Consider the following 41,603-nt stretch of genomic DNA (forward strand, 5'->3'; position numbering starts at 1 on the left):
TGGTTGAAGGGTTTTGCCGAGGTGCAGGAGGTGTTGGAAGGGATGCTTCGGGAAAGGTATGCCCCCCGTACACAGACGCTTACACATAAATCTTGACACGACCCCACCTGGTGGTGCTCTACCTCGTCTACGGGGACCTCTTGCTCACGCAAATGTGTTTCCCCTCCGGGGAAAGTAGGCGCATCCCCTGGGCCTACCGCCTGTGGCGGGGCAAGGGGGAGAAAAGCCTCTCCCTCCTGGCCCTCCGCCTCCTGGCCACCCTGCCCCCATGGCTCGCCAAGGCCTTCCGCCTCCGGGTGGTGGCCGACGCTGCCTTCGGCACCCTCCCCTTCCTCTTTGGGGTCAGGGGGATGGGCCTGGAGGCCATGGTGGGGGTGCGCCGGGACCGGAGGACCAGGGCGGGGGTAAGGCTAGAGGACATGGGGGTGCGGGGTGGGCGGCCCGTCTTTTGCTGCTCGAGCGGGTGGTCTGGGGCTTTTGCGGGAGCTCCATGCCCTAGGGCCATGGCCCCCGGGGGGAGGAGGGGGGGATGGGTGTTTATGCAGGCTATGCGGGAGGTGCAAGTTTTGAGGTGGAGAACACCGGTCCTCCTAGGGCCATGGAGAAGAGGATATTGGCGTCCAGAAAAACCTTCACTCCAAGTCCCAGGCCCGTCGGAACTCCGCAAGCTCCTCTGGGCTAACCTCTGCGGTCTTCTGGAAATCCTCTAGGTGCTCCTCGGTGTACATCTCGTAGCTGAGGAGAAGGGCAGGTTCCAAGACGATCTTACCCCCTTCCACCCGTAGGAGGACATCCCCAGCCTCGAGGCCAGGCCTTTCCCGCACCTCCTTGGGGAGGGTGAGCTGGCTCCTTCGGGAGAGGATGAGGGGGTGGGCATACCTTCAGGAACAGCGGAAAATCCGTGGGACCGCTGCACCCTTGGGGCCCTCAGGACCTTTAGAATGGAAGGCGGATGCTCCGCCGCCTCGAGGTGCAAAACCTCGCCGTCCTCCGCGAGGCCGCCTTGGACCTAGCCCCCGGCCTCAACGTCCTCACCGGGGAGACGGGGGCGGGGAAGAGCCTCTTCGTGGACGCCTTAGCCCTTCTCCTTGGGGGAAAGCCCGAGGGGCTTATAGGGCCTTTCGGGGATAGCCTCCTGGTCACCGCTTTCTTCCAGGGGGAAGGGGAGGAGCGGGTCTTGTCCCGCCGGGTGGGGGCCCGCTCCACCCCCCGGATAGACGGGGAGGTGGTGAGTCTAAGGGAGCTTGCCGAGGAGGCCGAGCGCTGGGTTTCCCTCCACGCCCAGCACACCGCCTTAGCCCTCCTCCGTCCCAAGCGGCAGGAGGAGGCTCTAGACGCCCTCCTGGACCCGGCCCTCAAGGAGGGCTACCGGGCGGCCTACGCCCGCCACCGGGCCCTCCTTTCGGAGAAGGAGGCCCTGGAAAGGGCCCTGCGGCAAAGGGCGGAGCGGGAGGACCTCCTCCGCTTCCAGCTTAAGGAGATCCGGGAGGCTAGGCCCACCCCCGGGGAGGACGAGGCCCTGGAGGGGGAGGCCCGCCGCCTGCGCCATCTGGAGACCCTAAGGGCCAAGGCGGGGCGGGCCTACGCCCTCTTGGCGGAGGAGGGTGGGGCGGACCTCGTAGCCCAGGCGGTGCGGGAGCTTCAGGCCGCGGCCCGGGTGGACGCCGGCCTAAACCCCCTTCTCCAGGACCTGGAAGGGGCCTTGGGGGCGGTGCGGGCGGTGGCCCGGGAACTGGAGGCCTACCTGGAGGGCCTGGAGGCCGACCCGGCCCGCCTCGAGGCCCTGGAGGCCAGGCTTGCCCTCCTGGAACGCCTAAAGCGCAAGTACGGCCCCACCCTGGAGGAGGTCCTGGCCCACGCCAAGCGGCTGGAAGAGGAGCTTAAGGGCCTGGAGGGGGGAGAGGAGAGGCTTTGGGCGCTGGAAGAGGCCCTAGGGGCGGCCTGGGCCGAGGTGGAGGAAAGGGGGGCGGCCCTGGGCCGGGCCCGGGAGGAGGCAGCCAGGCGGCTGGAAGGGGCCATGGAGGAGGAGCTCGCCGTCCTCGGCCTGCCCCAGGCCCGCTTCCGGGTGGACCTCATCCCCCTCCCCGCCCCGGGGCCTTCGGGGCTGGAGGAGGTGGCCTCCCGTTTCTCCGCCAACCCCCACCTGCCCCCGGGGCCCCTTTCGGGGGCGAGCGGGGGGGAACTGGCCCGCCTGGCCCTGGCCCTGGCCCTTCTCACGGGGGCCGAGGCCCCCACGGTGGTCCTGGACGAGGTGGACGCGGGGCTTGGGGGGGAGGCCGCCTGGCGGGTGGCCGAGCGCCTGGCCCGCCTGGCCCAAAGCCGCCAGGTGCTGGTGGTGACCCACCTTCCCCAGATCGCCGCCAAAGCGGACCGCCACTTCCGGGTGGTGAAGGAGGGGGAGGGGGTGCGGGTGGAGCGGATGGAAGGGGAGGCCAGGGTGCGGGAGCTCGCCCGCCTCCTTTCCGGCCAGTACACCGAGGCCGCCTTGGCCCACGCCCGTGGCCTTTTGGAGGGACGATGATCCGCTTTGTGGAGTGCCCCCGGGATGCCTGGCAGGGCTTTCGCCGCCCTATCCCCACGGAGGAGAAGGTGGCCTTCCTGAAGGCCCTTTTGGAGGCGGGCTTCCGCCACCTGGACCTTACGAGCTTCGTTTCCCCCAAGTGGGTGCCCCAGATGGCGGACGCGGAGGCGGTCTTAAGGGCCCTTCCCCCTCCCGAGGGCCGGACCTACTTGGCCATCGTGGCCAACGAGAAGGGCCTAGAGCGGGCGCTTAAGGCCCCCAACCTCACCCACGTGGGCTACCCCCTTTCCCTCTCGGAGACCTTCCAAAGACGGAACACCAACCGCGGCCTGGAGGAGTCCTGGCCTCTGGTGGAGGCCATGGTAAAGGCGGTGGAGGGCCGGCTCGGCCTCGTGGTCTACCTCTCCATGGCCTTCGGCAACCCCTATGGGGATCCTTGGGATGTGGCCTTGGTCCTGGAGGCGGTGGCCCGCCTTAGGGCCCTCGGGGTGCGGGAGATCGCCCTAGCGGACACCTACGGGGTGGCGGATGCGGGGCGGATAGGGGAGGTTTTGAGGGCGGTGGTGGGGCGCTTTGGCCCCCAGGGGATCGGGGCCCACCTCCACGCCAGGAGGGAGGAGGCCCTCGGGAAGGCGGAGGCCGCCCTCGAGGCTGGCATCTTTTGGCTGGAGGGAGCCCTGGCGGGGGTGGGGGGGTGTCCTTTTGCGGGGGATGAGCTGGTGGGCAACCTCCCCACCGAGCTCCTCCTGCCCTACCTGGAGGAGAAGGGCTTCGCCACGGGGGTGGACCTAGGCCGCCTTCCCTCTCTAGTGGAGGCGGCGGCCCAGCTTAGGGCCCTCTACGCTTAGGCCGCCCGGCGGTAGAGGGCGGGGTCCGCAGGGTTGGCCACCGTCTGGACCCGCTTGAGGAGCTCTTCCGAGGGCAGGCTGAGGAGGGCGGTGAGCTCCCCCGGGGCTACCACCGCCTCGTAGAACTTGCGCGCACCCCCTGCCTCCAAAAGCCGGATGGCCTCCGCCAGGGCCTCCTCTCCTCCGGGGAAGGCGGGGCCAAAGGCGTCGGGCACCAGGAGGTCCTTCTTGCCGTGGAGGAGGAGGGCGTAGCGGGCCTTTTCCCTCCGGTCCTGCCAGTCGGTGATGAGGTAGACCTTAGTCTCAGGAAGCCTCAGGCCCCGGAGGGCTTCCTTTAGGGCCTCGAGGGAAAGCCTGGGCGCTGCGCGCAGGCCGATGCGTTCCATGCTTCTATCCTAACCCCAAAGCTTGCGGGCGTAGATCACCTGGCCCGCGTGGTGCTGGGCGTGCTCCACCAGGTGGTGGAGGACGTGGACCCTGGGGGTTTCCACCCCCTGGCTTCCCACCCGCACGGGGACGGGAAGGTCTTCCTCCTTCACCCCCTTTAGGGCCCCCAGGATGGCTTCCCAGGCCTCCCAGAAGCGGGCCACCACCTCCTCCTTGGGCTCGGGCTCGCCCAAAAGCTCCCACTCCCGGCCCCGTCTTGCCCAGTCGGGTAGGGCGAGGGGAAGGGCGTAGGAGGCTAGGCGCAGGGAGCTTCCCGCGATGTGGCGCGCCAGGCCCCCGATGGGGTTAAGGCCCTCCTTGGGCCGCCACCAAAAGGCCTCCTCGGGAAGGCCAAAGGCCCACCCTTCCAGGTGGGCCTCCACTTCCTTAAGCCCCTTGATCCAGGCGGACACCGCCGGGGGCACCCCCGGCTCCAGGGGTTCTAGAAAGGGCGCGGGCATACCCTTACTCTACTCCTCGTGGAGGCCTTTGAGCGGGAGGCGGGAGCTTTGGACGAGGCCATCCGGGATTTCCTGGCCTGGAAGGGGCTTGGGGTCTCCTGCCGGCCGGGCTGCTTCGCCTGCTGCCACGGCTGGGTGACCCTTTCCCGCCTCGAGGCCCAAGCCCTCCTCCCCCACCTCACGGAGGCCCAGCGGGCGAGGGTGCGGGCGGAAGGGGCCTGGCGCCTCGCCTTCCTTAAGGAAGCCAAGGACAACCCCCGCTTCCCGGAGCGCTTCTTCCTCCAAAGGCGGCCCTGCCCCCTTTTGGAAGGGGGGCTTTGCGGGGTCTATGCCCACCGCCCCCTGGCCTGTCGCGGCCTCCTCACCGACGAGGACCCCCGCTACTGCGAGCCGGGAAACCCCCACCCCGCGCCCAAGCCCCATCACGGCCCCGGCCACCACCTAAGGGTGCCCCACCGCATGGCCCGCATGGCCATGGAACGGCTTTGGGAGGAGGAGAGGAGGCGGTACGGCTTCCTCCTCCTAGGCGAGCTTGCGAGCCTCCTCTACCTCCTGGAGGAGGGCCTTCCCACCTCCCGGGAAGAAGCGGAAGACCGCCTAGAGGCCCTAGGGGTTCTAGGCGGGCGCTTCGGCTACCAGGTGGTTTAGGCGCTGGGGCCCCCACCTAAGGGAGCGTTCGGTGGGGGTACTTAGGCCTGCCCTTCCGCGATGGGCTCGGGGATGGGGCCGAAGGCCTCCTCGTAGCGGGCGATGTTCTCCGCCAGGCTCCGGAGGAGGGCCTTGGCGTGCTGTGGGCTGGTGATGATCCGGCTCACCACGATGGCCCCCCCTTGGGGCTGGAGAAGGGCAAAGTCCAGGATGAACTCGTTCTTGGTGTGGGCGATGAGGGCCAGGTTGGTGTAGCGGCCCAGGGCCGTGTCCTTGTCTATGTTGATGTCCAGCTTCATCTCCGTCATAGGGCCTCCTCAATCTTGGGTAGGGCCTTTTTCAGGCCCAGCCGCGCCCGGCCCAGGCTCCGCATCCCGTCCAGGAAGAGGAGCAGGTGGTGGCCGGCAAGGGGCACGAGAAGCAAGGTGCCCTCGGGGTACTCTACCATGAGCTCCTCCACCCCCTCCTGGCCCAGGGCCTGGCCCAGGGCCTTGGCGGTGCCGAGCACGGTGGCCGCCCGGGCGGAGAGGAGGTCCGCCTCCGGGGCCCCCTCTTCCTTAAGCTCCTCCACCACGAACCCGTCCTCCGAGAGGAGGGCCACCGCCTGCACCCCCCGGATGGCCTTGAGCTCCCTTAGGGCTTCCTCCACCCCTTACCTCCTATAGCTCCGAAAGGCGCAGGGCGATGCGGGAGAGCTCGTTGCCGATGGCCTTTCGGTCCATACCCCGCTCAATCACCGCCCCTAGCACGTACCCCCCTACCCTTACCGCCAGGACCTCCTGGTCCTCCGTGGCCAGGGTGAAGCGGCGCACCTCCCCTCCCAGGGCCTCTGCCAAGGGGGCCATGTGGCGCACAAGGGAGGCCAGTTCCGCGGCCAGCACCTCCGCGCTGGGGGCGCCCCGGCCCAGGGCCTCTATGACCAACCCGTCCAGCCCGGTGAGCACCGCCCGCTTCACCCCAAAAGGGGCTAGGCCTTCCAGGTACGCCATGCCGCCTCCAAGATGCGCTCCGCCGCCCGCTCCGAGAGGAGCCGGGCCTGGCCCAGGTTGGCCTCGGGGGGGAGGAGGAGGAGCAGGAAGAGATCCCCCATGTTCGGGTTCGGTCCACCCCTGACCATCCTGGCATAGCCTACCACATGCCCCCCGTGGACCAGGAGCTCCTCCACCCAGGGGCTACCCAGGCTTTGGGCGTAGGCCCGCCCTGCCTGGCGCAAGAGGGCCGCGTGCTCAGCGATGGCGGCTTCCAGATCCACCCGCCTCCTCCGCACCCCTTCCACCAGAAGGCCGTCCAGGGTGCCCAAGGCCGCTGCCCAGGCCCCTTCCACCCGGTCCAGCAGGGTTTGGAGAACCTCTTCCATGGTTTTTCTGGGGCCCCCACCGAGGCGCAAGCCTCGGTGGGGTGCTTAGAGGGGCCTCCGCCCCTCCAGGGCCTTTCCCAGGGTGACCTCGTCCGCGTACTCCAGGCTGCCCCCCACGGGGAGGCCATAGGCGGGGCGGCTCACCTTGACCCCCCGTTTCTTGAGCTCCTCCGCCAGGTAAAGCGCGGTGGCCTCCCCCTCCACGGTCATGGAGGTGGCCAAGACCACCTCCTCCACCCCCTCAAGCCGCTGGAAGAGCCCTTCCAGGTTTAGGGCCTGGGGGCCTACCCCCTCCAGCGGGTTCAAGGCCCCTCCTAGGACGTGGTAAAGCCCCCGGAACTCCCCGCTCCGCTCCAGGGCGTAGAGGTCGGCCACGGTCTCCACCACGGCGATGACCTTGCGGTCGCGGCCCTCATCCTGGCAGATGGGGCAGAGCTCCCCCTCCGCCAGGTTGCCGCACACCCGGCAGACCCCCAGGGCCCTAAGCCCTTCCAGGGCCTCCCGCAGGGCCTCGGCTTCTTCCTTGTGGTAGGCCAGGAAGAGGGAGAGCTTCTGGGCAGTCTTGGGGCCGACGCCGGGCAGGCGGGCCAGGGCACGGGCGAGCTTGAGGAGGCTTTCCGGGTAGCGCATCTGGGTGCCCTCTCGGTGAAGAATCCCTATGAGGCCTTAAGGAAAGGGGGCGTTTGGAACCAAGGCCTGAGCGGCGCGCTTAGAAGAGCTTCCCCAAGGCCTGGCCTACCCCCCCAAGCTCCCGGGCCATTTCCTTTTCCGAAAGCTCGTGGGCCTTCTTCTGGGCATCCTGGATGGCCACCAGGAGGAGGTCTTCCAGGCCCTCCGGATCCTCTCCAAAGGCCTTTAGGGCCTCGGGCTTGACCCGCACCCGGAGAATGCGCCCGTGCCCGTTGGCGTCCACCTCTATAAGCCCCTGGGCCGAGCCCGTGACCACCATCCCCTCCAGCTTTTCCTGGATCTCGGCGGCCTTCTTCTGGGCCTTTTGCGCTTCCTTAAGGAGTTTCTGCAGGTTCATGCCTCGCCTCCTCCCGACAGTATAGTGGAGGCATGGAACGGCCGCGCCGCTTGCGCTCCCCCCTCCTTCGGCCCCTGGTGGCCGAGGTGGAGCTTACTCCCCGTCACCTTATCCTCCCCCTCTTCGTCAAAGAGGAGGGGGAGAAGGAGCCCATCCCCTCCATGCCTGGGGTCTTCCGCTACCCCCTTAAGGACCTCCCCCAGGTGGCGGAGGAAGCCCTAAAGGCGGGGCTTGGGGGGGTGATCCTCTTTGGGGTCCTATCCGAAAGCGCCAAGGACCCCCTGGGGCATGGGGCCTACGCGGAGGACGGGGTGGTGCAGAAGGCCCTACGCCTCCTCAAGGGGGTCTTCCCCGAGCTCCTCCTCATCGCCGACACCTGCCTTTGCGAGTACACGGACCACGGGCACTGCGGGGTGGTGGGCCAAGGTCCCTTGGGGTTTTACGTGGACAACGACGCCACCTTGGAGCTTTTGGCCCAGACCGCCCTTTCCCAGGCCCAGGCCGGGGCGGACGTGGTGGCCCCTAGCGCCATGATGGATGGCCAGGTGCGGGCCATCCGGGAGGCCCTGGACCGGGGTGGGTACGCCCACGTGCCCATCCTTTCCTACGCGGTGAAGTACGCCTCCGCCTTCTATGGTCCCTTCCGGGAGGCCGCGGCCAGCGCCCCTCAGTTTGGGGACCGCTCGGGGTACCAGATGGACCCCAGGGCGGGCCTTTGGGACGCCCTAAGGGAGGCCCACCTGGACGACCAGGAGGGGGCGGACCTCCTCATGGTCAAGCCCGCCCTGCCCTACCTGGACGTGCTCTTTGCCCTTAGGGACCGGGTGGCCAAGCCCCTTTTCGCCTACCAGGTTTCCGGGGAGTACGCCATGCTGAAGACCGCGGCCCTGGCGGGGTACCTGGAGGAAAGGCGGGCGGTTTTGGAAGCCCTCTACGCCCTCCGCCGCGCGGGGGCGCAAGGCATCCTCACCTACTACGCCCTCGAGGCTGCCCGCTGGCTAAAGGAGGGCTAGGCTTCCGCCTTCTTGGGCGCGGGGATGCCCCCGGTGAGGAGGGCGTAAAGGGCAGCCAGGCTCACCATGGCCCCGGCCAGGAGGAAGACCCTGGGGGCGCCCATGGGGCCTTCCAAGGCCCCGCCCAGCATGGTGCCGATGAGGACCGCCCCGTTCATCACCGCGCTGAAGGCGGCGAAGATCCGCCCCCGCATCTCCTGCGGGGTGTTGAGCTGGAGGATGGAGCGGGCGGGGACGATGAAGGCGATGTTGGTCAGCCCCCCAGGAAGAAGGCCACCAGAACCCAGGAGAAGACAGGGAAGGCACCCACCGAGGCCTCCAGGATTCCAAAGGCCAGGAGGCCATAGAGAAAGAGCCTTTCCCGGGGCATCCTCTGGGTGAGCCAGGGGACCACCAGGGTGCCCAGAATGGCCCCCAGGGCCATGGCCGCCTCCATGACCCCAAACCCCGCCGCCCCCACCCCCAGCCACTTGAGGGCCAGGACCACCCCCAAGGCGGTTTCCACCGAGCCGAAGGCCGCGGCCATGAAGAGGGTGCCCACGGCGCGGCGGATGGCGGGGTGGCGGGCCAGGTGGCCTAGGCCCTCCTTCACCCGGGCGAAAAAGGGGAGGGCGGGTTTGGCCTTGGGCTTCAAAGGGGGCAGGCCCCGGAGGATGAGCCCGGAGAGGAGGTAGGTGAGGGCGTCCAGGTAAAAGGCAAAGGCCGGCCCCACCAGGGCCACCAGCGCCCCCGCGGCCCCCACGAAGAGCACCTCCGAGAGCCTTTCCACGAGGAGGACCAGCCCGTTGGCCTCGTCCACCGACTCCTCCGGCACCAGGTCGGGGATGGCGGCGTTCTGGATGGGGTCGTGGAGGTCCCTTAGGAGCTCCATGAGGAAAACCAGGAGGAGGAGAAAAGGGAGGCTTTTGGCCCCGAGAAGGGGGATGAGGGCCACCAGGGGGGCCCTTAGGAGGTCGGACCAGACCAGGAGGGTCTTTCGGTCCTGGGTGTCGGCCCAGGCGGAGAGGAGGGGGGAGAAGACCACGGTTCCAAGGAGCTGCACCCCCAGGGTGAGGGAGACCCAAAGGGCGTTTTCCGTGAGGAGGTAGACCAGGACCAAAAGGGCTACCCGGTGGACCTTGCTTCCCGCCTGGGAGACCAGATAGGCTAGAGCCAGGTGGAAAAAGGCGGGATGCCGTAAAACTTTCATATTCCTACCCAGTATAGCAAACCTTAGGCCAAGACCAGGTAGGCCACCCGTCCCCCCTCCCGGGCCAACACCAGGGTCCCCTCCTCCGTGGGGTAGACCAGGAGGTCAGCCACCTTCCTGGGCACCTCCCCCGCCTGGCCCACGTAGACGGCGTCCTCCTTGAGCCTCAGGGAAAGGACGGTCTGGCCCAACCGGAGGGCCTGGGGTTCGGGGGTGAGGGCCAGGAGGTGGACCTCCCCGCCTAGGGTTTCCCGGGTGGGGGGGCGGCGGCCCAGGTAGTCCTTGAGGGCGACCGCCAGGGCCTCGGCCTCCCCTTTAAGCCCCAAGGCCTCCCCCACCTCCAGGAGAAAGGGCGTGGGGTCTTGGGGTCCAAGCCGCTTTAGGGTCAGTTCCAGCCCTTTGCGGGTAAAGTCCTGGAGGGCCTCAGGGGGGGCCTGCCGGTACTTCTCGGCCAGCTCCCGCCCGAAGGCCTCTGGGCGGAACTCCCCTTTAAGCCGGGCGGAAAGGGCCCGGAGAAGGCGAAGGTGCGCGTAGTCCTTTCCTGGGTTCAGGAGGAGGGCCAAGACGCGCCCCTCGGAGAGGAGCTCGTAGAGCCTGAGGCCGCTTCGGGCCTCCAGCCTCAGGTGGACCACCTCCCCTTGCCGCACCGCCCAAACCTCCAGGTCCTCAAAGGGGAGGACCAGGGTGTCCTCCAGGGGCCGGTCCTCCCCCCCAAGCCCCAGGTGCCAGGCCCCTTCCGCCTGGGCCAGGGTGAGGACCAAAGGCCCTAGCTGGATCCGCCCGGGGCGGAGGGGAAGGGTGGCCAGGTTTTCCTCCACCACGCCCACCTCCGGCACCCGGGGCCAGGGGTTTTCCCCTTGGGGGGTGGGGAGGAGGTTAAGGAGGGTCAGAACCTTCTCCATGGCCACCCGGAAGCGGCCCCGCTCCTCCTCTAAGAGGAGTTCTCGACGCCTCTCCTCCTGGGCCTCCCGCTTAAGCCGCTCCTCCAAGCGGGCCACCTCGGCCTTCGTGGCCCCGAGGCGCCGGGCCTCCTCCAGGGCCCGGCGGAGGGCCAAAAGGTCGCGTTTGGGGGGAAGGCCGTAGGCCCCGTCCCACTCCAGGATCCGCATGAGGAAGCGGCGCACGTAGGCCCTGGTCTCCTCCGGGGGGAGGAGGAGGTGCTCGGGGAGGTGGAGGGCGGTTTCCAGGAACTCCAGGAGGAGAGCCTCGGCCACCTTGGGGTCGTCCAGGTCCACCAAGGTGTCGGAAAGGGAGGGGATGGGGTGGGTGGGGGTGAAGCGGGAGAGGTTGAAGTCCCGCTTGAACCCAGGGTTTTCCCTGTATTCCAGAAAGTTCTGCAAGAAGGCGTGGATGAGGCGCAACTCCTCCCGCCTGCCCCCAAGGAGTTCCTTGGCCCGCACCCGCACCTCGCGCTCCGCAAGGAGCCGCCAGACCTTAAGGGCCAGGGCTTTCAGGGGGCTTTCCTCTTTGGGGGCCTCCACCGGCATGGCCTCCAGGGTGGGGAGCTCGGGGGGGGGTGGGGGTGGGGCTGCCTCCTTCTTGCGCAGGGCCCGGTAACGGGCATCCGCTTGGCGGAAGCGCTTGGCCAAGGGGCCGGGGAGGCGGGCTTGGGCCAGAAGAGTGCGGAGCTTCAAGAAGGCCCCCTTCCCCCCTTTGGGGGTGCGGCCCGCCAGGAGGTCCTCCACCCGGTACTCGTAGAGGTCCACCAGGTCCGCGAGGTGCTCCACCCTTTCATCCTATAATGGGCCTGATGCGCCTTGCGCCCCGCATGGTCCTGGCCGCGGTGTCCCACGTGGGCCGTCGGCAGAACAACGAGGACTTCCACCGCATCCTGCGCTACGAGGTGCCCCCGGGGAACCTCCTCCTCCTGGCGGTGGCGGATGGGATGGGGGGCCTCGAGGCGGGCGAATGGGCCAGCAAGGTGGCCATAGAGGCCTTAAGCGAGGCGGTCAGGGCCTACGCGGAGCACCTGAAGGGGGGCCGGCCCGCGGTGGGCCTGGACCGGGTGGTGGAAAAGGCCTTCCTCTTGGCCCAGCGACGGGTGGAGAAGGAGGCGGAGGCTAGGGGGCGGGGGGGGATGGGCACCACCCTCACCGCCTTCCTCTACGCGGACTGGCTCAAGGAGGGGGTGGTGGGCCACATCGGGGACTCCCGGGCCTACCTCTTCACCCCTAAGGGGTTAAAGCGCCTCACGGAGGACCATTCCTGGGTGGCAGAAAGGCTTAAGGAAGGGGTCCTCACGCGCACCGAGGCGGAGCGCCACCCCTACCGCCATGTCCTCACCCGCGCCCTGGGGCTTCCCGAGGCCCGGTTTGACTTCATCCCCGTGCGCCTCACGCCAGGGGAGGGGGTGGTGCTGGCCACGGACGGCCTTTACGGCCTGGTGCCCGAGGTGGAGTGGCGGCTTGGCCGGGACCTCCAGGCTAGCCTCGAGGCCCTTTTGGCGGAAGCGCTGCGCCGCGGCGGAGACGACAACATCACCGCCGTGGCCCTGAGGGTGGAGTGATGCATTTTCTTCTGACCCTTCTTTTGGTCCTCCTGACCGCCGCCTTGGCGGTGCGCCTTTCCCCCTTCCCCCTCTTCGTCCTCCTGGCCCTCCTTTCCGGGGGGGCTTGGGCCCTAGGGGCGAGGGCTGAGGTCCTCCTTCCCGCCTTAGCCCTTCCCTTGGGCTTCCTCCTGGCTCCAAGGCTGGCCCTGCCTCGGAGGAGAGGGGCCAAGGGAAGGGCCAAGCCGCCCCGGCGGGAGAAGCGGCCCACAGGCGCTTCCGAAGAAACCCAGATCCTTTCCGAGCGCTACGAGATCCTGGAGAAGGTGGGCATAGGGGGGATGGCCACGGTCTACAAGGCCAAGGACAAGAAGACGGGCCGCCTGGTGGCCCTGAAGGTGCCTCAGGAGCGCTTTGTGGGGGACCCCCGCTTTGTGCGCCGCTTCCACCGGGAGGCGGAGGTCCTGGCCCGTATGGACCACCCCAACATCGTCAAGGTCTACGACTATGGGCAGATGGAGGGGGTCCACTACATCGCCATGGAGTTCCTGGAGGGGGAAGGGCTGGACAAGCTCATTGAGGAGAGGCGCCTCACCCTCCGCCAGGCCACGGCCATCCTGGCCCGGGTGGCGGATGCCCTGAAGCACATCCACGCCCAGGGCATCGTCCACCGGGACATCAAGCCCGGGAACATCATGGTCCTGAAGGGGGCCCTCAAGGAGGACGGGGTGGACCCCAGGGGGGTTCGGCTCATGGACTTCGGCATCGCCGCGGGGAAGGTCTTAACCCGCCTCACCATCACCGGGGCCCGCATCGGCACCCCCGTCTACATGAGTCCGGAGCAGGCCAAGGGGCAGAAGCTGGACCACCGCTCGGACATCTATTCCCTAGGCATCGTCCTCTACGAGGCCCTCACCGGCCAGCCTCCCTTCACCGGGGGGTACGAAACGGTGATCCACCAGCAGATCTTCCAGATGCCCACCCCCCCCAAGCAGCTCCGCCCGGAGATCCCCCAGGGCCTTTCCGACCTGGTCCTGAGGATGCTGGAGAAAGACCCGGCCAAAAGGCCTCCGCTGGATGAGGTCATCGCCTCCCTGGAGGGCCCCTGGGAGGAGGAAAGGGGCCTGCCCCATCCCCACTACCTCCTGGTGGCGGTGGAGGCCAAGAAGGGCACGGTGCGCCTCCTGAGCCTCGAGGGCACCCCGGTCCGGATGCTCTCGGGCATCGGCTCCGCCCCCGGCCATTTCTCCGCCCCGCCCCTGGCCGTGGCCGCGGACGGGGAGGGGGGGATCTGGGTGGCGGTCTTTGAGCACGGGGCCAAGCTCCTCCACCGCTTTTCCCCGGAAAGGCGGCTCCTCCTTTCCGCCGGGCCTTATGGGATGAAGCCGGGGGAGCTCCTCTTCCCCGTGGCCTTGGCCTTCGCCGACGGGAGCCTTTTCGTCCTGGACGGGGAGACCGCCACCATCACCCGCTTTGCCCCGGACGGCACCTACCTGGCCCGCTTCGGGGGCCAGGGCCTGGGGCGGGGCACCTTCCAAGACCCCAAGGCCCTGGTGGCCACCCGGGAACACCTCTTCGTTCTGGACTACGGCAACCGCCAGGTGCAGCGCCTTACCCTAGGGGGCCAGTACCTCTCCCGCTACGCCTTCCGCAAGGGCCGGGAAAGCCAGGAGCTGAGGCTCCTTGGGGGGGTGGGGGTGGAAGGGGAACGGCTTTACCTGGCCGACCTCGAGGCCCAGAAGATCCGCGTTCTGGACTTCTCGGGCACCCTCCTCTTCTCCTATGAACTGCCGCGGGAGGAGGGGGAGGACCCCCTGGCCTTGGTGGACCTCCTCCCCTGGCAGGGGGTGCTCTACGTGGCCCGGCGGGGGGGGCAGAAGATCCACCGCCTGGCCCTGCCCAAGGGCGAGCCTCTCCCCTCCCTGCCCGTCTACGCCCCTCTCAGGGGCCTGGCCCTATGGCAGGTGGGGGTGTTGGCCAAGGCATGAGGGTTTTGGTGGTGGAGGACGACCCCGGGGTGCGGGAGGCCCTCCTCCTGGGCCTCTCCCTGGAAGGCCATGAGGTGCGGGCCGCAAAGCGCCCCAAGGAGGCCCTGGACCTCCTCTCCTGGGCGGAGGTGGTGGTCCTGGACATCCTCCTTCCGGAAGGGGATGGGTTTGGCCTTTTAAGGGAGATCCGGGCCCGCTCCCAGGTGCCCGTCCTCATGCTCACCGCCCTGGACGCGGTGGAGTGGCGGGTGAAGGGCCTAAAGGAGGGGGCAGACGACTACCTGGTGAAGCCCTATAGCCTCGCAGAGCTCCTCGCCCGCCTCGAGGCCCTCCACCGCCGCGCGGGGCGGAGGGAGGAGGTCTTGGCCTGGGGCGACCTCCGCCTCTACCCCAAGCCGATGGAGGCCTACCGGGGGGAGCGGCGCTTATCCCTTTCCCCCAAGGCCTTCCTCCTCCTGAAGGCCTTCCTGGAGGCCCCGGGGGAGGTTCTCTCCAAGGAGGCCTTGATGCTAAAGGTCTGGGGGGAGGAGGTGGAGCCCGCCACCCTCGAGGTCCACCTCTCCCAGCTTCGGAAGGCCCTGGGGGAACCGAACCCCATCCAGACGGTGCGCGGCTATGGCTACCGGCTTCAGGACCCTTCGGGCTAGGCTCCTCTCCCTCCTCCTCTTCTCCCTCCTCCTCTTCTCCCTCCTCCTCTTCTCCCTCCTCCTCCTGCCCCTAGCCCTCCTCACCGCCAAGGAGGCGGAACGGGCGGCCAGCGAGGACCTGAGGCGGGCCCTTCTCGCCCGCCTTTTCCTCCTCAAGGAGGAGGGGCTGGAGGGAGAGGAGGCCCTCCTTTTGGAGCTCTTGCGCCTGGCCCAGACCTTTGGGGGCGGGGTGGGGTTCGTGGTGGGGGAGGGGGTGCGCTTCACCGACCTGAGCCCCCCTCCGCTCCCGGAGGCCGTCTTCCAGGCCCTAAGGGAGGGGCGGCCCTACCAGGGGGTGCACGCGGGGGGCGTGGTGGTGGCCCTGCCCTGGGGGGAAGGGGGCTTTGGCCTCTGGGTGCCCCTGGAGGGGGTGGCGGGGCTTAGGGGGAGGCTCCTCCTCCTTTGGGCCACCTGGGGGAGTGGGGTCCTCCTCCTGGTCTTCCTCCTTGGGGTTTGGGGCCTGCGCCTGGCCTTAAGGCCCCTGGACGCCTTGGCCGGGGAGCTTTCCGCCCGCTCCCCGGAAGACCTCAAGCCCCTTCCACCTCCAAAGGTGGCGGAGCTTCGCCCCGTGGTGAAGGCCCTAAACCGCCTTTTCCGGGAGGTGGACCGGCTCCTTAAGGAGCTTGCCGAAAAGGAGGCCTTGGCCCGGCGCTTCGCCCAGCACGCCTCCCACGAGCTCCGCACCCCCCTCACCGCCCTGAAGGGACACCTGGAGATCCTAAGGCGCCACCCTGAGCCCAGGGCCTTGGAGGGGGCCTTGCGGGCCCTGGAACGCATGGAGCGGGTCATGGGGGGGCTTTTGCGCCTGGCGCGCCTCGAGGCCGATCCCCCTAGGCGGATGCCCCTGGACCTCAAGGCCTTCCTGGAGGGCTTCGGCCTGGAGGTGGAGGGGGAGGGGCGGGCCCTTGCCGACCCCGACCTCCTCGCCCTGGCGGTGGAGAACATTTTGGAAAACTCCCGCCGCCACGGGGCCCTGCCGGTGCGGGCCTTTTTGGAGGAGGCGGAAGGGGGGGTTTGGGTCCGCCTCCTGGACTCGGGCCTGGGGTTTCCCGAAAGCCTCCTCCCCCAAGCCCTCCAGCCCTTTGCCCATGGGGGGCGGGGGACGGGGCTGGGCCTGGCCCTGGTGGCCGCGGTGGCCCGGGCCCACGGCGGGCGGGCGGTGGTGGAGAACCGGGGCGGGGCCCTGGTGGGCCTTTACCTGCCTTTAGGTTCGCTTAAGGAAGCGCCCGGTGCGCCCTTTGGGGGGGAGGGCTAGGCTTGGGGCTGGAGGTGATGGGCATGCGGAAACTTTTGGCGGCGGCTCTCCTGTTGGCGGGCCTTGGTGTGGCCCAAGGGACCAGCCCGGACTACCGGCAGGCGGCCCTTTCGGCGGCCCTCCTTGCCCGGCTCCAGACCGTGGCCCAGGGCGCCCAAGGGGAGGAGAAGCTCCTTACCTGGGCCAAGACCTTGAAGGACCGGGCGGAGAGGGACTACGCCCAGGGGGCCCACTTCAAGGCGGCCCGGGAGGCCCAGGCGGCCCTCCACCTCTTCCGGGCGGCCTCCGCCCCCACCCAGCCTCCCAAGGTGGGGATGGGCCGGGGCCGGCTGGGGATGGGGCGCTGGGACCACCGGGGCATGGGCTTTAAGGGGGGGCAGTTTAGGATGGGCCTGCCTCCCCAGGCCCCTGTGCCCGGGGTGAGGGGCGGCTATGGGGCTCCGGCGCAGGCCCTGGTGGACCGGGCGGAGAAGGAGCTAGGCTACTACCGGGGCCAAGACCCCCTGGTAAAGGACCTCATCGCCGAGGCCAAGGCCCGGCAGGAGAAGGAGCCCCCGAAGGCCGCCCTCCTGGCCCGGGCTGCCTTAGCCCTCATCTCCGCCGAGCGGGGCTTCTAAGGGGGTAGGGGAGGGGGAGGGCCGTGCGTCTGTGGGCGTTCCTCCTCCCCCTTTTGGGCCTTTGGGCCCTTAGCCAAAGCGGTCCCTTCCCCGAGGCTCGGCCCGAGGCCGTTCTGGCCCGGTGCCTCGGGGTTTTGCGGACCCTCGAGGTCCAGGCCCTTTACCGGGAGGACGGGGCCCTTTTGGCCCTCCTGGGCCGGGAGCGGCCCTACCTCCTTCTCGCCCTCGAGGGCAACCGCCCCCTGCCCTACGCGGGGCCCTTGCGGGGAAGGCGGGTGACCAAGCGCCCGCTTCCCTTCCTCTCCGAGCTCACCCTGGCCCGGCGGGTCCTCCACCAGGAAGGGGAGTACCGCTGCTTGGTCCTCCACCGGGGCCGGGTGGTGGGGGTGTTGCGCCTGGACTTCAGGATGGACCCCGTGCCCCTTCTGGACGAACCCCCTCCCTAGCGGGGTTTCCGCTAGGATGGGGCCTATATGGAGCCTGGGCTCTATGCGGTGGAGGGCCCCCCCGCCTCGGGCAAAACGGAGCTGGCCCTGGCCCGGGCCCAGGAGGTCCTCAAGGTCCGGGGCCGGGTCTGGTGGGTGGGCTTGCCCCACCAGCGGGCCTACGTGTTCCGGAGGCTGGGGACGGAGGCCCTCCTTGGCCTGGAGTTCCTCTCCTTCCAGGCCCTCTACTACCGCCTCCACGCCGAGGCGGGCGGCCTGAGGCCCCTCCTGCCGGGGGCGGGCCGGGTGGCCCTGGTGGGGGAGGCCCTGAAGGAGGCCTATGGGGCCATCCCTGCCCCTGGGGAGGCCCGGCTCTTCGCCCGGGCCATCGCCGAGCTCAAGCGCTTCGGCCTTGGGCCCTGGGGCCTGCCCAAGGAGGGGGAGGCGGGGCGGCTTCGGCGGGTTTTCCTCCTCTACGAGAAGCTCAAGCGGGGCCTTTGGGACTACGACGATTTCCGCCACCGGGCCCTAAAGGCCCCTTTGCACCTCTTCCCTGAGCCCGCCTTGGTGGTGGTGGACGGCTTCCGGGAGGTGGGGCCCTTGGACCTCCTCTTCCTAAAGCGCCTAAGCCAGAAGGTGCCCGTCCTCCTCACCGCGGTGCGCCTCCCGGAGGGCCTGCCCCGCTTCAAGACCCTTTCCCCAAGGCCCCTTAGGCCCACGGTCTGGGCCCTGCCCAACCCCGTGGCGGAGACCCGCCACCTCCTTAGGGCCCTCAAGCGGGCCCTGGCCCCCCGGGCGCTTGGGGGGGAGGGGCTTGACCCCTTTGAGGTCATGGTGGTGGCCCCCGAGGAGCGCATCCCCGGGCTTCTCCTCCTCAAGGAGGAGTACGGCCTTCCCCTCTTCGAGGGGCGGGAGGGGGCCCTTTCCGCCCTGGAAGGGGGCGAGCGGCTTCTTGCCCTCCTGAACCCCCACCCCACGGGGGCCGACCTCCTCCTCCTGGGGTTTGAGGCCCTGGGCAGGAGGGCCCTTCGCCTCGGCCTGGTGGGCCTTCCTGCCCTGGAGAAGCTGGCGCGGGAGGAGGGGCTTGAGGAGGAGTTCCGGGCCTTCCTGGGCCTGAGGCCCCAAGAGGGGCTCGGCCGGGCCGGGTACCTGGAGTGGGCAGAAGGGGTGTTGGACCGGCTGGGGGTGGCCCACAAGCCCCTCTTCCTGGAGAGGCTGCGCATGGCCTTGCGGGTAAGCCCGGGGGACCCCCTCCCCTGGTGGCGGAGCCTCCTCCTGGAGGAAACCCTGCCCCCACCCCCTATCCGGGGGGTGGCGGTCCTCCCCCCCTTGAGGGCCCTGGGGGTGCGGGCCCGGCGGGTCTATGTGCTGGAGTGGGTGGAGGGGCGGTACACCCTGGGGGAGCGGGAGGACTATTTCTTCCTGGAGGAGCTCCGGGCGGAGGGGTTTGACCCCTACCGCCTCCCCAAGCGCCTTAGGGGCCTGGACCCCCTTTTCCGGGAGGAGGTGGCGAGTCGGGGGGAGGAGGTCTACCTCCTCTATCCGGAAGCGGGGCTCGGGGGCGGCTACCTGCCCCTTGCCCAGGGGGAAAGGCCCGAGCCCCTCCCCCCCGCAAGCCGCCTCGAGGCCCTCCCGGAAGAGCCCTTCGCCCCCCCTCCCCCCAAGGCCAAGGGGCCCCCTCGGCACCTGGAGCTCCTTCGGGTGTTCAAGGACTGCCCCTTCAAGGCCTACCTCCACCACCTGGGCCTGGGGCGGGCGGACGGCCTCGGCTGGCACCTCCTGCCCCACCGCCTGGAGGCCCTCCTCGCCCACCCCGAGGTGGGCCCCTGGCTAAAGCGGCATCAAAGGTTTTGGGAGGCCTTGCGCTTCTGGGTGCCCTGGACGGTGAAGGATGTGCCCACCCTGCGCCTGGATGCCGTGGGGCGGGAGGGAGGGCGGGTCCGTCTCTTTCGGCTCCTGCCCCAGGGGAAGGGGGCTTTGGACCGCTGGACGGAGTGGTACGCGGTGGGGGCCTTCCTGGCCTCGGGGGCGGAGGAGGTGGAGGTCTGGCTCTGGCCCTGGCTGGGGGAGCCTCAGCTCTACGCCAAACCCTTTCGCAAGGGGCAGGACGGGACGCTTCCCGACCAGGCCCTGGAGGTGCGCCGGGAGGCCCTGGAGACCTTTCGGGCCTGGTCCGCCCAGTCCCTCCATCCCCGGCCAGGCTCGGCCTGCTTTGGCTGCGCTTTCCGCGACATCTGCCGAAAGGAGGCGGGATGAGGCTCTATGTGGCCTCCGCGGGCACAGGCAAGACAGAAACCCTCATGAAGGAGCTCGAGGCCCTCCTGAAAGAGGGGGTGCCGCTTCGGCGGGTGGCTGCGGTCTCCTTCACCCGCAAAGGCGCGGAGGAGCTTAGGGCCAGGGCGCGGCGGCTTTTGGAGGACCGCCGTGAGGCCCCCTGGGCCCAGGAGGCCCTAAGGGAGGTGCACGGAGCCCTCTTCACCACCCTCCACGGCCTTATGGCCGAGGCCTTGCGCCATACCGCCCCCTTCCTGGGTCTGGACCCGGACTTCCGGGTGATGGACGGCTTCCTGGCCCGGGCCCTTTTCCTGGAGGAGGCCCGGACCCTCCTTTTCCTGGGGGGCCATTCGGAGGCCGAGGAGCTGGCCGGGCTTCTGGCAGAGCTTTACGAGCGGCGCTCCCTGGCGGAGGCCTTTACCCCCCTTGGGGGGGCGGAAGGGCTTTTGGGCCTTTACGGCAAGGCCCTTGCCCGCTACAGCGCCCGCACCCAGGAGGCCTTGGGCCCGCAGGACCTCGAGGCCAAGGCCCTCTGCCTCCTCCGCCACCCGGAGGCCCTAAGGCGGGTGGCGGAGCGCTTCTCCCACCTCCTGGTGGACGAGTTCCAGGACGTAAATCCCCTCCAAGGCAGCTTCCTCCGCGCCCTGGAGGAGGCGGGGGTGCGGGTGGTGGCCGTGGGGGACCCCAAGCAGTCCATCTACCTCTTCCGCAACGCCCGGCTGGAGGTCTTCCTGGAGGCCCAAAGGGGCGCGGGGGAGGTGCGCACCCTAAACCGCACCCACCGCCACGCCAGGCAGGTGGTGGCCCTCCTCAACCGCTTCACCGGGCGCTTTTTCCAGGAGGGGGAAGGGAACCATGTGGAGGGGGTGCGGACGGAGGAGGGCCGGGTGGAGGTCCACTGGGTCAAGGGGGGAAGCCTGGAGAAGGCCCGCCAGGCGGAGGCCCGCCTTTTGGCCCAAAGGCTTCTGGCCCTCAAGGAGGAGGGGGTTCCCTTCGGAGAGATGGCTGTCCTGGTGCGGGCCCGCACCAGCCTGCCTACCCTGGAGGGGGCCTTGAGGGAGGCGGGGGTCCCCTTCGTGCGCGGGCGGGGGCAGAGCTTCTTCGCCCGTCCTGAGGTACGGGACCTCTACCACGCCCTGAGGCTCGCCCTGGCGGAAAGGCCCTATGGCCAAGAGGAACGCCTTTCCCTCCTGGCTTTCCTTAGAAGCCCCTTTTTGGGTCTGGACCTCGGGGCCTTGGAGGAGGCCCTCCGGGCGGAAGACCCCTGGCCCCACCTGCCCAAGGAGGTGCAGGAGGCCCTGGAAAGGCTCCGGGCCCTGGCCCTCCTTCCCCCCCTGGAGGCCCTGAAGCGCTTGGCCCGGGACGAGGGCTTCTTGCGGCGGATCTCCCAAAGGGCCCGGGCCAACCTGGACGCCCTCCTCCTCCTGGCCGCGGGGGAGCGGTTCCCCACCCTGGAAGACCTGCTCCTTTGGCTGGAGCTTAGGGCCAAGGACCCCGAGTCCGCCGAGCTTCCCCAAGGGGGCCAGGGGGTGGCCCTCCTCACCGTCCACGGGGCCAAGGGCCTGGAGTGGCGGGTGGTGGCCCTTTACGACGTGAGCCGGGGGCCCTCCGGGGATGCCCCGCCCCTTCTGGTGGACGGGGAGGGGCGGGTGGCCCTCCGGGGGACCGAGCCCTACCTGCGCCTCCTGAAGGAGGCCAGGGAAGCGGAGAGGGAGGAGGCCCTTAGGCTCCTCTATGTGGCCCTTTCCCGGGCCCGGGACGTGCTCATCCTCACGGGGAGCACCAGCAGGCGGCCCGGCCCCTGGGCGGAGGCCCTGCTCCAGCTGGGCTTGGGTCCGGATTCCAAGGACCCCTGGGTCCAGACCCACCCCCTGGAGGCCATCCCCCCCACGCCCCGGATCTCCCAGCCCCCCCAGGCCCCCCGCCCCGCCCCCTACGCCCTCTGGCAAGGGGAGGCCAAGCCCCGCCCCCCCGTCTTCTCCCCTTCCGCCCACCTCAAGGCGGAGGCCGAGCCCGTGGAGGGTTTGGGCGAAGGGGAGGCCCTGCCCGAGTGGGCCCGGGCGGTGGGGACCCTGGTCCACTACGCCATCGCCCGCCACCTGGACCCCGAGGACGAGAAGGCCATGGCGGGGCTTCTCGGCCAGGAGGTGGCCCTGCCCTTTGGGGAAGGGGAGCGGGTTGCCCTCCTGGAGGAGGTGAGGGCCCTCCTTGGGGCTTACCGGGGCCTCCTTGGACGGGCCCTTCCTCCCCTCGAGGCCCGCTCGGAGGACCACGCGGAGCTTCCCCTCCTCCTCCCCCTTGGGGGCACGGTCTGGTACGGGGTCCTGGACCGGCTCTACCAGGTGGGGGACCGCTGGTACCTGGACGACTACAAGACGGACAGGGAGGTCCGCCCCGAGGCCTACCGCTTCCAGCTCGCCTTGTACCGGAAAGCGGTCCTCGAGGCCTGGGGGGTGGAGGCGGAGGCCCGGCTGGTCTACCTCCGCGCCTCCCATGTGGTCCCCTTCAGCCCAGAGGAGCTGGAGGCCGCCTTGGAGGGGCTTTATGGATAAGGCCGCCCTGCGCAAGAAGGCCAAGGCCCTGTGGCGGACCCTGGACCGGAAGGCCCTTTCAGAGGCGGTGCTGGAGGTCCTCCTCCCCTGGATTAGGGCGGGGGGCTTTGGGGACATCCTCCTCTACCACCCCCTTCCCCACGAGCTGGACCTTCTTCCCCTTTTGGAGCGCTACCCCGCCCGCTACTACCTGCCCAAGGTGGCGGGGGAGGGACTCACCGTCCACCCCTTTGGCCCCCTCCTTCCGGGGCCCTTTGGCCCCCTGGAGCCCACCACCCCCCCGGTGGACCCCCGGGTTTTGGACCTGGTGGTGGTGCCGGGCCTGGCCTTTGACCGCCAGGGGTACCGGTTGGGCCACGGCCAGGGCTACTACGACCGCTTCCTGAAGGGGGTTAGGGCCACCACCCTTGGGGTGGTCCCCGAGGCCCTCCTCTTCCCCAGGTTGCCCCGGGACCCCTGGGACCGGAGGGTGGACTTCTTGGCCACGGAAAAAGGGGTCTTCCCCGCCCTGGGGTCAGATGACGGGGAAGGGGAGGATGGGGGCTGCTAGACTTGGGCCATGCGGGGTGTCCTCCTGGACCGGGACGGGGTCCTCCTCCTCATGGACGAGGAGGCCCTTTACCGGAAGGCCTTGGATCTTGGGGCCTACGGGATGGGCAAGGAGCGGGCTCTGGCCTTCCTTGCCCGGGCGGTGCGGTGGATCAACGAGGAGGTGCGGGCCCTTTCCGTCCGTACCGTGGTGGAGGAGGAGGCCCTGTTCCGGGCCCTGGCTGAGGAGGCGGTCCGGGAGCTGCGCGCGCCCTTGGCCAAGGTGCAGGGCTTGCGCTACTACCACTTCATGCGTCCCGCGCCTGGGGCCTTGGACCTCTTGAAGGCCCTAAAGGCCCAGGGCCTCAAGGTGGGCGTGCTCTCCAACACCCTGCCGAGCCTCCGGGAGAGCCTGGCCCACCACGGCCTAGCGGAGTACGTGGACGGCTTCTACGCTTCCTGCACCTTAGGGGTGGCCAAGCCCGACCCCCGGGCCTTTCTCCTGGCCCTCCAGGACCTAGGCATTCCCCCGAGGGAGGTCTTTTACCTGGATGACGACCCGGAAAACGTCCGGGTGGCCCGGGCCTTGGGTCTCAGGGCCGAGATCCACGTGCCCGGCCAGCCCCTGCTGGATGCCGGCCAGTAAGGTGCCCGTACCAAAGCCCCTAGAGCACAGGGAGATCGGCCACCGCGGCCACCTCGAGGCCCGGCGTCCCCTGCCGGAAGGCGGCAAGCCGCCCCACCACCTTGCCTCCTGCCCTCAGGACCATCTTCTCCATGGCCCGCATGGTCTCCCCGCTGGCCACCACGTCGGAGACCAGGGTCACCTTCTGGTTGAGGAGCTTCTCCGCAAAGCGGCGGTCCAGCCAGAGCACCTCCCCCACGCCCAGGGTGAGGGTTTCCACTTCCTGGATGATGGGGTCCTCCATGTAGGGTCGCCGCCGCCTCCGGGCCACCACGTAGGGGAGGCCCAGGGTTTCCGCCAGTACGTGGGTAAGGGGGATGGGGCTGGTTTCCGTGGTGAAGAGGACCTCCGTCTCCTGGGGCACCAGGGGCTTCAGGGCCTCCGCGGCCGCCCGCACGAGCTCCGGGTCCCCCAAAAACTCCACCAGGGGGATCCGCCGTCCCGGCAGGGGCTCAATGAGGGGCACGTGCCGGGTCACGCCGCCGATGCTGATGGGGTAGGTTTCCATAAAAGACCTCCTATTCCGGCTTGAATAGGGGCAGGTGGCCTAAGGCGATCACGTCCTGGCGGGGCGTCCCCTCGGTGAACACCGCCAGCACCGCCACCACCTCCCCCCCCACGCTCTCAATCAGTTCCCTTAGGCCTGCCAGGGTGGAACCGGTGGAGACCACATCGTCCACGATGGCCACCTTCTTCCCCCGGATGAGGGGCACGTCGGCCCCGTCCAGGACCAGAAGCTGGGGTTTGCCCGTGGTGATGGAAAGGACCTGGCGGCTTACGGGGTTGATCATGTAGGGCTTTTCCGTCTTCCGGGCCACCACGTAGGGCTTGCCCGTGATGCGGGAAAGGGCATGGGCCAGGGGAACGGCCTTGACCTCAGGGGTGACCAGGACCTCCACTTCCTGGGGTAGGCGCTGGGCCAAGGCCTCGGCCGCGGCTTCGGTGAGCTCGGTGTCGCCGAGGAGGTTAAGGAGGGCCACGGCCACGTCCGGCCCCACCTGGACGATGGGGAGTTCGCGCTTCACCCCAGCGATCTCCACAGGGTAAGTCCTCACGCCGCCAGTCTATACTGAGGGTATGCTGAACGCCAAGATTGAAACCCTGGGCGTGGACCCCCAAAACGGCAGCGTGGTGGTCCTGCTCAGGACGGAGACCGACAAGCTCCTTCCCATCGTGATCGGTCCTTTGGAGGCCCATCACATCGTGGTGGCCCTCCAGGGTGAAAAGCCCCCCCGCCCCCTAACCCCAGACCTCCTCCTCTCGGTGATGGAGATGCTCCAGGCCCGGTTGAAGCGGGTGGAGATCGTGGACCTAAAGGAGGGTACCTTCTACGCCCGGCTTATCTTGGAGCACCGGGGGATTGAGCTGGAGGTGGACGCCCGCCCCTCGGACGCCATGGCCCTGGCCTTGAGGGCCGGCGCCCCCATCCTGGTGGCGGAGGAGGTGGTGGAGAAGGCGGGGGTGGAGGAGGCCAGCCTCAAGCCCCACGGGGCGGCGGAAGCCTAAGTGCGGGTTTTCCTTTTCGTCCTTCTCCTCCTACCCCAGGCCTTGGCCCTGCGCCTGGCCTTCCTGGGGGATTTCGGCGCGCCCACCCCCGGAAGGGGCCAGGTGGCGGCGGCCCTTAGGGCCTACCACGCCGCCCATCCCCTGGATGCTCTCTTCACCCTGGGGGACAACTTTTACCCCCGGGGTGAGGTGGTGGAGGCTTACCTGAAGGACCTTCCCCCGGTGCCCCTTTACCCCGCCTTCGGCAACCACGACGCGCCCCACCTACGGGACCAGCTCCGCCGCTTTCAACGGGAACGGCCCTACTACCGGGTGGGCTTCCCCGGTCTGGCCGTCTACGTCCTCTACACCGAGGGGGACCTGGCGGGGCAGCGGGCTTGGCTCGAGGCCGAGCTTTCCCGGGAGAAGGCCTCCTTGCGCCTCTTCCTCCTCCACCGGCCCCTCTACTCCTCCGGCCTCCACGGGGGAAGCCCCATCCTGCGGGCCCTCTTTGAGCCCCTGATCCTTGCCCACCGGGTGCCCCTGGTTCTGGCCGGCCACGACCACCACTACGAGCGCCTCGAGGCCAAGGGGGTGGTCCACGTGGTCTCGGGCGGGGGCGGGGCCTGGCTTAGGGCGCCCCTGCGCCCTCTGGCTTATAGCCGGGCTCGGGCCGCGGCCCACCACTTCCTCGTCCTGGAGGTGGGGGAGGGGACCTTTCGCCTCGAGGCCTTGGGGATGGACCTAAGGCCCTTGGATGCCTTCAGCGGGGCCAGCCCATGATGTGCACGTGCACGTGGAACACCTCCTGGCCCCCCTCCTCCCCCACGTTGACCGTAAGCCGGTAGCCCCTAAGGCCTAGGGTTCGGGCCACCCGGTTGGCGGTGCGAAAAAGCGCCCCCAACGCCCTTTCCCCCTCCTCCGTGTCCGGGTAGTCCGAGAGCGTTGCCACATGGACCTTGGGCACCACCAGCACGTGGACCGGGGCCTTGGGGCGGATGTCGTGGAAGGCTACAAAGGCCTCGTCCTCGTAGACCATCCGCGCGGGGGCCTCTTTGCTCACGATGCGGCAGAAGACGCAGCCCATGGCCCCATTCTAGAGGACGGGGAGGGCCAGGGGAGCCTCCTCCTTCACCCCCACCACCATCCCCAAAAGGGTGTACCCCTCCACCCCCTCCACCCGGGCCAGGACCGTGGCCCCGGGCCGGGCGGGGCCCCATAAACGGGCCTCGTAGTAGTCCGGGGTGTGGCCCAGGGCCACCCCCCCTTGCACCCGCTCCACCAGGACCTCCACCTCGCGCCCCAGCTTGGGCTGGATCCTTTCCTCCGCCAGGCGCTGGGCCAGGGCGATGAGCTCCTTGGTGCGGCGCTTCCTCACCTCCACGGGCACCTGGGGCATGGAGGCGGCCCGGGTCTTGGGACGGGGGGTGTAGGTGAAGGCGTGGACCCGGCTCGGCCGTAGTTCTTCCAGGAAGGCCAGGGTTTCCCGGTGCTCCTCCTCGGTCTCCGTGGGAAGCCCTGCGATGACGTCCGTGGTGAGGGCGAAGCCCGGGATGAGGGCGTAGGCCCGCTCCACCAGGGCCCGGTAGTAGGCCTTGTCGTAGCGGCGGCCCATGAGCCTAAGGAGCCGGTCCGAGCCCGTCTGCAGGGAGAGGTGGAGGTGGGGGCGGACCTCGGGGGCGTACCGGGCGATGACCTTTAGGAGGTCCTCCCCCGTGTCCTCGGGCTCAATGGAGGAGAGCCGGACCTTGGCCCCCAGGTGGTATAGGTCCTCCACCAGGCCCGCAAGGCCCCTGGGGTGGCCTTGGTAGCTCCCAAGCCGCACCCCCGTGAGGACGATCTCCCGGATGCCCATCCGGAGGAGGGCTTCCGCCTCGGCCAGGGCCTCCTTGTGGTTCCGGTGGCGCTCCTTGCCCCTTAGCCTTGGGATGATGCAGTAGGCGCAGCCCGCCTGGCAGCCGTCTTGCACCTTCAAGAAGGCCCGGACTCGGCTATTCAAAAGCCCCCTTTCCCCCGCGCCCCAGAACTCGTTGGGGGGGGTGGTGATGGGGTCCGAGGGGAGGCCGAAGTGCTCCAGGATCACCTTGGCAAGCTCGCCCTTGCGGGCGTTGGGCACCACCGCGTCCGCCCCGAGTTCCTTTAGGGCCTCCCCGGAAAGCTCCGCGTAGCAGCCCGTGACCACGATGAAGGCCCCTGGGTTCAGGCGCCGGGCCCTGCGGATCTCCTTGCGGGCGTCGGCCTCCGCGGTGGTGGTCACCGCGCAGGTGTTGATCACCACAAGCTCGGCCCCGCCGGCCTCGAGGGGCACCACCTCGGGCTCTAGGGCCTTTAGGAACCCCAGGAGGGCCTCCGTCTCCACCTGGTTGACCTTGCACCCTAGGGTGCGGAAGGCGGCGCGCATCCTTCCCATTCTTGGGGGAAAAGAGGGCTTCGTCAACGGCAGGGGGCGTATTGTAAACCCGCCTCCTTGCCAACCCCCACCAAGAAGTTGTAGTATCCACTGCGTCAGCCCCAAGATGTGGGGTGAAGCCCCGAGGGGCAGGGTGCCTTCTGGAGGATTTATGGAAAGGTATTTCTTTGACGAGCACGCCCAGGCTATCGCCAAGCGCCAGTACCTGCAAGAGGGGGACGGGGACATCCTCGGCATGTTCCGCCGGGTGGCCCGGGAGATCGCCCAGGTGGAAGCCCCTGAGGCTAGGGCCCACTGGGAGGAGAAGTTCTATCAGCTCATGGCCTCTAAGCGCTTCTCCCCTGGGGGGAGGATCCTGGCGGGAGCGGGCACGGCCCACGGGAATCTCTTGAACTGCTTCGTCCAAGGGGCCACGGACCACCTCCCCGAGAGCTTCGAGGGGGTTATGGAGGTGGCGAGGAAGCTCGCCCTGGTCACCAAGGTGGGCGGGGGGAACGGGGTCAACCTGGACCCCTACCCCCCCAGGGAGAGAGAGGGGCGCCGGTTTGTCCAGGGGGTGGCCTACCTCCGGGCGGACCACAAGGATGCCCGGGACTTCGTCTTAGGCCTCATGCGCCCCCCCACCAACCCCGAGGGGGAGAAGGAGAAGGTGGCCCTAAAGAACTTCCTGCGCGTCCTCTACGGCAAGCCGGACCCCGAGCTTATGGCCCTTGCCCGGGAGAACGGGGTGAAGGTGGTGGACGCACCCCCTGAAGGGGCCATCCTCGTCCCCGACGATATGGGGGGCATCGTGGACGCCGCGGCTGAGGCGGCCTGCCAGGCCCGTTCGGGAAGGGTCCCCCACGTGGACTTCTCCCTCCTCCGCCCTGAGGGCTCGCCTATCCGGGGCTCTGGGGGCACGAGCTCTGGTCCCGTAAGCTTCCTCGTCGAGCTTTTCGACAACTTCCTGGAGTGGGCCTCCTTGGGTGCCGAGCATGCAGGTCCTGTAGCCACCCTGCGCTACGTCTACGCGCCCGTGCTCCGGGTGGTGAGGCAGGGGGGCACCCGCAGGGGCGCGGGCATGGCCACCCTCTCCGTGGACCACGGAGATGTCCTGGACTTCCTCACCGCCAAGGACCTGGACCGGGAAAGGGCGGAAGGGGACATCTCCACCTTCAACATCTCCATCCTGGCCACGGAGGACTTCATGGAGGCCGTGGAGCGGGACGGGCTTTGGCCCGTTCACCCCAAGGAGATCCCCGGGAAGTACTACCCCTATCCCCTGGAAGGCGAGTACAAGGGGATGCTTCCCCCTCTCCCCGAAAGGGAGGACGGGGCCAAGGCGGTGCCCATTTACGAGGGCGGGGTTCCTGCGCGTTGGCTTTTCCGGGAGATCGCCTGGCACGCCTGGGCTACGGGGGAGCCGGGGCTCATCTTCATTGACCGGGTGAACGCCTTTTCCGCCGTCAATGGACTTGATCCTGAGTTCGTAATCCGTTCAACTAACCCGTGTTTCGCAGGTTCCGTGCGGATTTCCACCGAGTACGGTCTCGTTCCTATTGCCGAGCTACAGGGCAAGGGGAACTTCTATGTGGTCACAGATAACCGCGCGCCCCTTGGAGGGGTGGGTCTGCCCCTTCGCCGTGAAGGTACCACGGCTCGTAAGGCGGCCATGGCTTTCTTCACTGGGGTCAAGACCGTGGTTCGCCTGGCCACACGGGAGGGGTTGGAACTTGTGCTGACGCCGGATCACCTCCTTATTACCCCTAAGGGGTATAAGGAGGCGGGGAGTCTTCGCCCAGGGGATCGCCTTCTTGTTCAAAGTGGTGAAGGGCTCTTCTCTAAGGAAGATGCGCTTCCTCAAGCCGCCGTCCTTCGGCTCCAAGAGCGTGTGGCCACTGCGGGAGGTCGGGGTGGGCGAGGCCGGGTCGATGTGAAGGCTAAGTACGCCAACTTGCCTACCCGCTGGAGCCGGGAGTTGGGCGTGGCCCTGGGTTGGCTTTTGGGAGATGGGTACCTGCGGGAGGATGGGGTCGGCTTCTATTTCTCCAAGGAGGATTTCCGGGCTATCTCTTGGCTCCCTGATCTTTTGCAGGATTGGTTCGGTGGAGGCTCGCTTCAAGAGACCCCTTCCAACACCTACCATCTTCACTTCAGGCGGATACCGGCGGAGTTCTTCCAGGCCCTTGGGTTCAAGGTGGCCAAGGCCACGGAAAAACGCGTTCCGGAAAGCATTTTCCGGGCGCCACGGGAAGCGGTGGTGGGATTCCTCCAAGGCCTTTTCAGTGCGGACGGCTCGGTCCAAATCAATGAGAAAAAGCAGGATGCCACGGTGCGCCTCGCTTCCTCTAGCCTGGGCCTCCTTCAAGACGTTCAACTCCTCCTCCTGAACCTTGGCATTTGGGGGAAGATCCATAAGCGCCGCACCTCCGGGGTTAAGGCGCTTCCCGATGGGCGGGGCGGGTTAAAGACCTATCCAGTGGCCGAGCACTACGAGTTGATCTTAGGAGCCCAGAACAGAGACCTTTTTGCTGAGGTGGTGGGTTTTCTGCAGCCTGAGAAACAGGCCCGGCTTCTGGCTTACTTGGATAAGCGCCGGAAGGGAACCTATCAAAAGCCCTTTTGGGCTACGGTGGCGAGGGTAGAGCCTGCGGGCGAGGTGCCGGTTTATGACTTGACCGAGCCAGTAACCCACAGCTTGGTAGCCAATGGTATCGTTGCCCACAACTGCGGGGAGATCCCCCTCACCGTGGGCGAACCTTGCGATCTTGGGGCCTTGAACCTTGCGGCCTACGTGGAGGGAGGGGCCTTCAACCTCGAGGCCTTCCGGGAGGATGTCCACACCGCCATCCGCTTCCTGGATAACGTCCTGGACGTGAACCGCTTTGCCCTGCCCGACAACGAGGCCAAGGCCAAGGCCTTAAGGCGCTTGGGCCTTGGGGTGATGGGCCTGGCGGATGCTCTCATCAAGATGGGCCTGCCCTACGACTCCGAGGAGGCTCGGGCCAAGGTCTACGAGATCATCTCCGCCATGCGGGAGGAGGCCCTTAGGGCTTCCGAGGAGCTCGCCAAGGAGCGGGGTCCCTTCCCCGCTTACCTCGAGCACGAGGCCTTCTTCCGGGAAAAGGGGATCCCGCCGAGGCGCAACGTGGCCCTCCTCACCGTGGCCCCCACCGGCACCACCAGCATGATCATGGGGGTGTCCTCCGGGGTGGAGCCCGTGTTCAGCCCCTTCATCTGGCGCAGGATCGGGGCGGAGTACAAGCCCCTCCTCCACCCCCTCTTCAAAGAGCTCATGGAGGCCTACCCTCCTGCCCCCGGCTTCGAGAAGGACGGAGGCTGGGACTGGGCGAAGGTGGTGGAGGAGATCCAGAAGGATGGGCACGGCTCCGTGCAGAACCTCCCCTTCATCCCCGAGCCCATCCGGGGGGTCTTCCGCTCCGCCCACGACATCTCTCCCCTGGACCACGTAAGGATGCAGGCCACCGTGCAACGGGCCTTTGACGGGCGGGGCTTTGCTGGGAACTCCATCTCCAAGACCATCAACCTCCCCAACGAGGCGAGCGTGGACGACGTCCTCCAGGCCTACCTCGAGGCCCACCGCACGGGGTGCAAGGGCATCACCGTCTACCGGGATGGAAGCCGGGAGTTCCAGGTGCTTGCGGTGAAGAAGGAGGATAAGGCGGCCAAAAAGGAGGCGAAGGAAACCCCTGAGCCCACCGACACCGAGGCCCCTCCCAAGCTCCCCGAGCCCACCGGTCTCCTCTACGAGCGTCCTGGGCGGCTTATGGGCTTCACGGATATGGTCAAGCTCCTCACCCCCGAGGGGACCAAGCGGAGCTTCCTCATCACGGTGAACGTCCTGGAGGGGAAGCCCATTGAGGTCATCCTCACCTCGGGCAAGGCGGGGGACGAGGCCAACGCCGACTCTGAAGCCCTAGGCCGGGTGGTCTCCATCGCCCTCCAGTACGGGGTGCCCCCGGAGGCCTTGGTGCGCACCCTGAGGGGCATCAGCGGAGGGCTTTACGGTACCTATCAGGGGCGGCTGGTGTCCAGCAAGGCGGACCTCATTGCCGTGGCCCTGGAGACCTTGCCTAAGGACCTGAAGGGTGCCTTCCTCGAGGGCCTTTGGGAAAGGCCAGCCCTCTCAGGGGGGGGCCTGATGGCGGGCGAAACCCTTTTGGAGGGGGCTTCTTCCTGCCCCTCCTGTGGGGAAAAGGCCTTGGTGCGGGAGGAGGGGTGCTGGTCTTGTAAGGCCTGTGGGTATTCCAAGTGCGGGTAAAGGCCATCCGGGGCTGAGATCCGGGCATAGGCCAGGAAGGCCTAACCCCCGGTCGGGGCCGTTCCCATGACCGTGGAGCTAGAGGAGGTTTTATGCTAGGGATGGCCCTTGGTCTTTTCGTCCTTTCCCTGGTTTCCGGAATGCTGGGCCTGGGGGTGGCCTTTGCCGCCGTGCCCTTTCTCTCCTTCTTTCTGGAAGACCTGGTCCACCAGGTCCAGCCCCTGGCCCTTCTCCTCAACGGGGTGACCGCGGCCTTTGCGGTGGTGGGGTTTGCCCAAAGCCGCCTTTTGGACTGGAGAAAGGGCCTGGTTCTGGCCTTGGTCACCACCCTTTTCGCACCCCTAGGGGCCTGGTGGGTCCAGGCGGTGCCTGTGCGCTGGGTGTGGTTCCTTTACCTGGGGGCGGTGGTTTACTTGGCCTTCAACCTTTTCCGCCCTTCCCAACGGACCCTACCCCGGGAGAACTTTCCCTTAGCCCTCCTTTTGGCGGTTCCCATCGCGGTGGTGGCGGGCTTTTTGGGGGTGGGCTCCGGGTTCTTGCTCTTTCCCGCCCTTGTCCTCACCGGGCACGAGCCCAAGCGGGCCGCGGCCATCAACGCCTTGGCCGTAACCCCCTCTTCCTTTTCTAGCCTTATTCCCCACTTGGCCACCGCCCGCTTGGACCCCGCCCTTACCCTAGCCTTGGTTCTGGCGGGGGCTGTGGGGAGCTACCTGGGCTCGAGGTTCACCGGCCTTTATCTTCCACCCCATAGGATGAGGCAGCTTTTCGGCCTCCTCATCGTGGCGGCCACCTTTTACCGGGTATACACCTTCCTCTCTTGACGGTTCCTCTCTTGACGGCCAAGGGAGGCATCCTCCAGGCTGGGCCTATGCGGGTCAAGATCTGCGGTCTCACCCGCCTGGAGGATGCCCTTTTGGCGGAGGAGCTAGGGGCCTGGGCCTTGGGCTTCGTCTTCGCCCCCCGGTCCAAAAGGCGGGTGGAACCGGAGGCCGCCTGGGCCATGGGGCGCGCTCTAGGGCCTTTCGTGGTGCGGGTGGGGGTCTTCCAGGACCAGCCTCCGGAGGAGGTCCTAAGGCTCATGGACCGGGCCCGGCTCCAGGTGGCCCAGCTCCACGGGGACGAGCCCCCGGAGTGGGCGGAGGCCGTGGGGCGGTTTTACCCGGTGATCAAGGCCTTCCGCTTGGAGGGGCCGGCGCGGCCCGACTGGGCCCACTACCCCGCCCAGGCCCTCCTCTTGGACGGCCGCGCCCCGGGGAGCGGGGAGGCCTACCCCCGGGACTGGGCCCGGCCCCTTTTGGGGCGTGGGCTGCGCATCATCCTGGCGGGGGGGATCACCCCGGAAAACCTGGAGGAGGTCCTGGCCCTTGGGCCCTACGCTTTGGACCTCTCCAGCGGGGTGGAGGAGAGCCCTGGAGTAAAGAGCCCGAAGAAGCTAAGGGCCCTCTTCGCCCAGCTTAAGATAAGGGGATGAACCGGCGCCACCCCTACTACCCCCACCTGGAAGCGGCCCTAGAGGCCGCCCACCTAGCCATGGGGATCCACCGCTACTACCTGGAGAAGGGCTTCACCCAGGGCACCAAGTCCGGCCCCACCGATCTCGTCACCCAGGCGGACCGGGAGGCGGAGGAGGCCATAAAGGCCCTCCTCCTAGCCCGCTTCCCCCAGGCGGGCTTTTTCGGGGAGGAGGGGGGGAGCGAGGGGAGCGGCACCTTCCGCTTCATCGTGGACCCCTTGGACGGCACGGTGAACTACGCCCACGGCTTCCCCTTCTACGGGGTTTCCATCGCCCTCGAGGCCGAAGGGGCCATCCAGATGGGCCTGGTCATGGACACCGCCCGGGAGGAGGTCTTCTTCGCCCTAAGGGGGGAAGGGGCCTACCTCAACGGCCGCCCCATCCGGGTTACGGGGCGGGCGGAGCTTTTGGGAAGCCTCCTGGCCACGGGCTTTCCCTACGATGTGGCCAAGGACCCGGAGAACCTCACCTATTTTGAAAGGGCTTTGAGAAAAGGGCTTCTCGTGCGCCGGCCTGGGGCGGCAGCCCTGGACCTGGCCTACGTGGCCGCGGGCCGGCTAGAAGGCTTCTGGGAGGTGAAGCTGAACCCCTGGGATGTGGCCGCGGGCTGGCTTTTGGTGGAGGAGGCGGGGGGGCGGGTGACCGACCTGGAGGGCAAGCCCTACCGCCTGGGCCACCGCTACATCGTGGCCACCAACGGCCGCATTCACGAGGCCTTGCTCTCCACCCTAAGGGGCCTCGAGGAGGTATAGGGGCACCTCCCGTCCTTCGGGGAGGAGGAAGGCCCTTACCCCGTCGGTGCCAAAGATCACGTAGGGCACCCGCCAGCGGGCCTCCCGGAGGTCGGTGGGGCTTGGGAGGGCGGGGCCCTTGGGGTGGGAGTGGTAGATGGCCAAAAGCTCCATCCCTTCCGCCTCCAGGGCCTTGAGGGCCCTGAGAAGGGCCCTGGGCTCGGCCAGGTAGCCCGTGAGGGGACTGAGGTGGACGTTGGGAAGGGGCAGAACCCGCTCCACCACCCGCCTGCCCCCCCAAAGCCCCACCCCTTCCCGGGGGGCTTCTTTGAGGAGATGGGCCCGGGTTTCCTCCAGAAGGGGTCTCGGGATGTAGATGGCCTGGGACAAAACGCCCTCCTTCCGTCCTATACTATGGGCACCAAGAAGGAGGGACCATGATCCGAACCGTCGCCCTGGTGGGCCATGCGGGAAGCGGCAAAACCACCCTCACGGAAGCCCTGCTCGTTGCAACCGGGGCCAAGGATAAGATGGGCCGGGTGGAGGAGGGCACCACCACCACGGACTACACCCCCGAGGCCAAGCTCCACCGCACCACGGTGCGCACGGGGGTGGTTCCCTTGCAGCATCGGGGGCACCGGGTCTTCCTTCTGGATGCCCCCGGCTACGGGGACTTCGTGGGGGAGATCCGGGGGGCGTTGGAGGCAGCGGACGCCGCTTTGGTAGCGGTCTCGGCGGAAAGCGGGGTCCAGGTGGGCACGGAAAGGGCCTGGACCGTGGCGGAAAGGCTCGGCCTTCCCCGCATGGTGGTGGTGACCAAGCTGGACAAGGGGGGGGACTACTACGCCCTCCTGGAGGACCTAAGGGCCACCTTAGGCTCCATCCTTCCCATAGACCTGCCCATGTATGAGGGAGGGCAATGGGTGGGCCTGATAGACGTTTTCCACGGCAAGGCCTACCGCTACCAGGGGGGCAAGGAGGTGGAGGCGGAGATCCCCGAGGCGGAAAGGGCGCGGGCGGAGCGCTACCGGCAGGAGGTCCTCGAGGCCATTGTGGAGACGGACGAGGGCCTTCTGGAAAAGTACCTGGAAGGGGAGGAGGTCACGGGGGAGGCCCTGGAAAAGGCCTTCCACGAGGCGGTGCGCCGGGGCCTCCTTTACCCTATGGCCATTGCCGGGGCCCTTACGGGCATCGGCGTCCTGCCCCTTTTGGACCTCATCCTGGAGGCCCTCCCCTCCCCGGAGGAGCGCTTCAGGGAAGGCCCCCCCTTGGCCAAGGTCTTCAAGGTCCAGGTGGACCCCTTCATGGGCCAGGTGGCCTACGCTCGCCTGTATCGGGGCCAGCTCCTGCCTGGCGACACCCTCCAAAGCGGGGCGGGGCCGGTGCGCCTGCCCCACCTCTACGTGCCCATGGGCAAGGATCTCCTGGAGGTGGAGCGGGCGGAGGCGGGCTACATTCTGGCTCTCCCCAAGGCGGAAAGCCTCCACCGGGGGATGGTTCTTTGGCAGGGGGAAAGGCCGGAGAGCGAGGCCGTGCCCTTTGCCCGCTTGCCCGAGCCCAACGTGCCTGTGGCCCTCAGGCCCAAGGGGCGCACGGACGAGGCCAAGCTGGGGGAGGCCTTAAGGAAGCTCTTGGAGGAGGATCCCAGCCTCAAGCTGGAGCGCCAGGAGGAGACCGGGGAGTTCCTCCTTTGGGGCCACGGGGAGCTCCACCTCACCACCGCCCGGGAGCGCCTTTTGGACTACGGGGTGGAGGTGGAGTTTTCCGTGCCCAAGGTGCCCTACCGGGAGACCATCAAGAAGGTGGCCGAGGGCCAGGGCAAGTACAAGAAGCAGACCGGAGGGCACGGCCAGTACGGGGACGTGTGGCTCCGCCTGGAGCCTGCCCCCGAGTACAGCTTTGAGTGGCGCATCACCGGCGGGGTTATCCCCAGCAAGTACCAGGAGGCCATAGAGCAGGGCATCCTGGAGGCGGCGAAGAAGGGGGTGCTAGCGGGCTACCCGGTGATGGGCTTCAAGGCCATCGTCTATAACGGCTCCTACCACGAGGTGGACTCCTCCGACCTGGCCTTCCAGATCGCCGCCAGCATGGCCTTCAAGAAGGTAATGGAGATGGCAAGCCCCACCCTCTTGGAGCCCATCTACCGCCTTAAGGTGGTGGCCCCCCAGGAGCGGGTGGGGGACATCCTCTCCGACCTCCAGGCCAGGAGGGGGCGGATCCTGGGCATGGAGCAGGACGGCGCCCTAAGCGTGGTCCAGGCGGAGGTGCCTTTGGCGGAGGTCCTGGAGTACTACAAGGCTCTTCCCGGCCTCACTGGAGGGGCTGGGGCCTACACCCTGGAGTTCAGCCACTACCAGGAGGTGCCCCCCCACCTGGCCCAGAAGATCGTGCAGGAAAGGCGGGAGGCCTAAGTGGAGGCCCTAAGGGCGGCCCTTTCCCGGGTGCTTTTCGGCCAGGAGGAGGTCATAGAGGCCCTTCTCGCCACCTTCCTCGCCGGGGGGCACGCCCTTTTGGAGGGCATGCCGGGCCTGGGGAAGACCCTCCTTGCGGAGGGCTTCGCCCGGGCAAGCGGCCTTACCCATAAGCGCATCCAGTTCACCCCCGACCTCCTCCCCCAGGATCTCACGGGGAGCGAGGTCTTCCGAGAGGGGCACTTTGTGTTCGTAAAGGGGCCTCTCTTCGCCCAGGTGGTCCTGGCGGACGAGGTGAACCGGGCCCCTCCTAAGGTCCAGTCCGCCCTCCTCGAGGCCATGCAGGAAGGGGCGGTCACCGTGGGGGGGGTGCGCCACCCCCTGCCCGAGCCCTTCTTCGTCCTGGCCACGCAAAACCCCCTGGAGCTGGAGGGCACCTACCCCTTACCTGAGGCCCAGCTGGACCGCTTCATGGCCAAGATCCCCTTCCGCCCCCCCAGGCGCGAGGTCTGGTTCCGCATCCTTACCGAGGCCCCGGCCCTTCCGGAGCCCCAGGGGGTGGACCTCCTCCAGGCCCGGAGGGAGGCCCAAGGGGTGCGGGTGGCCAAGGAGGCCCTAGAGGCCATCGTGAACGTGGCCTTCCTCCTCTCCGAAGACCGGAGGCTCCGCATGGGCCTCTCCCCCCGGGGGGCCAAGGCCTGGCTGGCCCTGGCCCAGGCCCTGGCCTATCTGCGGAACAAGCCCCTGGTGGACTGGAAGGAGCTTAGGGACGCGGCCCTCCTGGCCCTGCCCCACCGGCTTTTCCTCACAGAGGAGGCCATGTACGAGGGGGAGAAGGAGGAGGCCATCCTTAAGGAGGCCTTAAAGAAAGGAGGCGTGCCGTGAGGTGGGTCCGGTTTTTTGAGGAGGTGGGCCTCGAGGACGTGCCCCTGGTGGGGGGGAAGAACGCTTCCCTGGGGGAGATGATCCGCGCCCTCACCCCCCTAGGGGTGAGGGTGCCCGAGGGCTTCGCCACCACCAGCGAGGCCTACCGCTACTTCCTGGAGGCCAATGGCCTGGAAGAGGCCTTGGCCCGGGAGCTTTCCGCCCTGGACCTCCTGGACCCCAAGGCCCTCCAAAGCGCAAGCCGCCGCCTTAGGAACCTCATCCTCCGGGGGGCCTACCCCGAGGACCTTAAGGCGGAAATCCTCGCCGCTTACCGGGCCTTAAGCGAGCGGGCAGGGGAGGAGGCCCTCCCCGTGGCGGTGCGCTCCAGCGCCACCCTGGAGGACCTCCCCACCGCCAGCTTCGCTGGCCAGCAGGAGAGCTACCTCTACGTCCAAGGGGAGGAGGACCTCCTCCTCCACGTGAAGCGGGCCATGGCCAGCCTCTTCACCGCCCGGGCCATCAGCTACCGGGCCCACATGGGCTTTGACCAACTGAAGGTGGCCCTCTCCGTGGGGGTCCAGCGCATGGTGCGGGCAGACCGGGGGGCCAGCGGGGTCATCTTCACCCTGGACCCGGACACCGGCCACCGGGGCTTCGTCTACCTCACCGCCATCTTCGGCCTGGGGGAGAACATCGTCCAGGGGCGGGTGGGGCCCGACCAGTACTACGTGCACAAAGACACCCTACGCCAGGGCTACAAGGCCCTGGTGGCCAAGCGCCTGGGGGCCAAGGAGCTCACCCTGGCCTACGATCCGGAGGAAGGCCGCCTGAAAAACCGCCCCACCCCCGCCTACCTGCGGAACACCTTTGCCCTCAAGGACGAGGAAGCCCTTCTCCTTTCGGACTGGGCTTTGCGCATAGAGGACCACTACTCCGGGAAGCGGGGGGCCCCCACCCCCATGGACATTGAATGGGCCAAGGACGGGATTACAGGGGAGCTCTTCGTGGTCCAGGCCCGACCCGAGACCGTCCACGCCCAGAAGGCCCCGGTCCTCCGGGTCTTCCGCCTCCTTGCCCGGGGGGAGGCGTTGGCGGAGGGGCTTGCCGTGGGCGAGGCCATCGCCTCGAGCCGGGCCCGGGTTCTCAAAGACCCCAAAGAGATGGACCGCTTCCAGGAGGGGGAGGTTCTGGTCACGGAAACCACCAACCCCGACTGGGAGCCCATCATGAAGAAGGCGGCGGCCATCGTCACCGAGCGGGGTGGGCGCACCTCCCACGCGGCCATCGTGGCCCGGGAGCTGGGGGTGCCCGCGGTGGTGGGGGCGGTGGGGGCCATACGGGCGGTCCCTGAGGGGGAGGAGGTCACGGTTTCCTGCGCCGAAGGGGAGGTGGGCCGGGTTTACCGGGGCCGGCTTCCCTTTGAGGTGGAGGAGGTGCGCCCCGAGGCCCTGCCCAAGACCCGCACCCAGATCCTGGTGAACGTGGGCACACCGGAGGAGGCCCTAAAGGCGAGCCTCCTCCCCACGGATGGGGTGGGTCTGGCCCGCATGGAGTTCATCTTCGCCAGCCACGTGCGCGTCCACCCCCTGGCCCTCACCCGCTACGAGACCCTGCCCAAGGAGGTGCGCCGCCAGGTGGACGAGCTCACCGAGGCCTATCCCGACAAGCGGGCCTACTTCGTGGACACCCTAAGCCAGGGCATCGCCCTCATCGCCGCGGCCTTTTACCCCCGGCCCGTCCTCCTCCGCTTTTCCGACTTTAAGACCAACGAGTACGCCCGGCTCATTGGGGGGCGTCTCTTTGAGCCCAAGGAGGAGAACCCCATGCTGGGCTGGCGGGGGGCGAGCCGCTACTACCACCCGGACTACAAGGAGGGCTTTCTCCTGGAGGCGGCGGCGGTGCGGCGGGTGCGGGAGGCGATGGGGCTTAAGAACCTCATGGTTATGGTGCCCTTCTGCCGCACCCCGGAGGAGGGGGCCAAGGTGCTGGAGGCCATGGCCGAGGGGGGGCTTAGGCGGGGGGAGGACGGTTTACAGGTCTACGTCATGGCGGAGATCCCCTCCAACGTCCTCGAGGCCGAGGCCTTCGCCGAGCTCTTTGACGGCTTCTCCATCGGCTCCAACGACCTCACCCAGCTCGCCCTAGGCCTGGACCGGGACTCGGAGCGGGTGGCCCCCCTTTTTGACGAGCGCCGGGAGACGGTGAAAAGGCTCTGCGCCCTCCTCATAGAGAAGGCCCACGCCCAGGGGAGGAGGGTGGGCATCTGCGGCCAGGCCCCCTCGGACTACCCGGAGTTTGCGGCCTTCCTGGTGGAAAAGGGGATAGACTCCCTAAGCCTCAACCCCGATGCCCTTCTCCGCACGGTGCGGACGGTGGCGGAGCTGGAGGCCCGCCTTGGGGTAAGCTAGGGTGTGCTGCGCGAGCCCTTTAACGCCCTAAGCCACGCTTTGGGTGTGCCCCTGGCCCTGGTGGGGGGCCTTTTGCTCCTCTTCCTGGCCCCCAGGGAAGCCTGGCCCGCCCTCTTCGTCTTCGGCCTTTCCATGGCCCTGATGTTCGCGGCCAGCGCCCTTTACCACGCCCTTAGGGTGGGGGAGCGGGCCCTCCTTTGGCTCCGCCGGCTGGACCACGCGGCCATCTTTCTCTTCATCGCCGGGAGCTACACCCCCTTTCTGGTGGAGGGGCTGGAGGAGGGGTCTAGGGCCTGGGCCCTGGGCCTCGTCTGGGGCCTCGCCCTGCTCGGGGTCCTCTTCCGCCTCTTCTTCCTAAAAGCCCCCCGCTTCCTCTACACCCTGGCCTATTTGGGCCTGGGGTGGCTTTCCGTTTTCTTCCTACCCCGGCTGGACCTGGCCCTTCCCACCTTTGGCCTTATGGCCCTGGGCGGGGTTTTCTACACCCTGGGGGCGGTGGTCTACGGCAGGAAGCGCCCCAACCCCTGGCCGGGGTGGGTGGGCTTCCATGGGCTTTGGCACCTCTTTGTCCTCCTGGGAAGCCTGTTCATGTACCTCGCGGTCCTCAGCCTCTACCTTTAAGCCCGCCTTTACTTTCTCATGAGAAAGCGAGTACCCTGGAGGCATGGAACCCCCTCTGATCCTGATCGTTGAGGACGAGAAGGACATCGCCCGCTTCATAGAGCTGGAGCTCCAGGCGGAGGGCTACCGCACGGAGGTGGCCCACGACGGCATCACCGGCCTCTCCAAGTTCCGCGAGGTGAGCCCCAACCTGGTCATCCTGGACCTCATGCTTCCGGTGATGGACGGGATTGAGGTGGCCAAGCGCATCCGCAAGACCTCCAACGTGCCCATCCTCATCCTCACCGCCAAGGACCGGGTGGAGGACAAGGTGGAGGGCCTGGACGCGGGGGCGGACGACTACCTGGTGAAGCCCTTTTCCATTGAGGAGCTTTTGGCCCGGGTGCGGGCCCACCTGCGCCGGGTGACCCCGGCCATCAGCGGCGAGATCCGGGTGGCGGACCTCATCCTGAACCTCGAGGGCCGGGAGGTCTTCCGCCAAGGCCGCCGGATAGAGCTCACCAACAAGGAGTTTGAGCTCCTGGAGCTCCTGGCGAGAAATCCGGGCAAGGTCTTCAGCCGCTACGAGATAGAGGAGAAGGTCTGGCCCGGTTACCAGGGGGGAAGCAACGTGGTGGACGTGTACATCGGCTACCTGCGCAAGAAGCTGGAGGCGGGAGGGGAAAGGAGGCTCATCCACACCATCCGGGGGGTGGGTTACGTGCTCCGGGAGGACTAAGGCCCCTTGACCCTCCGCGCCCGCATCACCCTGCTCACCACGGGCCTCCTCCTGGTGGCCCTTCTTCTCCTGGGGGTAGCCCTCCACGGCCTTCTCGGGAACTTCCTTCTGGGGAGCCTGAAGCGGGACCTGGTGGAGGCCAGCGCCCAGGTGGTCCGCCTCCTCAACCTGGGGGGGCAGGCCCTTTTGGAGGCGGGGCTCCCAGCGGACCTCTACGCGGAGATCCAGCTCATTGTGGAGGAGGACCCCGCCCTTCTGGCGCGGGAGGGGGGGATCAGCCTGCAGAAAAGCCCTGCCCTGGGCGTTCATCGCCTCCTCTTTGAGGAGGAGGCCTACAGAACTCTTCTGGAGACGGGGGAGGTCTGGACGGAGGTGGCCCTGCCGCGGGAAGGGGCCCCCTTGCGCCTTCTGGTCTATGGCCGGAAGGTGGAGGTGCGGGTGGGGGATACCCCCTGGAAGGGCCTCCTCCTGGTGGCCCGTCCCGTGGAGGGGGTGCGGGCCACCTTGGCCCAGTTCGCCCGCCTCTACGCGGCCACGGCCCTTCTGGTCCTCCTTTTGACCTTCCTCCTCCTCCGCCCCCTTTTGGCCCGGGCCCTGGAGCCCTTGGAATGGGTGGCGGTCAAGGCCCGCACCCTGGTGGGTCCCGAGGGCGCCCTTCCCCGACGGATAGAGCCCCTGCCCGAGCCTTTGGTCCAGGACGAGGTGGGGAGCCTGGTGCGGGCCCTGAACGGGATGCTGGCCCGCCTGCAGAAGGCCCTCGAGGCCCAGGTGCGCTTCCTCCAGGACGCCTCCCACGAGCTCCGCACCCCCCTCACGGCCATCCTGGGCCATGTGGGCTACCTCCTCCGCCGCACCCCCCTCACGGAGGCCCAGCGGGAGAGCCTGGAGGTGGTGAAGCGGGAGGCGGAGCGCATGGGGAAGCTGGTTTCGGACCTCCTGGAGCTTTCCCAGACGGGAAGCTGGCGCCTGGAGCCTGCCCCCTTGCGCCTCCTGGACCTTTTGGAAGAGGTGAAGGAGGAGTTTGCCAGGAGCTTTGAAGGGCAGATCCTGGTGGAGGCTTCCCCGGACCTTTGGGTCTTGGGGGATAGGGACCGGCTCCACCAGGTCTTCGCCAACCTCCTCACCAACGCCATCAAGGCGGGGGCCAAGACGGTGTGGCTCAGGGGCTTTGGGGTGGAGGGGCGGGTGGTGGT

General features: G+C 68.2%; 41 protein-coding genes and 2 pseudogenes. 27 read left to right on the plus strand and 16 right to left on the minus strand.

What is annotated here, in order from left to right:
• Positions 1 to 179 precede the first annotated feature (179 nt).
• Positions 180 to 440, plus strand: a pseudogene (locus WKI94_RS03265) (transposase); the annotation flags it as partial.
• A gap of 192 nt (positions 441 to 632) precedes the next feature.
• On the opposite strand, the gene WKI94_RS03270 reads toward WKI94_RS03265, so the two are convergent.
• Positions 633 to 863 (minus strand): AbrB/MazE/SpoVT family DNA-binding domain-containing protein, encoded by a 231-nt coding sequence (locus WKI94_RS03270; RefSeq protein ID WP_337844388.1) that lies wholly within the window; start codon positions 861 to 863, stop codon positions 633 to 635.
• Between the two features lie 89 nt (positions 864 to 952).
• Between WKI94_RS03270 and WKI94_RS03275 the strand changes: the two genes are divergently transcribed.
• Together WKI94_RS03275 and WKI94_RS03280 are read left to right on the plus strand one after the other, a co-directional pair.
• Positions 953 to 2,521 (plus strand): DNA repair protein RecN, encoded by a 1,569-nt coding sequence (locus WKI94_RS03275; protein WP_337844348.1) that lies wholly within the window; start codon positions 953 to 955, stop codon positions 2,519 to 2,521.
• Positions 2,518 to 3,369, plus strand: a complete 852-nt coding sequence (locus tag WKI94_RS03280; RefSeq protein WP_337844349.1) for a hydroxymethylglutaryl-CoA lyase — start codon at positions 2,518 to 2,520, stop codon at positions 3,367 to 3,369. The genes WKI94_RS03275 and WKI94_RS03280 overlap by 4 nt, the downstream gene beginning before the upstream one ends.
• Here the strand turns inward: WKI94_RS03280 and WKI94_RS03285 are convergent.
• On the minus strand, positions 3,366 to 3,755 hold the full coding sequence (locus tag WKI94_RS03285; protein WP_337844350.1) for a DUF3197 domain-containing protein: 390 nt from the start codon (positions 3,753 to 3,755) through the stop codon (positions 3,366 to 3,368). The genes WKI94_RS03280 and WKI94_RS03285 overlap by 4 nt on opposite strands.
• A gap of 9 nt (positions 3,756 to 3,764) precedes the next feature.
• A complete protein-coding gene (locus tag WKI94_RS03290) occupies positions 3,765 to 4,256 on the minus strand; it encodes a DinB family protein (RefSeq protein WP_337844351.1) in 492 nt (163 codons plus the stop codon).
• Positions 4,257 to 4,274: 18 nt separating this feature from the next.
• On the opposite strand from WKI94_RS03290, the gene WKI94_RS03295 reads away from it, so the two are divergent.
• On the plus strand, positions 4,275 to 4,904 hold the full coding sequence (locus tag WKI94_RS03295) for a YkgJ family cysteine cluster protein (protein ID WP_337844352.1): 630 nt from the start codon (positions 4,275 to 4,277) through the stop codon (positions 4,902 to 4,904).
• 41 nt (positions 4,905 to 4,945) lie between these two features.
• Here the strand turns inward: WKI94_RS03295 and WKI94_RS03300 are convergent, their stop codons facing one another.
• The 6 genes from WKI94_RS03300 to WKI94_RS03325 all read right to left on the minus strand — a co-directional run bounded on the left by WKI94_RS03300 (position 4,946) and on the right by WKI94_RS03325 (position 7,288).
• On the minus strand, positions 4,946 to 5,212 hold the full coding sequence (locus WKI94_RS03300) for a DUF3467 domain-containing protein (protein WP_337844353.1): 267 nt from the start codon (positions 5,210 to 5,212) through the stop codon (positions 4,946 to 4,948).
• Positions 5,209 to 5,553 carry a roadblock/LC7 domain-containing protein gene (locus WKI94_RS03305; RefSeq protein ID WP_337844354.1) on the minus strand — a complete coding sequence of 115 codons (345 nt, stop codon included), beginning with the start codon at positions 5,551 to 5,553 and terminating at the stop codon, positions 5,209 to 5,211. The genes WKI94_RS03300 and WKI94_RS03305 overlap by 4 nt, the downstream gene beginning before the upstream one ends.
• Positions 5,554 to 5,563: 10 nt before the next feature.
• On the minus strand, positions 5,564 to 5,893 hold the full coding sequence (locus tag WKI94_RS03310; protein ID WP_337844355.1) for a roadblock/LC7 domain-containing protein: 330 nt from the start codon (positions 5,891 to 5,893) through the stop codon (positions 5,564 to 5,566).
• The gene (locus WKI94_RS03315; protein ID WP_337844356.1) at positions 5,872 to 6,261 is read right to left on the minus strand and encodes a hypothetical protein; all 390 of its coding nucleotides are present in this window, start codon (positions 6,259 to 6,261) and stop codon (positions 5,872 to 5,874) included. Before WKI94_RS03315 ends, WKI94_RS03310 begins: the two co-directional genes overlap by 22 nt.
• A gap of 45 nt (positions 6,262 to 6,306) precedes the next feature.
• On the minus strand, positions 6,307 to 6,891 hold the full coding sequence (gene recR / locus WKI94_RS03320) for a recombination mediator RecR (RefSeq protein ID WP_337844357.1): 585 nt from the start codon (positions 6,889 to 6,891) through the stop codon (positions 6,307 to 6,309).
• Between the two features lie 79 nt (positions 6,892 to 6,970).
• Entirely contained in the window at positions 6,971 to 7,288 is a 318-nt protein-coding gene (locus WKI94_RS03325; protein WP_337844358.1) for a YbaB/EbfC family nucleoid-associated protein, read from the minus strand.
• A gap of 32 nt (positions 7,289 to 7,320) precedes the next feature.
• On the opposite strand from WKI94_RS03325, the gene hemB reads away from it, so the two are divergent.
• Positions 7,321 to 8,301: a porphobilinogen synthase gene (hemB, locus tag WKI94_RS03330; RefSeq protein WP_337844359.1), complete on the plus strand. Its 981-nt coding sequence runs from the start codon at positions 7,321 to 7,323 to the stop codon at positions 8,299 to 8,301.
• Here hemB and WKI94_RS03335 read toward each other — a convergent pair.
• Together WKI94_RS03335 and WKI94_RS03340 are read right to left on the minus strand one after the other, a co-directional pair.
• Positions 8,298 to 9,490, minus strand: a pseudogene (locus WKI94_RS03335) (MFS transporter). The gene hemB and the pseudogene WKI94_RS03335 overlap by 4 nt on opposite strands.
• Positions 9,491 to 9,513: 23 nt before the next feature.
• Positions 9,514 to 11,217 carry a hypothetical protein gene (locus tag WKI94_RS03340; protein WP_337844360.1) on the minus strand — a complete coding sequence of 568 codons (1,704 nt, stop codon included), beginning with the start codon at positions 11,215 to 11,217 and terminating at the stop codon, positions 9,514 to 9,516.
• A gap of 23 nt (positions 11,218 to 11,240) precedes the next feature.
• Between WKI94_RS03340 and WKI94_RS03345 the strand changes: the two genes are divergently transcribed.
• The 10 genes from WKI94_RS03345 to WKI94_RS03390 are packed head-to-tail and all read left to right on the plus strand — an operon-like array spanning position 11,241 to position 22,946.
• A complete protein-coding gene (locus tag WKI94_RS03345) occupies positions 11,241 to 11,996 on the plus strand; it encodes a protein phosphatase 2C domain-containing protein (RefSeq protein ID WP_337844361.1) in 756 nt (251 codons plus the stop codon).
• Entirely contained in the window at positions 11,996 to 13,963 is a 1,968-nt protein-coding gene (locus tag WKI94_RS03350; protein ID WP_337844362.1) for a protein kinase, read from the plus strand. The genes WKI94_RS03345 and WKI94_RS03350 overlap by 1 nt, the downstream gene beginning before the upstream one ends.
• The gene (locus WKI94_RS03355) at positions 13,960 to 14,610 is read left to right on the plus strand and encodes a response regulator transcription factor (protein WP_337844363.1); all 651 of its coding nucleotides are present in this window, start codon (positions 13,960 to 13,962) and stop codon (positions 14,608 to 14,610) included. Before WKI94_RS03350 ends, WKI94_RS03355 begins: the two co-directional genes overlap by 4 nt.
• A complete protein-coding gene (locus tag WKI94_RS03360) occupies positions 14,579 to 15,904 on the plus strand; it encodes a HAMP domain-containing sensor histidine kinase (protein ID WP_337844364.1) in 1,326 nt (441 codons plus the stop codon). The genes WKI94_RS03355 and WKI94_RS03360 overlap by 32 nt, the downstream gene beginning before the upstream one ends.
• 23 nt (positions 15,905 to 15,927) lie before the next feature.
• A complete protein-coding gene (locus WKI94_RS03365; RefSeq protein ID WP_337844365.1) occupies positions 15,928 to 16,521 on the plus strand; it encodes a hypothetical protein in 594 nt (197 codons plus the stop codon).
• A 53-nt stretch (positions 16,522 to 16,574) separates the two neighbouring features.
• The gene (locus WKI94_RS03370; protein ID WP_337844389.1) at positions 16,575 to 16,967 is read left to right on the plus strand and encodes a hypothetical protein; all 393 of its coding nucleotides are present in this window, start codon (positions 16,575 to 16,577) and stop codon (positions 16,965 to 16,967) included.
• 27 nt (positions 16,968 to 16,994) lie between these two features.
• Positions 16,995 to 19,202 carry a hypothetical protein gene (locus WKI94_RS03375; protein ID WP_337844366.1) on the plus strand — a complete coding sequence of 736 codons (2,208 nt, stop codon included), beginning with the start codon at positions 16,995 to 16,997 and terminating at the stop codon, positions 19,200 to 19,202.
• Positions 19,199 to 21,772 (plus strand): ATP-dependent DNA helicase, encoded by a 2,574-nt coding sequence (locus WKI94_RS03380; protein ID WP_337844367.1) that lies wholly within the window; start codon positions 19,199 to 19,201, stop codon positions 21,770 to 21,772. The genes WKI94_RS03375 and WKI94_RS03380 overlap by 4 nt, the downstream gene beginning before the upstream one ends.
• Positions 21,765 to 22,322 (plus strand): 5-formyltetrahydrofolate cyclo-ligase, encoded by a 558-nt coding sequence (locus WKI94_RS03385; protein WP_337844368.1) that lies wholly within the window; start codon positions 21,765 to 21,767, stop codon positions 22,320 to 22,322. The genes WKI94_RS03380 and WKI94_RS03385 overlap by 8 nt, the downstream gene beginning before the upstream one ends.
• A gap of 9 nt (positions 22,323 to 22,331) precedes the next feature.
• Complete coding sequence (locus WKI94_RS03390; protein WP_337844369.1) at positions 22,332 to 22,946, plus strand: HAD family phosphatase; 615 nt, start codon at positions 22,332 to 22,334, stop codon at positions 22,944 to 22,946.
• A gap of 19 nt (positions 22,947 to 22,965) precedes the next feature.
• Here WKI94_RS03390 and WKI94_RS03395 read toward each other — a convergent pair whose 3' ends face one another.
• Both WKI94_RS03395 and WKI94_RS03400 read right to left on the minus strand, forming a co-directional pair.
• On the minus strand, positions 22,966 to 23,493 hold the full coding sequence (locus WKI94_RS03395) for an adenine phosphoribosyltransferase (RefSeq protein ID WP_337844370.1): 528 nt from the start codon (positions 23,491 to 23,493) through the stop codon (positions 22,966 to 22,968).
• Positions 23,494 to 23,503: 10 nt separating this feature from the next.
• On the minus strand, positions 23,504 to 24,040 hold the full coding sequence (locus tag WKI94_RS03400; RefSeq protein ID WP_337844371.1) for a phosphoribosyltransferase family protein: 537 nt from the start codon (positions 24,038 to 24,040) through the stop codon (positions 23,504 to 23,506).
• Between the two features lie 22 nt (positions 24,041 to 24,062).
• On the opposite strand from WKI94_RS03400, the gene WKI94_RS03405 reads away from it, so the two are divergent.
• Both WKI94_RS03405 and WKI94_RS03410 read left to right on the plus strand, forming a co-directional pair.
• The gene (locus tag WKI94_RS03405; RefSeq protein ID WP_337844372.1) at positions 24,063 to 24,491 is read left to right on the plus strand and encodes a bifunctional nuclease family protein; all 429 of its coding nucleotides are present in this window, start codon (positions 24,063 to 24,065) and stop codon (positions 24,489 to 24,491) included.
• Positions 24,492 to 25,253, plus strand: a complete 762-nt coding sequence (locus WKI94_RS03410; RefSeq protein ID WP_337844373.1) for a metallophosphoesterase — start codon at positions 24,492 to 24,494, stop codon at positions 25,251 to 25,253.
• On the opposite strand, the gene WKI94_RS03415 is transcribed toward WKI94_RS03410, so the two are convergent.
• Both WKI94_RS03415 and WKI94_RS03420 read right to left on the minus strand, forming a co-directional pair.
• Positions 25,234 to 25,557 carry a histidine triad nucleotide-binding protein gene (locus WKI94_RS03415; protein WP_337844374.1) on the minus strand — a complete coding sequence of 108 codons (324 nt, stop codon included), beginning with the start codon at positions 25,555 to 25,557 and terminating at the stop codon, positions 25,234 to 25,236. The genes WKI94_RS03410 and WKI94_RS03415 overlap by 20 nt on opposite strands.
• 9 nt (positions 25,558 to 25,566) lie before the next feature.
• A complete protein-coding gene (locus WKI94_RS03420) occupies positions 25,567 to 26,871 on the minus strand; it encodes a MiaB/RimO family radical SAM methylthiotransferase (protein WP_337844375.1) in 1,305 nt (434 codons plus the stop codon).
• 160 nt (positions 26,872 to 27,031) lie between these two features.
• On the opposite strand from WKI94_RS03420, the gene WKI94_RS03425 reads away from it, so the two are divergent.
• From WKI94_RS03425 to WKI94_RS03440, 4 genes are all read left to right on the plus strand, one after another.
• A complete protein-coding gene (locus tag WKI94_RS03425; protein ID WP_337844376.1) occupies positions 27,032 to 31,141 on the plus strand; it encodes an LAGLIDADG family homing endonuclease in 4,110 nt (1,369 codons plus the stop codon).
• A gap of 92 nt (positions 31,142 to 31,233) precedes the next feature.
• A complete protein-coding gene (locus WKI94_RS03430; protein WP_337844377.1) occupies positions 31,234 to 31,962 on the plus strand; it encodes a sulfite exporter TauE/SafE family protein in 729 nt (242 codons plus the stop codon).
• A 47-nt stretch (positions 31,963 to 32,009) separates the two neighbouring features.
• A complete protein-coding gene (locus tag WKI94_RS03435) occupies positions 32,010 to 32,612 on the plus strand; it encodes a phosphoribosylanthranilate isomerase (protein WP_337844378.1) in 603 nt (200 codons plus the stop codon).
• Positions 32,609 to 33,406 carry an inositol monophosphatase family protein gene (locus WKI94_RS03440; protein WP_337844379.1) on the plus strand — a complete coding sequence of 266 codons (798 nt, stop codon included), beginning with the start codon at positions 32,609 to 32,611 and terminating at the stop codon, positions 33,404 to 33,406. Before WKI94_RS03435 ends, WKI94_RS03440 begins: the two co-directional genes overlap by 4 nt.
• On the opposite strand, the gene WKI94_RS03445 is transcribed toward WKI94_RS03440, so the two are convergent.
• A complete protein-coding gene (locus WKI94_RS03445) occupies positions 33,383 to 33,775 on the minus strand; it encodes a M67 family metallopeptidase (RefSeq protein WP_337844380.1) in 393 nt (130 codons plus the stop codon). The genes WKI94_RS03440 and WKI94_RS03445 overlap by 24 nt on opposite strands.
• A gap of 47 nt (positions 33,776 to 33,822) precedes the next feature.
• Here WKI94_RS03445 and WKI94_RS03450 point away from each other — a divergent pair, with 47 nt between their 5' ends.
• The 6 genes from WKI94_RS03450 to WKI94_RS03475 form a co-directional block, all read left to right on the plus strand.
• A complete protein-coding gene (locus tag WKI94_RS03450) occupies positions 33,823 to 35,796 on the plus strand; it encodes an elongation factor G (protein WP_337844381.1) in 1,974 nt (657 codons plus the stop codon).
• Positions 35,797 to 36,681: an AAA family ATPase gene (locus tag WKI94_RS03455; RefSeq protein ID WP_337844382.1), complete on the plus strand. Its 885-nt coding sequence runs from the start codon at positions 35,797 to 35,799 to the stop codon at positions 36,679 to 36,681.
• The gene (ppsA, locus tag WKI94_RS03460; protein ID WP_337844383.1) at positions 36,678 to 39,071 is read left to right on the plus strand and encodes a phosphoenolpyruvate synthase; all 2,394 of its coding nucleotides are present in this window, start codon (positions 36,678 to 36,680) and stop codon (positions 39,069 to 39,071) included. Before WKI94_RS03455 ends, ppsA begins: the two co-directional genes overlap by 4 nt.
• A gap of 3 nt (positions 39,072 to 39,074) precedes the next feature.
• Positions 39,075 to 39,692: a hemolysin III family protein gene (locus WKI94_RS03465; protein ID WP_337844384.1), complete on the plus strand. Its 618-nt coding sequence runs from the start codon at positions 39,075 to 39,077 to the stop codon at positions 39,690 to 39,692.
• Between the two features lie 43 nt (positions 39,693 to 39,735).
• Positions 39,736 to 40,410 (plus strand): response regulator transcription factor, encoded by a 675-nt coding sequence (locus WKI94_RS03470; protein ID WP_337844385.1) that lies wholly within the window; start codon positions 39,736 to 39,738, stop codon positions 40,408 to 40,410.
• A 6-nt stretch (positions 40,411 to 40,416) separates the two neighbouring features.
• Positions 40,417 to 41,603: HAMP domain-containing sensor histidine kinase (locus WKI94_RS03475; protein WP_337844387.1), on the plus strand; the 1,187-nt coding region annotated here is incomplete at its 3' end.

It is taken from the genome of Thermus sp., assembly GCF_037444525.1.
GTDB lineage: Bacteria > Deinococcota > Deinococci > Deinococcales > Thermaceae > Thermus.

Bases quoted from the DNA above. Each gene is read 5' to 3' on its own strand.
- WKI94_RS03310 (WP_337844355.1), bottom strand. From the start codon at position 5,893: ATGGCGTACCTGGAAGGCCTAGCCCCTTTTGGGGTGAAGCGGGCGGTG.
- WKI94_RS03285 (WP_337844350.1), bottom strand. From the start codon at position 3,755: ATGGAACGCATCGGCCTGCGCGCAGCGCCCAGGCTTTCCCTCGAGGCC.
- WKI94_RS03325 (WP_337844358.1), bottom strand. From the start codon at position 7,288: ATGAACCTGCAGAAACTCCTTAAGGAAGCGCAAAAGGCCCAGAAGAAG.
- WKI94_RS03440 (WP_337844379.1), top strand. From the start codon at position 32,609: ATGAACCGGCGCCACCCCTACTACCCCCACCTGGAAGCGGCCCTAGAG.
- WKI94_RS03315 (WP_337844356.1), bottom strand. From the start codon at position 6,261: ATGGAAGAGGTTCTCCAAACCCTGCTGGACCGGGTGGAAGGGGCCTGG.
- WKI94_RS03390 (WP_337844369.1), top strand. From the start codon at position 22,332: ATGCGGGGTGTCCTCCTGGACCGGGACGGGGTCCTCCTCCTCATGGAC.
- WKI94_RS03395 (WP_337844370.1), bottom strand. From the start codon at position 23,493: ATGGAAACCTACCCCATCAGCATCGGCGGCGTGACCCGGCACGTGCCC.
- WKI94_RS03470 (WP_337844385.1), top strand. From the start codon at position 39,736: ATGGAACCCCCTCTGATCCTGATCGTTGAGGACGAGAAGGACATCGCC.
- WKI94_RS03435 (WP_337844378.1), top strand. From the start codon at position 32,010: ATGCGGGTCAAGATCTGCGGTCTCACCCGCCTGGAGGATGCCCTTTTG.
- WKI94_RS03375 (WP_337844366.1), top strand. From the start codon at position 16,995: ATGGAGCCTGGGCTCTATGCGGTGGAGGGCCCCCCCGCCTCGGGCAAA.
- WKI94_RS03415 (WP_337844374.1), bottom strand. From the start codon at position 25,557: ATGGGCTGCGTCTTCTGCCGCATCGTGAGCAAAGAGGCCCCCGCGCGG.
- WKI94_RS03425 (WP_337844376.1), top strand. From the start codon at position 27,032: ATGGAAAGGTATTTCTTTGACGAGCACGCCCAGGCTATCGCCAAGCGC.
- WKI94_RS03355 (WP_337844363.1), top strand. From the start codon at position 13,960: ATGAGGGTTTTGGTGGTGGAGGACGACCCCGGGGTGCGGGAGGCCCTC.
- WKI94_RS03430 (WP_337844377.1), top strand. From the start codon at position 31,234: ATGCTAGGGATGGCCCTTGGTCTTTTCGTCCTTTCCCTGGTTTCCGGA.
- recR (WP_337844357.1), bottom strand. From the start codon at position 6,891: ATGCGCTACCCGGAAAGCCTCCTCAAGCTCGCCCGTGCCCTGGCCCGC.
- hemB (WP_337844359.1), top strand. From the start codon at position 7,321: ATGGAACGGCCGCGCCGCTTGCGCTCCCCCCTCCTTCGGCCCCTGGTG.
- WKI94_RS03290 (WP_337844351.1), bottom strand. From the start codon at position 4,256: ATGCCCGCGCCCTTTCTAGAACCCCTGGAGCCGGGGGTGCCCCCGGCG.
- WKI94_RS03360 (WP_337844364.1), top strand. From the start codon at position 14,579: ATGGCTACCGGCTTCAGGACCCTTCGGGCTAGGCTCCTCTCCCTCCTC.
- WKI94_RS03450 (WP_337844381.1), top strand. From the start codon at position 33,823: ATGATCCGAACCGTCGCCCTGGTGGGCCATGCGGGAAGCGGCAAAACC.
- WKI94_RS03345 (WP_337844361.1), top strand. From the start codon at position 11,241: ATGCGCCTTGCGCCCCGCATGGTCCTGGCCGCGGTGTCCCACGTGGGC.
- WKI94_RS03380 (WP_337844367.1), top strand. From the start codon at position 19,199: ATGAGGCTCTATGTGGCCTCCGCGGGCACAGGCAAGACAGAAACCCTC.
- WKI94_RS03350 (WP_337844362.1), top strand. From the start codon at position 11,996: ATGCATTTTCTTCTGACCCTTCTTTTGGTCCTCCTGACCGCCGCCTTG.
- WKI94_RS03420 (WP_337844375.1), bottom strand. From the start codon at position 26,871: ATGCGCGCCGCCTTCCGCACCCTAGGGTGCAAGGTCAACCAGGTGGAG.
- WKI94_RS03275 (WP_337844348.1), top strand. From the start codon at position 953: ATGCTCCGCCGCCTCGAGGTGCAAAACCTCGCCGTCCTCCGCGAGGCC.
- WKI94_RS03405 (WP_337844372.1), top strand. From the start codon at position 24,063: ATGCTGAACGCCAAGATTGAAACCCTGGGCGTGGACCCCCAAAACGGC.
- WKI94_RS03280 (WP_337844349.1), top strand. From the start codon at position 2,518: ATGATCCGCTTTGTGGAGTGCCCCCGGGATGCCTGGCAGGGCTTTCGC.
- WKI94_RS03385 (WP_337844368.1), top strand. From the start codon at position 21,765: ATGGATAAGGCCGCCCTGCGCAAGAAGGCCAAGGCCCTGTGGCGGACC.
- WKI94_RS03300 (WP_337844353.1), bottom strand. From the start codon at position 5,212: ATGACGGAGATGAAGCTGGACATCAACATAGACAAGGACACGGCCCTG.
- WKI94_RS03365 (WP_337844365.1), top strand. From the start codon at position 15,928: ATGCGGAAACTTTTGGCGGCGGCTCTCCTGTTGGCGGGCCTTGGTGTG.